Origin of the sequence: Thioalkalivibrio sp. ALE28 (assembly GCF_000377425.1) — a bacterium.
Lineage (GTDB): Bacteria > Pseudomonadota > Gammaproteobacteria > Ectothiorhodospirales > Ectothiorhodospiraceae > Thioalkalivibrio.
This window is the reverse complement of sequence record NZ_KB898107.1, coordinates 1-55,553: the sequence shown is the minus strand read 5'-3', so window position 1 is coordinate 55,553 and position 55,553 is coordinate 1. Positions and strand designations below refer to the sequence as shown.

Genomic DNA, 55,553 nt, shown 5'->3' with positions numbered 1-55,553 from the left:
GCCCGGTCGCTGCCAGGGGTCTGGCGCCTCCGGGCGGGCCGTCTGGATGCGTACGGCGTACTGGGCCTGCTGCTGGCATTGTTCGTCGTGGTCTACTGGCTGCTGCCCCGCAACCTGGATGCGGCCGTGCTCGAGGCCGGGGCGGGCTGGATGAAGATCGTGACGCTCGTGCTGCTGGCCGGGCTGCCGCTGGGGCTGACGGCCCACCGGCTCCCGTTGCTGGTGGGCAGCGTGCTGTGGGTCAAGGGTACGGCCATGTTCTTCGTGATGGGCTGGCTCTACCGCGAGGCCCCGGACCGGCTGTGCAATGCCTATCTGCTGGGCGAGCAGCAGCTTCTGGGCAACGTGATGCTCGGGCTGGGCGCGCTCAGCCTTGCGGTAATCCTGGCGTTGCTGCTGCTGGGGCCGCCGCGTCGACGGAGCGCCAATACCGGCCCGGCGCAGCCCTCCAGGCGAGAGGCTGTCACCCCCTCCCGATCGGTTGCCGAGCAGGCCCCGGCCGGGACGTGACCTCCGTCAGCCCCGGCCCGAGGAGCCGAAGCCGCCCGCGCCGCGGGTGGTCTCCTCGAAGTCCTCGACGACGCGGAATTTCGGTTGGGCGACCGGGACGATGACCAGCTGCGCCAGGCGTTCGCCGACCTCCAGGGTGTAGGCGTTCGCGCCCCGGTTCCAGCAGGAGACCATCAGCGGCCCCTGGTAGTCGGCGTCGATCAGGCCGACCAGGTTGCCCAGCACCAGGCCGTGCTTGTGGCCGAGCCCGGAGCGCGGGAGGATCATCCCGGCATAGCCCGGGTCCTCGATATGGATCGCGAGCCCGGTCGGGATCAGTTCGGCGGCGCCCGGCTCCAGCGTCAGCGGGGCCTCGATCATCGCACGCAGGTCGACGCCGGCCGAGCCGTCGGTGGCCGGGGCGGGCAGCGGGAAGTCCGCGCCCATGCGCGGGTCCAGGATCTTCAGGTCAATCTCGGGGACGGGCATGCGGGGTTCCTTGTCCGTTTCGCATTCGATCAGCGTTGTTCCAGGCGCTCGACGATCAGGTCGATCAGCGCCCGGGCCAGCTGGGTCTTCGGCTGGCTGGGGAGCTGGCGCTCGCCACCCTCCCAGAGGCACAGCAATTCGTTGTCGGGGGTGCCGAAGGCGCGGCCCTCGCCGACCCGATTGGCGGCGATCAGGTCGAGTCCCTTGGCGCGGCGCTTGGCCTCGGCATGTTCGCGCAGGTGCTCGGTCTCGGCTGCGAAGCCGACCAGGAACGGGCGCCGGGGGAGGGAGGCCGCCTGTGTTGCCGCCTCAGCCAGGATGTCCCGGGTGCGCTCCAGCGCCAGGTGCATCACCGGGTCGGATTTCTTGATCTTCTGTGCCTGCGGCTCGGCCGGGCGGTAGTCGGCCACGGCCGCGGCCGCGATCAGGATGTCGGCCTCGGGCAGGCGTTCCATCACCACGGCGTGCATGGCGGCGGCCGTCTCCGTGGCGATGCCCGCGACGCCCGTGGGTACGGCCTCGGCTGTCGGGCCATGCACCAGAGTCACGTGTGCGCCCGCGTCGCGCGCCGCCGCGGCCAGGGCAAAGCCCATGCGCCCGGAGCTGCGGTTGCCGATAAAGCGCACGGGATCGATCGGCTCGAAGGTGGGACCGGCGGTGATCAGTACGTGGCGCCCGGCCAGCGGGGCGTGTGCCGGTTGCAGCAGCTCCCGCGCGATCGCGGCGGGCTCGCGCATGCGGCCCTCGCCCTGCTCGCCACAGGCCTGGTCGCCGCTGTCCGGCCCGATCAGGGCCACGCCACGCTCGATCAGGGTCGAGACGTTCGCCTGCGTGGCCGGGTGCGTCCACATGCGATGGTTCATCGCCGGCGCCAGCGCGACCGGCGCGGTGGTGGCCAGTAGCAGCGTACTCAGCAGATCGTCCGCCAGGCCCTGGGCGTAGCGGGCAATCAGGCTGGCGCTGGCCGGGGCGACCACGATGCGGTCGGCCCAGCGCGCCAGGGCGATGTGATCCATGCCGGATTCCGCCTCGGCGTCCAGCAGCTCGGTGCGCACCGGCGCGCCGGACAGGGCCTGGAAGGTCAGCGGGGTCACGAAGGCGCGGGCGCCGGCCGTCATCACCACGCGCACCTCGCAGCCGGCGCGCTTCAGCCCGCGCACCAGTTCGCAGGTCTTGTAGGCGGCGATGCCGCCGCTGACGCCGACGAGGATCCTTGGCTTGGAATCGTGTTCCGTCATGCGGCGGATTCTACCCCTTAAGGAGACGCTGATTAATTCGCACGTCCGCGCTCGAGTCGATTTTTCTCGATGACAAGGCGCGGCGAGCGAAGTGTAGCCGAGCTACATAAGCGAGCCGCAACGCCGTCAGCGGGCCAAATCGGCCGAGCCCCTTCGGGGTTGGTGCCCCATTTTCCCCGATCCTGCGTTGCGCCGCTTGGCCGTAGAGTGACTACGGCACTGCGCACCGCGCCTTGTCTCGGAAAAAATGGGGCACCAACGCGGACGTGCGAATTGATCAGCGTCTCCTTAGGTCTTTTCCTGGCGCGCGGAGACGCCGGCGGTCAGGGCATAGCGCATCGCGTCCTCCAGCGACAGCTCCAGCGGTTCGATGCGTTCGCGCGGGAGCATCAGGGTGTAGCCGCCGATCTGGTAACTCATGGGCATGTAGACCGCGACTGTGTCGGGGCCGCCGAGACTGTCCGGAAGACCCGCGAAATCCTCGCGGGTGACGAAGCCGACCAGCTTGAAGTCGGTGCCGGGCAGCTGCACCAGCACGGCCTGGCCGAATTGCTCGTGGATGTCGCCGGAGACCAGGCGCGTGACGTCGCGCACGGTCCCGTGGATGGTCTTGACCACCGGGATGCGCTGCATCAGCCCTTCCAGCCAGTCGAACAGCCAGCGGACCACGTAGGCCTGGAGCAGTACCCCCACGCCGAAGAGCAGGCCGATGCCGGCCAGGATCCCCATGCCCGGGAAGTACAGCAGATCGGGCAGGATGGCCTGCAACAGTCCTCCCAGCACCTCCTCGGCGGTGCTCCCCAGCCACCACAGCAAGGCCAGCGTGATGGCGGCCGGGAGGATGGCGGCCAGGCCGGTCAGGAAGGTTCGAGAGATTCGGCGCACAGCGGGCTCCGTGCAGGGGTATGCTCGGATGCTAACGCATTCGTGCTCGTGGCACGTCGACGACGGGAGCGGGGCGGGGGCGGCACTTTGGCACGTCCGCGCAGTCTATCGAGCGAGGCCGCCGGCACGTCGCCGGGTATGGGGAGTGACGAGATGCAGCGATGGAAGGGAATGAGCCTTTGGCCCCTGGTCCTGGCGATGATGGTGATGCCGCAGGTGGGGCTCGCCGGGTCCTCGGCCGCGGCTGCACCCGGGGACTACGCGATGACCCCGGAGGAGGTGGCGCCCGGGGTCTATGCGGTGATGACGCCGGCGCGGGATTTCCCCAGTCGCGAGAACCTGGGCTGGAACGCGAACATGGCGTTCGTGGTGACCGGTGACGGGGTGCTGGTGTTCGACACCGGCTCCTCCGAGACGATGGGTGTGGCCCTGCGCGAAGCGATCGCCGGGGTCACCGACGAGCCGGTGCGCTGGATCGTGAACAGCCACAGCCATGGCGACCACTGGCTGGGCAATGCGGCCTTTGCCGCGGAGGCGGAGATCATGGCCGGCTCGGCGGCGATTGCGCGCATGGAGGACGAAGGCGAGGGCTGGGTCGAGAACTTCCGCGAGATGACCGAAGGGGCGACTGGCGATACCACGCTGCGGTTGCCCGATACCGCAGTCGATGAGCGCATTACCCGCGACCTCGGCGGGACCGAGGTCGAGATCATCCCGTCCGGGGGCGCCCATTCGCCGGGTGATCTGAGTGTCTGGCTGCCACGGCAGCGCGTCCTGCTGGCCGGGGATGTGGTCTACAGTGATCGCGCGCCTTCTGTGTGGGATGGCGATGTCGCGCAGTGGATCGATCTTCTGGACGAGCTGATCGCACTGGAACCCGCCGTGGTCGTCCCCGGGCATGGCCGTCTCGAGGATGCCGCGACCCTGGAGCGGCTGCAGCGCTATCTGGTCACGCTGTGGGATGCCATTGAGGAAGGCGTGGAACAGGGACTGGCCGACTTCGAGACCGTGCCCCTGGTGCGCGAGCGGATGGGCGATCTGGTCGAGGCCTATCCGGGGTTCGAGGACAAGATCGACCGTTCGGTGGCGACCACCTACCCGGATGTCGAGGCGGCGGTGTTCTGAGACTGCCCGCGGGCGGCTTCAGAACTGCCAGGTGGCATGCAGCGACCCGAACTCGGCCGCGCCCTTGGCCTGGCCGCTGAATTCGCGCGAACGCCACACGTGGGTGTAGCCGATCCGCACGCCGCCCACATGAAAGACCGCGCCGGCGGTGAGTTCGCCAACCAGCGGGTGCTTGTCCACCGAGGGGCCGTCGCGGAACAGTGGGCCGTCTAGGAACAGGTCGTAGGCCATCAGGCGGGTGTCGACCCCGGCGAAGAAATAGCCGCCAACCCTGCTGGTCGGTTCGAAGGTATGCGACCCGGACAGGGCGGGGTTGATCCGTGTCGGGCCGTAGTCGCGCGGGAGGTTGCGCCCGGCCCGCATGATCGCCCCGGCGTTGGCGAAGGTGAACGGGCTGCCGACGGTTGCGCCCCAGTGCGGGGTCAGATCCCAGCCCCAGCCGCTCGCGGCATGCCGCGTGTAGCCCCGTAGCTGGCGCTCGTAGCCCACCATCAGGGTCGGTTCGTTGCCAATCTGGTCGTCCCAGCCCCGGGGTTGCGGAGCGCTGGACCAGCTGTGGACCTCTTTCTGGGTGCGATCTGCCAGGGAGGCCGGCCCCACGGTGCCGAGGGTGACCTGCAGGCGGTCCAGGCGGTCGCCGTGCTCCTCGGCCAGGCTGAAGTTCAGGTACAGCCAGCCCGCGTAGGGGCGGTCGTCCGGGTCCGCGGGCGAGCGTTCGATGTCCTCCGGCGTGTACATGTTCTGGCCCAGGTGGATGGCGGATTTCAGCCTTCCACGCTCCTCGCGCTCCACAAAATAGGGCAGGAAGTCGGCCACGCTTCGCAGCCACGAGGGGACCTTTTCCCCGCTGCGGGTCCAGCCGATGCGCACGCCGTTGGTGTAGTAGCGGTCCTCGCCGGCAAAAAGGTCGTTCTCGAACTCGAAGTGCAGGGCATCCACGCCGGTTTCCGCGCCGGCGGTCGGGCCTGCGGCCGCCAAGCCAAGGGCTGCCGCGGCCAGCAACGCCCGCATCCTGCGGTCGGGTGACCGTCCTCGAGGGGCAATGGCGTTCCGGTATGATTGGCGCATGGACCTCTCCAACCAGATCATCTTCCTGGCCGCGATCGTGTTGCTGGGGAGCATCCTGTCGAGCGTGATCACCTCGCGGCTGGGGGTGCCCCTGCTGCTGGTGTTCCTCGTGATCGGGATGCTGCTGGGCCCGGAAGGCCCGGGCGGTCTGGTCTTCGAGAATATCACCCTTGCGTATCTGGTCGGCTCGGCCGCCCTGGCGATCATCCTGTTCGACGGCGGGATGCGCACACCGGCCCGCAATTTCCGGATCGGGCTGAAGCCGGCGCTGGGGCTGGCCACCGTCGGAGTGCTCGTGACCTCCGGCCTGACCGGGCTGTTCGCCGTGTGGTGGCTGGGCCTGTCCTGGCTGGAGGGCCTGCTGCTGGGGGCGATCGTAGGCTCCACCGATGCCGCCGCCGTGTTCTCCCTGCTGCGCTCGCGCGGGCTGGAGCTGAAAAGCCGCGTCGGGGCCACGCTGGAGATCGAGTCCGGCTCCAACGATCCGATGGCGATCTTCCTGACCATCGTGCTGATCGAACTGCTGCTGATGCCCGATCAGCAGTTCGGTCTGGTGGTACTGGTCGAGTTCATCCAGCAGATGGGCCTGGGTGCGGTGCTGGGCGTCGGGGGCGGCCTGGCCCTGCTGGCCCTGATCAACCGGGTGCCCATGGCCGCCGGGCTTTATCCGCTGTTCGCGATGGCCGGGGCGCTGGCCATCTTCGGGCTTACCGGCCTGGTCGGCGGCTCCGGGTTCCTCGCGGTGTACCTCGCCGGCCTGCTGCTGGGTAACCGCCCGCTGGAGGCCTCACAGAACATCAAGCGCTTCCACGACGGCATCGCCTCGCTGGCGCAGATCGGCATGTTCCTGATGCTGGGCATGCTGGTGACCCCCTCGGGGCTGCCGCCGGTGGCGCTGGACGCAGGGCTGGTGGCGGCCGTGCTCATCCTGGTCGCGCGCCCGCTGGCGGTCTGGATCTGCCTGTACCCGTTCCACTTTCCCTGGCGCGAGCAGGTTTTCATCGCCTGGGTTGGCCTGCGCGGGGCGGTGCCCATCATCTTGGCACTGTTCCCGCTGCTGGCCGGGCTGGAACTGGCCGGCCACTTCTTCCATGTCGTCTTCTTCGTGGTGCTGATCTCGCTGCTGGTGCAGGGCTGGACCGTCGCGCCCTCGGCGCGCTGGCTGGGCCTGGAGCTGCCACCCACCACGGCGCGGGTGCAGCGCACCGAGCTGGATATCCCCGGCCAGCAGGAGATGGAACTGGTGGGCTATCGCCTGGCAGAGACCACGCCGGTGGTGCGCGAGGCGTGGTCGAACTTCCGCCTGCCGGGCACCGCGCGGGTGGTGGCTCACCTGCGTGACGGCAAGCTGCTGGAGACGCTGGAGTTGCTGGACCTGCACGCCGGCGACCACCTCTACATCATGGTCGCGCCGGCGGACCTGCCGGACCTCGACCGCCTGTTCGTGCCCAAGGACGAGGTGCCGGAGCGCCTCACCGAACGCAGCGTGTTCGGCGAGTTCGCGCTCAATGGCGATGCCCAGCTCGGCGCGGTGGGCATGGCCTACGGCGCACCGGTCCCGCCCGAGCGCCAGGGCGACACCCTCGAGGCCTATCTGCGCCGTGAACTCCAGGCGGAGCCGGTCGTCGGCGACGCCGTCGATCTCGGCCCGATGCGCCTGGTCATCCGCGAAATGGATGGCCCCCGCATCACCCGCGTCGGTCTGAAACTCCTTCGCTGATATCCATTCGAAAGCTAGGTGTTCCTCTTTTCGATCAGGACCATGAAGTCGGTTATCTCATGTAGATCGGGAAATGGGATTTCTTGAGAGGACCACCACGATTTTGCGTCAGAGTGTAATAGCTGCATCAGGTGGTTGTATCTATTGTAGAACTGCGCAAGGCTAATGCTTTTCACCCGCTTGTGGTCTGCGTGTACTGCGCATTTGTTTCGAGCCCTTCGAAGTTCCTCCGGGAAAGACTCGACGAGTGCTTCTGATTCCTCGGTAAGATGATGTGGCGGTGCACTAACTTCTATGTCCGGTTGTAGCGAGTCAAGAACGCGACGAGCATGATGGCTCATGTATGAGTCAATAATTGCTGTCCTTGATCTATTATCTTTGCAGACCTCGGTGTCCCTTTGTTCTCTCGCGCAGCAGCCATAGTAGAACTCATAGAGACTTTGGGTGAAGCTGGCATAGGCGTTATAGCAGCGTATGGATAGCGCTCTGTTGCGTCCATGTATGAGGGCGATTGATTTGTATTTATTGAACAATATCAGTGCGTCGTCGCAGCGCAAGAATTCGTGCCGCAGAGCCATGCAGTGAAGCTTGTCAGTTTCGTCGCCGATCTCGAACTTCATGATCGCAGTTTAATTGAAGAATCCAGTGCGGGCGACGGCGATGCCCCTATTTCTCCAGCATGGCCTTGAGGCCGGCGAGGTGTGCGCGGGCGGTGAGTTGCTGGGTCTCGGGGTCCGGCGGTTTGGCGTCCGGCCAGTCGAGGTGTTCCTCGGGGAGTTCGTCGAGGAAGCGCGAGGGTTCGCAGTCGATGGTCTCGCCGTAACGGCTGCGTTGCTGGGCGTAGGTGATCAGCAGGGTCTGCTGGGCGCGGGTCAGGCCGACGTAGGCGAGCCGCCGCTCCTCCTCGATGGAGTCGTCCTCGACGCTGACCCGGTGCGGCAGCAGTTCTTCCTCGAAGCCGACCAGACAGACATGCGGAAACTCCAGGCCCTTGGCGGTGTGCAGGGTCAGGAGCTGCACGGATTCGTTACCGTCCTGGGAATCGCGGTTGCGGTCGAGGATGTCCATCAGGCTGATGCGGTTCACGATGTCGGCCAGGTCCATGCCCTGATCATCCTCCACCTCGTCGTCACCGTATTCGGCGCTAGTGTTGCCGCCGCCCATGCGCCCGACCCAGTCGATGAATTCGCGCACGTTGTCCATGCGCCGGGTGGCGGCACGCGGGTTGGGGCTGTTCTCCAGTAGCCAGGACTCGTAGTCGATGTCCTCGACCAGGGCGCGCAGCAGCGCGTCCGGGCCCTCCTCCGCGCCGCGGCGCTGGAAGCCGTCGACCCATTCGGTGAAGCGTTCCAGCCGCGCCTGGGCGCGGGCATCCATGTATTCGGACAGGCCGGCGCCGTGTGCGGCCTGCAGCAGCGAGGCCCCGCGCTGGTTGGCGTAGTGGCCGAGCTTCTCCAGCGTGGCCGGCCCGATCTCGCGGCGCGGCACGTTGACCACGCGCAGGAAGGCGGTGTTGTCGTCCGGGTTGGCGAGCAGGCGCAGGTAGGCGACCAGGTCCTTGATCTCGGCCTTCTCGAAGAACGACTGGCCGCCGCTCAGGCGATAGGGGATGCCCTGCTCGCGCAGGAGCTTCTCGAACAGCCTGGACTGATGGTTGCTGCGGTAGAGGATGGCGAAGTCGCCCCAGGTCGCATTCAGGCGGAAGCGCCGGCGCATCAGTTCGGAGACCACGCGCGCGGCCTCGGTATCGGCGTCGGAGCAGCCGATCACCTCGATCTTCTCGCCCTCGCCGAGCGCACTCCACAGGCGCTTCTCGAACACGTGGGGGTTGTTGCCGATCAAGGCGTTCGCGGTATGCAGGATACGGTTGGTGGAGCGGTAGTTCTGCTCCAGCTTGATCACCTCCAGGCGCGGGAAGTCCTGCTGCAGGCGTGCGAGGTTCTCCGGGCGCGCGCCGCGCCAGGCGTAGATCGACTGGTCGTCGTCGCCGACCACCGTCAGGCCGTCGCTGACGCCGATCAGCAGGCGCACCAGCTGGTACTGCGCGGAGTTGGTGTCCTGGTATTCGTCCACCAGCAGGTGGCGGATGCGGTCCTGCCAGCGGTTGCGCAGTTCCGGGGCGTCGCGCAGGCAGTCCACCGGGCGCTTGATCAGGTCGTCGAAGTCCACTGCGTTGTAGGCGCGCAGGGCGTCCTCGTAGCGCGGGTAGAGGTTGGCCGCGGCGATCGCCTCCGGGGCGTCGCTCATCTGGCTGGCCTCGTGCAGCGCCTCTTCCGGGGTCATCAGGTCGTTCTTCCAGCGACTGATGTGGCCAATCAGGGCGTCGACCTCGGAGCCGGTATCGTCGCGGTAGGTAATCTCGCGCAGCAGCTGCCGGCAGTCACCGGGGTCGAGGATGGAGAAGCCGGGGCGCAGCCCCGCCGCCTGCAGCTCGCGACGCAGGAAGTTGAGCCCGAAGGTGTGGAAGGTGGAGACGTTCAGGCCCCGGGCCTGTTCGCGTGACAGTCGCCCCTGGACACGTTCGCGCATCTCGCGCGCGGCCTTGTTGGTAAAGGTAATTGCTACGATCTGGCGTGCGGCGAGGCCGCGCCGCTCGATCAGGTGAGCGATCTTCTCGGTGATCACGCGGGTCTTGCCGGAACCCGCCCCGGCCAGGACCAGCAGGGGGCGGTCCGTGGTGGTCACGGCGGCCTGTTGTTGGGGATTCAGTTCGGACACCGGGGCGGTCGATTCCTTCGCAGCGGGGCGCGTAAACTAACCCACGATCCCCGATTCATAAAGACAGCAGCGGTGAGGGTAATCCATTGACCAACGGACCGCGTGCCGCGGCATCCGCCGTGGGCCGGGAGTCGCTCCCGATATTGACCCAGTTCGACTTTCATCAGCATCTGATGGATGTCCCGGGGCCGGCGGTCATCCTGTTCACGCGCCAGGGCTGCGGGGCCTGCAAGGTCATGGGGCGGGTCCTGGCGGAATGGCAGGCGGCGGGGGATGCGCCGGCGCTGTTCGAGGTGGATGCCGAGACCGATACCGCCCTGGTGCGGGAGTTCGAGGTCTTCCATCTGCCGGCACTGTTCGTGTTTCAGGCGGGGGCCTATCACGGTCGCCTGGAAGCCCCGCCGCGCCTGCCCCTGTTGCGCGAGGGGCTGGCGGCCGTCCTGGCCCGACCGCCCGAGGAGGCGCCGTGAAATCCCCGCACGCCGAAACCGTCACGCCGGACCGGGACTGGTACCCGCCAGCGCAGCGCCTCGACAGCCCGAACCAGGATGAGCGTCCGCCCGGTCAGCAACCGGAACTGATCGTGGTGCACGCGATCAGCCTGCCGCCGGGCGAGTTCGGTGGAGGGCACGTCGCCGAGCTGTTCCAGAATCGTCTGGATCCGGATGCCCACCCCTACTTTGCCGAGGTCGGCGGCCTGCGGGTCTCCGCCCATGTGCTGATCGACCGCGAGGGCCAGGCGACCCAATTCGTGCCGTTCTCCCGGCGCGCCTGGCATGCCGGGGTGTCGCGGTGGCAGGGACGCGAGCGCTGCAACGACTTCTCCATCGGGATCGAACTGGAGGGGACCGACGAGGATCCCTTTACCCCGGCGCAGTACGTCGCGCTCGCGCAAATGATTGGCTGGGTCCGCGCCCGCTGGCCGGATATCGGGCCGGATGCGCTGGCCGGCCACAGCGATATCGCCCCGGGACGCAAGACGGATCCGGGCCCCCATTTCGACTGGGCGCGCCTGCGGCAGGAACTGCACGAGGTGAGCGCATGATTGTGGACCTGCTGCGTCACGGCGAGCCGGAGGGCGGCCAGCGTTACCGCGGCCATGGCTGCGACGACCCGCTGAGCGCGCGCGGCTGGAGCCAGATGGAGCGGGCGGTCCGGGGCGAGGAGGAGTGGCAGTATGTGGTCAGCTCGCCAATGCAGCGCTGCCGCGCGTTTGCCGAGCACTACGCCTCCACACAGGACCTTCCGTTGATCCTGGAGCCGCACCTGCGCGAGATCGGTTTTGGCGACTGGGAGGGGCGTACGCGGGTCGACCTGCAGAGGGATCGACCGGAGGAATACCGCGCCTTCTATGCCGACCCGGTGCACGCGCGCCCGGCCGGTGCGGAGCCGCTAACGGCCTTTCGCCGCCGGGTCGAGGCCGGTTTCGATGGGGCCTTGCGGCCGCTGCAGTCGGAACGGGTGCTGATGGTGGTGCATGCGGGGGTGATACGCGCGCTGGTCGGCTGGGTGCTGGGCGTGCCGGACGACCGCCTGTACCAGCTAGAGTGCGACTACGCCAGCCGCACCCGCCTGCATCGGCATCCGACCCGGGGCTGGCGACTGCTTTACGCCAACCGGGTCTAAGCCCGGTTGTTAGCCGGCCTGGCTGCCGCGCTTGGGGACGGCCTTCACCGACAGGTAGTAGTCGTTGTTGAGGACGTCGATCAGCCGGTCGATGTTCGGGTGCTTGCCCGGGTTGGCGCGGGCGTCATCGGCGTGGCTGCCGTACAGCAGCAGGCCCGAGTTGGCCGCCTTGGGCCCGATGCCGCCGTAATCCAGCGCCAGCTGGTAGTAGATCTGCAGCGACAGGCTCTGGCCGTCCACGTTCTCGATGGTCGCGGTGGGGTTGTAGTCCTCGCCAAACAACTCCAGGCGTTCGATATTGCTGACGTCGGGCAGCTTCTTGGACATGTTCCGGCTCCTCGAAAGAATCGCGGCATTATCGGGGCATGACCCGGCGGCGACAACCAACCCGCGAAGGCGGCAGGGTCGCCCCGGGTCAGCGAGGAATATGCCGCATGCTAAGATACGGGCTTTTGCCGAGGGGACACGAACATGTCGCGAAGCGCGTTCATGGAGGCCGCCCAGGCCGCCGCTGATGCCGCCGAGAAGGTGATCCGCCACTATTACGAGGCGGGTGTCGACGTCGAAACCAAACCCGACGACACCCCGGTGACCCGGGCCGACGTGGAGAGCGAACAGGCGATCCGCCAGGTGATCCGCGAGCATTTCCCGGATCATGGCTTCTATGGCGAGGAGACCGGGCAGTCGGACATGGACTCCGACTATGTCTGGCTGATCGACCCGATCGACGGGACCAAGAGCTTCGTGCGGCGCTACCCGTTCTTCTCCACCCAGATCGCGCTGATGTACAAGGGCGAGCTGATCCTGGGGCTGTCCAACGGCATCCAGTTCGGCGAACGGGCCTGGGCGGAGAAGGGCCAGGGCGCCTTCCTGAACGGCAACCCGATCGCGGTCGAGAAGACCGTCGATCTCGGGCGCGCCTCGCTGTCCACCGGCAACCTCAAGTCCCTGGCGCAGAGCCCCGAGGGCTGGACCGCGCTGGGCGGCATTATGGCCGAGGTCAACCGCACCCGCGGCTACGGGGATTTCTACCACTACCACCTGCTGGCACGTGGCAGCATCGACCTGATCATCGAGTCCGACGTCAACATCCTGGACATCGCCGCATTGGCGGTGATCGTGCGCGAGGCGGGCGGCGTGTTCACCAACCTCTCCGGTGGCGAGCTCGACCTGAAGACCGCGAACGTCCTGGCCGCGGCCACTCCGGAATTGCACCGGACGGCCCTGAACCGTCTCGCCTGGAAGGACTAGCGGCGGGCTGATTGAACCACTGAGGACACAGGGGACACCGAGAAGGGCGGTCTACAGGAAGACGGGAAGATTGGAAGGGAAAGCAGCGATTGGCTGCAGGCTGGCTGGTGATGCCGCGCATTTCGGGGCGATCATTGGCCGGGCCCTGCATCAGTAACCCGTTGGTTTTTCCAGTTGGCCGTAAATGGTGTCCGTATCGGAAACCGAAGGCATTCTTCCGGCCTTCCTGGCTTCCTGTGACCAGAACCGAACGTCAGGTCGCGGCGCCGTTCCCGTTGCCGTTCCCGTTGGCCTCCACCAGCCCGTGGGCGCGCAGCTTCTTGCGCAGGGTGGCGCGGTTGAGCCCGAGCAGGGCGGCGGCGCGGCTCTGGTTGCCCCCGCAGCGCTCCAGCACACTGGCCAGCAGGGGGCGCTCCACCTCGTTCATGACCAGTGCGTAAAGGTCGTGGCTGCTTTGCCCGTCCAGGGTCTCGAAATACTGATCCAGCGCTCGCCGGACCGAGTCCGCCAGCACACAGTCGGACGGGAGTGTGGCCGCAACCGATGCTTCCTGGACGTCCGGGTCCTGTTCGAGTGGCATGTTCACGCTCATGCAGCCTCGCTTGCGATTCCCGTCAGGTGGGCGCGCAGGCGCCGCAGTTGTTCGCTGGCCGTGGGGGCGGCGAGAAGGTCAGCCCGGGCCGCCCGGGTGCGGGCCTCGTCGAGACCCAGACCAAGAAGATACCAGCCTAGGTGCTTGCGCGCGATACGCACACCCTGCGGTTCGCCGTACTGTGTGTGCAGGCCGGTGACGTGTTCCTCGATCAGAGCCAGGCGCGCGGCCAGGGCCGGTGCCGGCGGGATCGCTTCGCCGGCCAGCGCGGCGCGGATCTGACCCGGCAGCCAGGGCTGTCCCTGGGCGGCGCGTCCGATCATCACCCCCGCCGCGCCGGTGGTATCCAGTACCCGCATCGCCGTGTCCGGGTCCGTGATGTCGCCATTGGCGAGCACCGGGATGGAGACCGACCGGACGATGCGCGCGATCGCGGCATGGTCCGCCTGCCCGCGGTAGGCATCGGCCCGGGTGCGTCCGTGCACGGTCAGCATCGCGATGCCGCAGGCCTCGGCAATGGATGCGATCTTTTCGCCGTTCATTCGCTCGCGGTCCAGGCCCAGGCGCATCTTCAGCGTGACCGGCACGGTGACGGCCTCCGTGAGCGCCTGGAGCAGTTCGCGCACCCGCTCCGGCTCGCCCAGCAGGGCCGATCCCGCGGCCTTGCTGCAGACCTTCTTCGCGGGGCAGCCCAGGTTCAGGTCGATCACGTCGGCGCCCCGGCGTACGTTCTCCCGCGCCGCCTCGGCCAGCGGCTCGGGTTCGTTGCCCAGCAGCTGGACGATGCGCGGGCGCGGCTCCTGACGGTGGTCCAGCCGGTGGCGGCTCTTGTCGCTGGCCCACAGCCGGGTGTCGGAGGTGACCATCTCGGATACCGCCGCGCTGGCGCCCAGGCGGCGGGCCAGCAGCCGGAACGGGCGATCGCTCACCCCGGCCATGGGGGCCAGGAACACGACGGGGTCCGGGAAGTGATGGATTCCGAGCTGCATCTGGGGCTGACGATTGAATCGGGGAAGCCGGGGAGTCTAGCACCTCGAGGCGCCCGCCGCCGGTGGTCAGCGTGCTCGCATTTCCCGTTCCAGGGAAACACGGATTGATATCCGCACTCCCTGCCTCAAGGCTATTGCGAGCGTGTAGATGGATCAGTGTTTCCTTGGCCCTCGGCGTATGCCCTCTCGGGTCACGCGGGCCATCGCCACGCTGCGTCGGACGTCGCGGCTACGGGCGTTGTCCAGCCACGGCCCCAGCCAGCGGAACGGGGCCAGAAGCCGGGCCACGCCGCGCAGGGCCCGGGTGTGCCGCGGGCTCCAGTGTTCGGCCTGGTACAGGGCCAGCAGGTCGCGCCCCAGAGACTCGGCGGTGTCGTCTCCCGCGGCCCAGGTGGTGGCATCCGCCAGGTGCTGGAACAGGTCGTAGACCTGGGCCAATTCCAGTGACAGGACCCGGTCAAGGTCCTCCTCGAAGTCCACGCGATAGAAGTGCTGGCCGTCGAACAGTACGTTGCGCAACTGGGCGCCGCCGTGCCAGCAGCCGGCGCGATGAAAAGTAGCGAGGTTGCGTGTCACTGCCTCGAGTGTGGCGCGGCGGGCCGCCGGGTCCTGTTCCCGAAGCGTGTGTTCGACATTTTCGCCGCAATGGCTGTACATCACCGCGTCCGGCAATTGCGCGACCACCTGTGGAACCGGTTGCCCCAGCGTCTGGAGTGCCCGAACGCGCTCCATCTCGTACCAGCCATCGCGTGGCGGGGCGTTGCCCGGCGCCGTCAGGAATGGGAAGAAGGTACGGCAAAGTACCCGGATGGCCCATTGCTGGTGACGGCTGCGCGCCTTCTCGCGTACCCGCTTGATGACGTAGCGTGCTCCGCAGAAATCCAGGCTGACAATGCGCCCCGGATCTCGCGCTAGGCGATCCTGCGCCGCTTGAACGAGTTGCGGGTCGGGGGTGTCGGGCATAGGTCAGCGGGGCTGGATCTGGATGCCCGTGATGCGGGCATGGGGGCTGGTGAGGCTCAGGCGCAGGGTGGCGGGTTTGTGGGGGGGCATCGGGGCGTCCGTGTCGGTGTAGTCGTTCGGGGTTAGGCGCAGAGCGCCATGGCGCGTGTCCAGCTGGTCGCTCAGATGGATGTCGAGGACGGGCCAGGCCTGCCGCACCGGGCTTTCCAGCTGGAACTGGACGTGCAATGTGCCATCGATACTGGCGAAGAAGTCCGGTGTCGATACCCGGATGCGCTCGGGCGCGCGCAGCGGGTTCCAGACCGGGCAGGGGAGGGTGGCGCACAGCTGGGCGCGAGTCTGGTCCAGGTAATGGTTATGACCCGGTGCCACGGGCGGGAAGGCCAGCAGTTGCGCGCCCAGCAGAACGCTCAGGCCGGCGGCCACGAACACCCCTGGCCAGACACGGCGTCGGGCGGGGGCGGCCAGGTCCAGAGGGCCCGGGTGGCGTTCGATGTCGATGGCGGTGGCGATGACCGGCGCACTCTCGATCGCGGGGGTGCGAGCGGGCTGCGCGGGAAGGAGCCCCTCCCCCAGGACGCGTTCGCCGGCGCCGCCGATCTCGAGGGCCGGGAACAGATCGAACTCGGCGCCGCAGTTTGTGCAATGCACCCGCCGCTGGCGGATCTTGGACCCGCGGGCTAGGGCGTGGGTGACGCCGCATTGCGGGCAGCGGGCGAGCATGTCAGCGTCCGGATGGCCGTATCTGCGTCCGGTCGAGCGAGAAGGACGGTACCGGCGCGACGATGCCCATGGGTTGGCGTGTTCCTAGGGAAACACTGATCAATGTACACATTCGCGCTCGAGTCGCTTTTGCGTGCGAACAAGGCGCGGTGACTGCCGTGCAGTCATTCTGCACAAGGGAGCCGCAACGCTGTGCGCGCGCAAAAGCGGCCGAGCCCCTGCTTTCAATGGCTTGTGGGGTTGGCACCCCAGGTTCCCCGATCCTGCGTTGCGCCGCTTGCGGGTAGAACCACTACCCGCTGCACGACGCGCCTTGTCTCGGAAAACCTGGGGTGCCAACGCGAGTGTGTACATTGATCAGTGTTTCCCTAGCGCCGGCGCCCGCCGAGCAGGGCCCAGCCTTCGCGGCAGTCCTCGACGCCAATGTCAAAGGCATCGGAATAGGCCGCGATGACCTCGTCCGCCTGGCGTTCCAGCAGACCGGCGAGCAGGATACGCGCGCCGGGTTTCGCGGCCCGCGCGAGCTCCGGGGCCAGGTCGATCAGCGGCTTGGCCAGGATGTTGGCCAGCACCAGATCGTATTCCGCCGTCGGGACCGGGTGGTCGGTCAGACCGGTTTCCAGTCGCTCGGGCGGGATGGCGTTGGCATCGGCATTGCTGCGCGTGGCCTGCACCGCCTGCTCGTCGATGTCGATGCCCAGCGCATGCCGGGCGCCCAGCTTCAGGGCCGCGATGGCGAGGATGCCGGAGCCACAGCCGTAGTCCAGCACCTCCTGATCCCGAGGCGGCTGCTGGGCCAGCGCGGCCAGGCACATCGCGGTCGTCGGGTGGTTGCCGGTGCCGAAGGCGAGGCCGGGGTCCAGGCGCACGAAGGTGCCCTCCTCGATGGCCGGCTCGTCCTCCCAGGACGGCACGATCCACAGCGAACTGCCGCAGTGAATGGCGCCGAGGCCGTCGAGGCCGGCGCGCACCCAGTCCTGGTCTTCGATGGGCTGGACCTGGATCGCCTCGGGGGCCTGCGCCTGGCGCTCCAGCGCGGCGGCGGCGAGGTCCGCTTGGGTGGTGTCCGGGAATACCGCCTTCAGGCGCACAGTGGACCACAGTGGGTGGGTGCCGAGAGGAGGCTCGAACAGCGGCTCGTCGGCGGCATCGAACAACTCGACGCTGACCGCGCCGAGTTCAAAAAGCGTGTCTTCCAGCGGCTCGGCCTGTTCCGGGCTGATCTGGCATTCGAGTTCGGCAAGGCTCATGGCGTCAGGCTCTGGTGGTTGCGGAAAGGGCTCAGGCCTGTGCCTTCAGCTTCTTCTCGAGGTAGTGGATGTCGGTCTCGCCGCGCTGGAAATTGGCGTCGATCATCAGGTCGTGATGCAGGGCGACGTTGGTCTGGATGCCGTCTACCACGATCTCGCCCAGGGCCCCGCGCATGCGGGCCAGCGCGATCTCGCGGCTGTTCCCGTGGGCGATCAGCTTGCCGATCATCGAGTCGTAGTAGGGCGGCACGGCGTACCCGTTGTAGATGTGGGTATCCATGCGGATGCCCGGCCCGCCCGGGGCGTGGTACTGCTGGATAGTCCCGGGGCTGGGCATGAAGGTGCCGGGGTCTTCGGCATTGATGCGGCACTCGATCGCATGGCCGCTGATGTGCACATCGTCCTGGGTGTAGCCCAGCGGTTCGCCGGCGGCGATGCGGATCTGCTCGCGCACCAGGTCGATGCCGGTGACCTGCTCGGTGACCGTGTGTTCGACCTGCAGGCGGGTATTCATCTCGATGAAGTAGAACGCCCCGTTCTCGTACAGGAACTCAAAGGTGCCGGCGCCGCGGTAGCCGATGTCCTGGCAGGCGCGGATCAGGCGTTCCGCCATGGTCTGGCGCTGTTCGTCGCTGATCCCGGGGGCTGGGGCCTCCTCGATTACCTTCTGGTGGCGGCGCTGCATGGAGCAGTCGCGCTCGCCCAGGCATACGGCGTTGCCGTGGGTGTCGGCCAGGATCTGGAACTCCACGTGGCGCGGGTGTTCCAGGTATTTCTCCATGTACAGGGTGTCGTTGCCGAAGCCCTGCTGGGCCTCGTTGCGGGTCAGCGAGATCGCGTTCAGCAGCGCGCCCTCGGTATGCACCACGCGCATGCCGCGACCGCCGCCACCGGCGGCGGCCTTGATGATGACCGGGTAGCCGATCTCGCGCGCCAGGGCCAGGTTGGTGTCCGGGTCGTCGCCCAGGGCGCCGCCGGAGCCGGGTACGCAGGGCACGTTGGCCTCCAGCATTGCCTGCTTGGCGGAGACCTTGTCGCCCATCAGGCGGATGGTCTCGGCGCGCGGACCGATGAAGGAGAAGCCGGAGGACTCCACCCGCTCGGCGAAGTCCGCGTTCTCCGACAGGAAGCCGTAGCCGGGGTGGATCGCGCCGGCGTCGGTGACTTCGGCCGCGGCGATCAACGCGGGGATGTTCAGGTAGCTCTCGCCGGAGGCCGCGGGCCCGATGCAGACGGATTCGTCCGCCAGGCGGACATGCTTCAGGTCGCGATCGGCGCTGGAGTGTGCGGCGACGGTGGCGATACCCATCTCGCGGCAGGCGCGCAGGACCCGCAGGGCGATCTCGCCGCGGTTGGCGATCAGAATCTTTTCAAACATGCTCGGACCTGTTGGCAGGGAATCGGAGGGTTCAGCCGATGATGAACAGCGGCTGGCCGTATTCCACCGGGTTGCCGTTCTCGACCAGGATGTCGCGGACCGTCCCCGCCTGGTCGGCCTCGATCGGGTTGAGCATCTTCATCGCCTCGATGATGCACAGGGTCTCGCCGACCTCCACGGTCTGCCCGACCTCGACGAACGGCTTCGAGCCCGGGCTGGGTGCGCGGTAGAAGGTGCCGACCATGGGGGCGGTGACCCGGTGACCGTCCATCTCCGGGGTCGCGTCCGCCGCGTCGGCCGGGGCGGCTGCGGGCGGTGCGCCGGCTGGTGCCGGTGCCGCGGCGGGCAGAGGGGCCGGGGCCGGTGCGGCGACGGCGGTGCCGCTGGCCGAGCGGGTGATGCGGACCGACTCCTCGCCTTCGTGGATCTCGATCTCGTGGATGCCGCTCTCGTCGAGCAGGTCGATCAGTTTCTTGACCTTGCGAATGTCCATGGAAGCCTCTTATTCCTTGATAGCCGCGAGCGCCGCATCGAGCGCCAGCCGGTAGCCAATGACGCCGAAGCCACTGACCAGACCGGCGGCGACATCGCTCAGACGCGAGGTCTGGCGAAAGGGCTCGCGGGCGTGGATGTTGCTGATATGGATCTCGTAGAACGGGATGGCAACACCCAGCAGGGCATCGCGCAGGCTGACACTGGTGTGGGTCAGGCCACCCGGATTGATCAGGATGCGTTGCACGCCCTCGCCGGGGGCGGCATGGATGCGGTCGATCAGGTCGCCTTCATGGTTGCTCTGGAAGCAGTCGAAGGAGGTGTCGGCCTGTTCCGCCCGAGCCCTCAGGTCGGTCTCGATATCCGCCAGGGTCTGCGCGCCGTAGCGCTCCGGCTCCCGCTGTCCCAGCAGGTTCAGATTGGGGCCGTTGAGCAGCAGTATGGACGCCATGGCAGGGGGAATCGGTAGCGATCCTGTCGAGAATGGACGCGATTGCACCGAAAAATGACGGTGCGGCGAATGTTCGGGATTTTGCCGCAGGAGGGGTGGGGGTGTCCAGCGCGGAGGGTGCCCCGGGCGCGCCGGTACCGCGCCCGGCGCGGTGCCGGCGTGCGGGTTTCGATCAGTCGGCGGTCAGCGGGAACAGGGTCAGTTCCACCCGGCGGTTCTGCTGGCGGCCCGCCTCGGTGTCGTTGGTGGCGACCGGCTGGTGCGGTCCGAAGCCGATGGTGTGCACGCGCACCGGCTGCACACCGCGGCGGATCAGGGCCTGCCCCACGCTCTGGGCGCGGCGCTCGGAGAGGTCCATGTTGTATTCGACGCGACCGGTGCTGTCGGTGTGGCCGGCGACTTCGATGCCGGTCTGGTCGAACTCCTCCAGGACCAGGGCCACCGAGTCCAGTACATCCTGGAATTCCGGCTTGATGTCGCTGCGGTCGAAATCGAAGGTGATGTTGCTCGGCATGTTGAGGATGATGTTGTCGCCGTCGCGGGTCACGCTGACGCCGGTCCCGCGCAGCTGCTCGCGCAGGGCATCCTCCTGACGATCCATGTAGTTGCCGATGGCGCCGCCGGCCAGGGCGCCGATGCCGGCCCCGATCATCGCGCGCTGGGTGCGGTTGCGGCTGCTGGTGACGCTGCCGAGCACGGCACCGGTGGCCGCGCCGATGCCGGCCCCGATGGTGGCGCGCGAGACGCGTTCTTCCCCGGTGTATGGATCGGTGGTGGTGCAGCCCATCACCAGGACCAGGGCACTGGTGGCGGCCAGGGCGAGGATGCGTTGCATGGCGGTTCTCCCGTGTTCGTGTGATCCGCAAGGCAGCGGACGTGATGAATCCCAGCTTGCGGTCCGCGGGGTGAACCGTCCATGAATCCGGAGAATGGGTGGGCTATTGGCCGTCGATTTCGTGACGCAGTTCGCGGAGCACCGGGGCGGTTTCGGGGTGCACCCCGCGCCAGATCGCGAAGGCCTCGGCCGCCTGTTCCACCAGCATGCCGAGCCCGTCGCTGCCGTTGCTGCAGCCCGCCGCCTCGGCCCAGCCAAGGAAGCGCTGGGCGCCGGCCCCATAGACCAGGTCATAGGCCAGGCTGTCCGCTTGAACCAGATGGGCGGGGAGGTCCAGCGCGTCCTCGCCGAGGCCGGTGGCCGTGGCGTTGACCACCAGATCGAAGGGGCCCTGCGGCAGCGTGTCCAGGCCGCAGGCGGCCAGCCGGGTGGCCGGGGCGATATCGCGAAAGGCCTCGACCAGCCCCTCCGCGCGGGCGACGGTGCGGTTGGCGATGACCAGGGCCTCGGGCCCCCCCTCCAGCAGTGGCTGCAGCAGGCCGCGGGTGGCGCCCCCGGCACCCAGGATCAGGATGCGGCGGCTGCGCACGTTGAAGTTCAGGCGGTCGAGGTCACGGCAGAAGCCGACGCCGTCCGTGTTGTCGCCATGGATGCGGCGCTCGTCGTCGCGCCACAGGGTGTTCACGGCACCGGCGTGTCGGGCGCGATCCGTGAGGACACGGGCCAGGGCGAAGGCCTCTTCCTTGAACGGGACGGTCACGTTCAGGCCCCGGAACCCGGAGGAGAGCCACGCCCAGACCTCCTCGGCGAACTGACCCGGGGTGCCCAGCAGGGCCTCGTAGGTCAGGTGCTGCCCGGTTTGTTCGGCGAACAGGGCATGGATGCGCGGCGACAGCGAATGGCGGATCGGGTTGCCGACCACCGCGTAGCGATCCGGGCGCGGCTCGCTCATCGGGCCGCGTCCTCCGCCAGCCATTCGGCCACGGTGCGGGCGTAGTAGGTGAGAATGCCGTCGGCCCCGGCGCGCTTCATGCCGGTCAGGGCCTCCAGCACGCAGGCGCGCTCGTCCAGCCAGCCGCGTTCGGCGGCGGCCTTGAGCATCGCGTACTCGCCGGAGACGTGATAGACGAAGGTCGGGCGCTGGAACTCGTCGCGGATGCGGCGGACCACATCCAGATACGGCATCCCCGGTTTGACCATCACCATGTCGGCGCCTTCGGCCAGGTCGAGCGCGACCTCGTGCAGGGCCTCGTCGCCGTTGGCCGGGTCCATCTGGTAGGTCTCCTTGCCGCCCTTGCCCAGATTGCCGGCCGAGCCCACCGCATCGCGGAACGGCCCGTAGAAGGCCGAGGCGTACTTGGCGGAGTAGGCGAGGATGCGCGTGTGCACGTGCCCGCCGTCCTCCAGCACGGTGCGGATCGCGCCGATGCGTCCGTCCATCATGTCGGAGGGGGCGACCACGTCGGCGCCGGCCGCGGCATGCGACAGCGCCTGCTTCACCAGGGCCTCGACGGTGATGTCGTTCACAACAAAGCCGTCGTCGTCGATGATGCCGTCCTGGCCGTGGGTGGTGAACGGGTCCAGGGCGACATCGGTGATCACGCCGAGCTCGGGGTGGGCCTGCTTCAGTGCGCGTACCGCGCGCTGGGCCAGGCCCTCGGGGTTCCAGGCCTCGGCGGCATCCAGGCTCTTCTTCTCGCCCGGGACCACCGGGAACAGGGCCAGGGCCGGGATGCCGAGGCGCACGGCCGCGGCCGCCTCCTCCAGCAGCAGGTCGATGCTGACGCGCTCCACGCCGGGCATCGACGGCACCGCCTCGCGTACCCCCTCGCCCTCGGTGACGAAGACCGGCAGGATCAGGTCGTCCGCGCGCAGGTGGTGCTCGCGCATCAGGCGGCGGGAGAAGGCGTCGCGGCGCATGCGGCGCGGGCGGCCGGCGGGATAGGGGGCGATCGGTGCGGTCATGCGGGTCATCCTTGTTGGTGGGTCAGCCGGCGGACTCGGTCAGCCAGTCGCGCGGCTTCAGATAGCGCTCGTAGAGTTCGGCCTCGGGCGTGCCGGCTTCCGGCTGGTAGTTGTATTCCCAGCGCACCAGCGGCGGCAGCGACATCAGGATCGACTCGGTGCGCCCGCCCGACTGCAGGCCGAACAGGGTACCGCGGTCGTAGACCAGGTTGAACTCGACATAGCGCCCGCGCCGGTAGAGCTGGAACTGGCGCTCGCGCTCGCCGTATTCGGTCGTATGGCGACGCTCGACGATCGGGCCATAGGCATCCAGGTAGGCATTGCCGACGCTCTGCATGTAACCGAAGGCGTGCTCGAAGCCGCCCTCGCTGAAGTCGTCGAAGAACAGCCCGCCGACGCCGCGCGGCTCGTCGCGGTGCTTGAGGTGGAAGTACTCGTCGCACCACTTCTTGTGCGCCGGGTAGAGGTGCTCGCCGAACGGGCGACAGGCGGCCTCGGCCGTGCGGTGCCAGTGGATGCAGTCCTCGTCGAAACCGTAGTAGGGGGTCAGGTCGAAGCCGCCGCCGAACCACCAGATCGGCGCCTCGCCGGGCTTCTCCGCGATGAAGAAGCGCACGTTCGCGTGCGAGGTCGGAACAAAGGGGTTGTGCGGGTGGATCACCAGCGATACGCCGGTGGCCTGGAACGAGCGCCCGGCCATCTCCGGACGGTGGGCGGTCGCCGAGGCCGGGAGGTTGTCGCCCATCACGTGGGAGAAATTGACCCCGGCCTGCTCGAACACCGCGCCCTCGCGCAGCACGCGGGTACGGCCGCCGCCGCCGGCGGGGCGCTTCCAGGCGTCCTCTTCGAAGCGGGCCTGGCCGTCCAGGCCCTCGAGGCCCTGGCAGATGCGGTCCTGCAGGCCCTGCAGGTAGTCGATCACGCGGTCGATGGAGACGTTGTCCTGGCTCATGCTGCGTCCCGGTTGATCAGTTGTCGGTATGGGTGTCGGGTTCCGGCGCGCCCCGGAGCCAGGCCCCGGTGCGGGCGTCGCGGATCGCGCTGGGTGCGGTGCGCCCGCCACATTCTGCCTGCAGGATCGCATCGATGCCGGCCCCGAGTTGTGAGGCAACGCAATCCCAGCTGCGGCAGGGCTCCGCGCCCGCACGGTTGGCGCTGGTGGAGACCAGCGCGCTTTCGGCGGCCGCGCACAGCGCGCGCGTCCCCGGATGGGCGGTGACGCGTACCGCGAGGCTGTCGTGTTCACCGCGCAGTAGCGGCGGGCAGGCATCGGTGACGGGCAGCAGCCAGGTGGTCGGCCCCGGCCAGCTGGCGTCGATCTCGGCCCGACGTTCGGCCGGTAGCGGCGCCAGCCAGGGCGCGAGGCGCTCCAGCCGGTCGGTGATCACGATCAGCCCCTTGGCGGCCGGGCGGCCCTTGATCTCGAGGATGCGATCGATCGCCCGGGGGTCATCCGGGCGGCAACCGAGGCCGAAGACCGCCTCGGTGGGGTAGGCGATCACGCCGCCGTCGCGCACGCACTGCGCGACGGGTTCGATCTCGGTGCTGAGCAGTGGGGCCTTATTCGGATCCACGGTCGCCGGAGGGCTGGGCACTCAGGCGGCTGTCGCCATCGCCGGATTTCGCGCTGCCGGATTTGGCGGTCGAAGCCTTCTTCGCCGGGGCCTTCTTCGATGTGCTCTTCTTGGCGGCGGTCTTTTTCGTACCCGTCTTGCTGGCGGCCTTCTTGGTGGTGGCCGCCTTTTTCGTGGTCGTCTTCTTCGCGGTCGACGACTTGGAGGCCGACTTGGAGGCGGTCTTCCCGGAGGACTTGCCGGTCGACTTGGCCGCCCCCTTGCGCCCACGGCCCTTGCGTTCCGGGGCGGCGGCGATCAGTTCCTGGCACTGGTCCAGCGTCAGGGACTTGGGATCGGTCTCTTTCGGGATCTTGGCGTTCTTGTTGCCGTCGGTCACATACGGTCCGTAGCGGCCGTTGAGGACCTGGATGCCCTCTTCGTCGAAGCTCTTGATGAAGCGCTCGGCGTCCTTTCGCTTCTTCTCGGCGACGATCTCCAGCGCGCGCGGCAGCTCGATGGTCCAGACGTCGTCGTCCGGGCCGAGGGAGGCGTACTTGGAGCCGTACTTCACGTACGGTCCGAAGCGGCCGATGTTCACCATCACCGGCTCGCCCTCGGGCGTCTCGCCGAGGTCGCGCGGCAGCTTGAACAGCTCCAGCGCCTCGTCGAGGGTGATCTTGTCCATCTTCTGCCCGGGCAGCAGGCCGGCGAAGCGCGGCTTCTCCTCGTCGTCCTTGGTGCCGATCTGCACGATCGGGCCGAAACGGCCCAGGCGCACGCTGACCGGGCGCCCGCTCTGCGGATCGGTGCCCAGCTCGCGTGACTGCACGGCCTCGGCGCGGGTGACGTTCTCTTCCTTCTCCTTCACCCGGTCGCGGAAGTCGCCCCAGAAATCCTCCAGCACCGGGACCCAGTCCTTCTCGCCGCGCGAGATCGCATCCAGCTCGTCCTCGAGCTTCGCGGTGAAGTCGTAGTCCACGTAGCGGTCGAAGTGCTGGGTCAGGAAGCTGTTCACGATCCGGCCGGTATCGGTCGGGATGAAGCGTTTGCCGTCCATCTCCACGTATTCGCGTGACTGCAGCGTGGAGATGATGCTGGCGTAGGTGGACGGACGGCCGATGCCGTATTCCTCCAGCGTCTTAACCAGGCTGGCCTCGGTATAGCGCGGCGGCGGCTCGGTGAAGTGCTGGTCGGCGGTGACCTCTTCGAGTTGGACCGTGTCACCCTCGGCCATCTCCGGCAGGCGCTTGTCCTCGTCGTCATCCTGCGCGTCGTCGCGGCCCTCCTGGTAGACCGCGATGAAGCCGGGGTCGACCAGGGTGGAGCCGGTGGCACGGAACTGGTGCTGGCTGTCGCCCGGGACCAGGTCGGCGGCCACGGTGTCGAAGGTCGCGTGGATCATCTGGCAGGCGACGGTGCGCTTCCAGATCAGGTCGTACAGCCGGGCCTGGTCGCTGCTCAGGCGCTCGCGCACCTCGTTCGGCAGACGGCGCACAGAGGTCGGGCGGATGGCCTCGTGGGCCTCCTGCGCGTTCTTCGACTTGGTCTTGTACTGGCGCGGGCTGTCGGGGACGTTGTTGGCCCCGTAGCGCTCCTCGATCAGGCCACGAATCTCGCCGATCGCCTCGCCGGCCAGGGCCACCGAGTCGGTACGCATGTAGGTGATCAGGCCGATCGCGCCGGAGCCCAGATCGATGCCTTCATATAGTTGCTGCGCGGTGCGCATGGTGCGCGATGCGGTGAAGCCCAGCTTGCGCGAGGCCTCCTGCTGCAGGGTCGAGGTGGTGAACGGCGCGGCCGGGTTGCGGCGGCGCTGCTTCTTTTCGACCTTGGCGACGCGCAGCTCGCCATTCGCGGCGTCGGTCAGACGCTTCTGGGCATCGTGCGCGAGCTCGGCGCTGTTCAGGTCGAACTGGTCCAGCTTGTTGCCGTCCAGGTGGGTCAGGCGCGCGGTGAACGGCTGGCTCTGGCGCTCGACCTTCGCATCCAGGGTCCAGTATTCGCGAGGGACGAAGGCCTCGATCTCGTTCTCGCGCTCGCAGATCATGCGCAGCGCCGGGCTCTGCACGCGCCCGGCGGACAGGCCGCGCTTGATCTTGCGCCACAGCAGCGGGGAGAGGTTGAAGCCGACCAGGTAGTCCAGCGCGCGGCGCGCCTGCTGGGCATCGATCAGTGGCTTGGCCAGGTCGCGCGGTTCCTCGATCGCCTGCTGGATCGCCTTCTTGGTGATCTCGTGAAACACGACGCGATGCACGCCGCGATCGTCCAGCAGGCCGCGGTCACGCAACACCTCGTAGAGATGCCAGGAGATCGCCTCGCCTTCACGGTCAGGGTCAGTCGCAAGGATCAGGTCGTCGGATTTCTTCAGCGCCTTGGCGATCGCCTCGATCTGTTTCTCGCTGCGCTCGATCACGTCGTACTTCATGCGGAACCCGTTCTCCGGGTCCACCGCGCCCTCCTTGGGCACCAGGTCGCGCACATGGCCATAGGAGGCCATGACCTGGTAGTCCGGGCCGAGATACTTCTCGATGGTCTTGCCCTTGGCGGGCGACTCTACGATGACGAGGTGCTTGCTCATGTCGCTCGGGACCGTCTCCGTGGCAGCGGGTTCCGTATCGGGGCGATCGCGGTCGCATGGCAGCGACCGGGTTCACGGGCGCTAAAGACTAGAGGAGGAAATGCCCGTTGGCTACCGCGCGCCTTTCGCAAGACGGAGAAATCAGTGCAGATAATCCACGGCCGCGGGGCCGGCATCGTCGCGCATGACCTCTTCCAGGCGGGAATAGGCGATCGCGTCGTCGGGCTGGTTGAACAGCACCATCAGCACCACCCAGCGCAGCTGGTCGAGGTCGATCTCCTCGGCGTCCAGCTCCATTACGCGGTCCAGCACCAGCTCGCGGGTGCCGGCGGTCAGCAGGCCGTTTTGCTCCAGGTGCAGCAGGAAGCCATGGGCCTCGGTATCCAGGCGTTTTTGCTCTTCCGGGGCATAGATCCGCTGGGCGGCGCCGTCGCCGCCGCGCCCGGCCAGGGGGGCCTCGCTCATCAGGCGGTCCAGCCAGCCCAGAGCGCGGTCGATCTCGCGGCGGGCAAAGCCGGCCTCCACCAGGTGGCGTTCCAGCTCCGAGCGGTCCGGCTCCTCGTCGGATTCCTCGTCGATGGTGTGCTCGAAGAGATACATGAGCACATCCAGCACATTCTCGTTCATGATTCGGGGGATCCTGCGTCGAGGCGCTGGTAACGCCCGTGGTCGAGGGCGGCCACACGGCCATGGAGTTCAAGCAAAACCAGCATGGATGAAAGCTGTTCGATGGTCAATTTGGTGCGTTCGCGCAGGGTTTCCAGCGGGACCGGGTCGAATCCCATCGCGTTCAGTACGCGTTCCTGCTCCGGATCCAGCGGGTCGGAGGCGGGTTCGGCCGCGGCCGGAGGCGCATCGGGCGCGACGCCCAGCCAGTCCGCGAGGTCATCCAGGATCTCCTCGGCCGACTCCACCAGCTGGGCGCCATCGCGGATCAGCCGGTGGCAGCCGCGGCTGGTCGGGCTCAGCACCGAACCGGGGACGGCATAGACCTGGCGCCCCTGTTCGGCAGCCAGCCGTGCGGTGATCAGGGATCCGCTCTTCAGCGCCGCCTCGACGACCAGGGTCGCCAGTGACAGGCCGCTGATCACGCGGTTGCGCTGCGGGAAGTTCCGCGCCAGCGGCCGGGTATCGGTGGGCCACAGCGAGACCACCAGGCCATGGTCCGCGATGCGGTGCGCCAGGCGCCGGTGCTGGGCGGGGTAGATGCGGTCGGGCCCGGTGGCCACGACCGCGATGGTGCGCCCGCCGGGCGCGGCCAGGGCGCCTTCGTGGGCGGCGCCGTCGATGCCCCGGGCCAGGCCGCTGGTGACCGTCAGCCCGGCCCCGGCCAGCTCGCGGGCGAATTCCGTGGCGAGGCGCTCGCCCTGCGGGGTGGCCTCGCGGCTGCCGACGATGCCCACCTGCGGGCTGCGCAGCAGCTCGCGCGCGCCGTTCAGGTACAGCACCGGGGGCGGGTCGGGGAGTTCCGCCAGCAGGGGCGGGTAGTCGGGGTCGTCCAGACACAGCAATGTGTGCCGGGGGTCGGCATCCAGCCAGGCCTGGTCGGCCTGCGCCCCGGCCTCGCGGGCTTTATGGGCGGTGGTGTCCAGCTTGAGGTCGACGCCCGCGCGCTGCCATTCGGCCGCGGGGGCGGCCAGGGCGTTGCCCGGGGAGCCGAAGGCCTCGACCAGTTGCAGCATGCGCCGCGGGCCGAGGCCTGGGGTGTTGATCAGTTGCAGCCAGTCCTCGTGCGGGGCGGCTGTCGCGCCGGCATCACGCATGCAGCCTGGCCGCAGGCCCGGTCAGGGGGTGCGAACCTTGTCGCCCTCGCGCAGGGTGCGCTCGGCCTCGGTCACCAGCACGTAGGACACCTTCTCGAAGGTCTGGAAGACCATGACGGTGCCGACTTCCTCTTCCGGCAGGGTGACCACCTCGTTGGCGCGATCGCTGATCGGGTCGCGGACCTCGCGCCCGGCGGTGAAGGCGGTCAAGACCTGGCCGTTCTCGATGCCGTCGCGTTCACCACGGTTGATGATGGCGGCCTGCAGCTGGCCGATCTGGCTGAGGGCGTCGAACAGCGAGATGATCGTGCCCTCGGTACCAGCCGGCGGGCGCCCGATGTCGAACAGCATGTCCTGCTCTTCGGCGTATGGGACCAGGCGGTCACCGCGGATGGCCTCGCGCTCGCCCTTGCGGATGTCGGCGCGGGCGACGTTGCCCGGCTCGATGATCTCGGCCTCGCCCACCGGCAGGGTGGCGACGCCCAGGTCCTCTCCGGTGTCCGGATCGGTCAGCGCGCCGTCGTGGCGAACGATGTGATAGAGCTCGTAGCGTTCGGTGTCCTCGGCGTTGCGCACATACACCCGGTCGCCTGGGCCGAAGATCACGCGCTCGTCCTGCGAGGCGAGGATGTAGGGGGCGTTTTCCAGGGTTTCCTCGTCCAGCACCTGTGGACGGAACATGAACGACTGCAGGGTGGAGATCGGGGAGACGTCCTCGTCGCGCTCCACCACCCGTGCTTCCGGCGACAGGCGATGCGTCGGGCGCACCCGCGGCCCGCCGTCGACCGTGATGCGCGGCCGGCCGTCCACGTAGTGGATGCTCAGCACGTCACCCGGATAGATCAGGTGGGGATTCTCGATCTCCGGGTTGACCAGCCAGATCTCCGGCCAGTACCACGGGTCCTGCAGGAACATCGCGGAGATGTCCCAGAGGGTGTCGCCCTTCTTCACGACGTAGCGTTCGGGCGCGGATTCGCGGATCTCCGGCTCGGCCTTGGGGGTCGAGCGTTCATCCTGGGCTTCGCGCGCCGGGCGGGCTTCGGCCTGCGCCGTGCCGGAATCGGAGGCGGTCGTTTCGCCGCCGCCGTTCTCGGGTGTGGCCGCGCAGGCGCCCAGCAACAGCGTTACACTGAACAGAATGCCCGGCAGAACGAAGGTCGTGGTGGCCCTGGTCTTGTACATTTGGTGTCCCCTGTCAGGTCCGCGCGCTCCCCGAGCCTTCCTGTGGCCCGGCCCCCAATCGGATGACGCAATTCCGCGGATATTGCGGTCCAACGTTAGCAGAATTGCGACATCTGTACAGTACAAAGTTTGAGGTTTTTTCATGGCCAAGCGTGAAATCCTGCACTTCCCCGACCCCCGGCTGCGGCTGAAGGCCGAGCCGGTCGCCGAGGTGGACGACGAAATCCGCACCCTGGTGGACGACATGTTCGAGACCATGTACGCCGCGCCCGGCATTGGTCTGGCCGCCACCCAGATCAACGTGCAAAAGCGTGTGCTGGTCGCGGATGTCTCCGAGGACCAGAGCGAGCCGCATGCCCTGATCAACCCGGAGATCCTCGAGACCTCCGGTGAGGAGGAAATGGACGAGGGCTGTCTGTCCGTGCCCGGCTTCTACGAGAAGGTGCAGCGCGCCGACCGGATTCGCGTGCGTGCCCTGGGGCGTGACGGCCAGCCCTTCGAGCTGGACATCGATGGCCTGCTGGCGGTGTGCATCCAGCACGAGATCGACCACCTCGACGGCAAGCTGTTTGTCGATTACCTGTCCAGCCTGAAGCGCAGCCGCATCCGCAAGAAGCTGGAGAAGCAGGGCGGGCGCTCCGGAGCCGGTGACAAGACCGCGGTCCCCGCGGTCTGATGGGAGTGGCGGACACGGACGTCGAGTCCCTGCGCATTGTCTATGCCGGGACGCCGGATTTCGCGGTTCCCGCGCTGCAGGCCCTGATCGACGCCGGGCATGCCCCGGCCGCGGTCTATACCCAGCCGGACCGACCGGCGGGGCGCGGGCGCAAGCTGCGTCCGGGCCCGGTCAAGCAGGTCGCCGAGGCCGCCGGCCTGCCGGTGGTGCAGCCGGAGAGCCTGAAATCCGCCGAGGCCCAGGCCGAACTTGCCGCCTGGCGCCCGGACATCCTGATCGTGGCGGCCTACGGGCTGATCCTGCCCCGCGCCGTACTCGCGATCCCGCCGCTGGGCGGGCTCAATATCCATGCCTCGCTGCTGCCGCGCTGGCGCGGCGCGGCGCCGATCCATCGCGCGATCCTCGCGGGGGACGAAGAGACCGGGGTCTGCCTGATGCAGATGGCCCCGGGGCTGGATACCGGCCCGGTGCACGCCTGCCGTCGCGTCCCGATCACACCGGAGACCACCACCGGGGAGCTGCACGATGTCCTCGCCCGCGAGGGGGCGGATCTGCTGGTGGAACAGCTCCCGACGATTGCTGCGGGCGCCTCCGCAACGTGGCCCCAGGATGATGCGCAGGCCAGCTACGCCCGCAAACTGGAGAAACAGGAGGCCTGGATGGACTGGTCGCAGCCGGCCGCGGCCCTGGATCGACAGGTGCGGGCCTTCAACCCCTGGCCGGTGGCGCAGGCCGGCTGGCAGGGGCAGGCGCTGCGGGTCTACGCGGCGACCCCGCTGGAGGTCGCGGCGAATGCGACGCCCGGAACGATCATGGATGCCGGGCCGGAGGGCGTGGATGTGGCCACCGGCGACGGCGTCCTGCGCCTGCGGACCGTGCAGCTGCCCGGGCGCCGGCCGGTCGCGGCGGCGGACTGGGCCCGCAATGCGGACCTGCCCGGCCAAACCCTGACCGGGGCGGTCTGATGGCGGGCAAGCCGAAACGCGTGGTGCCCTCGCGGGTGGATTCGCGCTCGCCGCGTCAGCGCGCGCTGGAGGCGGTGGAGCGCGTAGTGCTGCAGGGGCAGTCGCTGACCCGGGCGGTGGAGCTGGTGACCGAAGGGCTGGCGGCGCGCGATGCCGCCTGGGTGCAGGCGCTCGCCTACACCACCTTGCGCTGGTACCCGCAGCTGGCGGGGCTGGTCGATGGCTTTCTGGATCGGCCGCTGCGCAAGAAGGATGCCGTGATTGGTGTGCTGCTGGCGCAGGGACTGGCCGAGGTGCTGCATTTCGGGACGCGCGATCACGCGGCGGTGCGCGAGACCGCCGAGCTGGCGCGCGAGATCCATCGCCCTGGCGCGGTGGGCCTGATCAACGCGGTACTGCGCCGCGCCCTGCGCGAGCAGGACGAACTGGCGAGCCGGATCGAGGGCGACCCGGTGCTGCGCTATGCGGTCCCGGAATGGCTGCTGGAGGCGATTCGCGATGCCTGGCCGGAGGACTGGGAGACGCTGCTGGAGGCCTCGACCCGCCCCGCGCCGATGACCCTGCGGGTCAATCTGCACCGCGGCAGTCGCGAAGCGGCGCTGGAGGCCCTGTCCGCCGCCGGTATCCCGGGGCGCGCGCACCCGGCGCTGGCCAGCGCGCTGACGCTGGATGACCCGGTCGATGTGGCCGCCCTGCCGGGGTTCGCTGACGGGGCGCTTTCGGTCCAGGACGCCTCGGCGCAATGGGCCGGGCCGCTGCTGGGGCCGCGGCCCGGCGAACGGGTGCTGGACGCCTGTGCGGCACCCGGCGGCAAGACCGGGCATTTGCTGGAACACGCGGGTGGCGATCTGGATCTGACCGCGCTGGACAACGACCCCGAACGCCTGGAACAGGTACGCGAGAACCTCGACCGGCTGGGCTATGACGCCCGCCTGGTCGCGGCGGATCTGGACGCCACCGATGACTGGTGGGACGGCGAGCCCTTCGACGCGATCCTGCTGGATGTTCCCTGTTCCGCCACCGGCGTGATCCGGCGTCATCCGGACATCAAGACCCTGCGCCGGGCCGATGACATCCCGCGCCTGGCGGCGGAGCAGGCCCGCCTGCTGGCCGGCGCCTGGAAGCTGCTCCGCCCGGGCGGCCGGTTGCTGTATGCCACCTGTTCGCTGCTGTCGGCGGAGAACGAGGCGGTGGTCGCCCCGTTCGTCGCGGCGACCGCGGATGCCCGCGCCCGGCCGCTGGAGGGCGAGTACGCCATCCCCGGTAGCAAGCCCCGCGCGGCAGGTGTATCGCTGCCGCTGGGGCTCGAGGACGGGGACGGCTTCTATTACGCGCTGCTGGAGAAGCAGGCCCCCTGATGCCGGGGCGTTCATCGTGGCGGGGCGGGCCCCTGACGGCGCTGTGCGGGCTACTGGCCCTGCTGGCGCTGCCGGTGACGGCGAGCGCGGTGGAGATCCGCGCCGCGAATCACATGTGGCTGGATGATGCCACCGTGCTGGTGCGCCTCGATATCGACATGCGCCTGCCCGCGGTGCTGGAGGACGCCCTGGCCAACGGCGTGACGCTGGAGTTCGAGGCGCAGACGCGGCTGGAACGCGGCCGGCGGGTCGGGCGCGATACCCTTGCCAGCGAGACGCGTCGCGTCCAGCTGCAATACTTCGCCCTGAACCGGCACTATCTGGTAACCGCGGTGACCGACGAGCGCATGGACCTGAAACCGACCCTGGGGGATGCCCTGGACCTGGTCGCCCGGCGGCTGGGGCGGCTGCGTCTGGACGAGGTTCCGGACGCGGTGCGCGAGAATCCCGGCGAGTTCGATCTCGCGGCGCGGCTGACGCTGGTGTATTCCGCGCTGCCGCTGCCCCTGCAGCTGGATGCCGGTTTGCGCGGTGATCTGACGACCCGACAGGAGTGGCGGCGATGGTCGATGGATTAGGGAAGCGCTGGTCAACGTACACGCTCGCGCTCGAGTCGCTTTTGCGCGCGCAAAAGCGGCCGAGCCCCTTGGGGTTGGTACCCCGGGTTCCCCGATCCGGCGTTGCGGCCCTTGCCGGTAGAATGGCTACCGGCTGCGGACCGCGCCTTGTTTCGGAAAACCTGGGGTACCAACGCGAGGGTGTACGTTGACCAGCGTTTCCCAAAGAGGCTTCCCGTGGGGGCTCCTCGGCATCGGGCTCCTGTTCGCGCTGCTGCTGACCTCGCTGGTGGTGATGGGCGATGCGGCCCAGAACCAGGCGCGCTTCGAACAGGTGTTCCTGTGGCTGCTGGTGTTCCATGTGGCCGTGCTGGTGGTGCTGGGCGGGCTGATTATCTATCAGCTCGTGCGCATGGCGATCCAGTATCGCCGCGGGGTGCCCGGCAGCCGCCTGACGCTGCGCCTGGTGGCGGTGTTCATGCTGGTGGCCGTGCTGCCGGTGTCGGTCGTCTACTACTTCTCCTTCAAGTTCCTGAACGAGGGCGTGGATTCCTGGTTCGACGTGCGCGTGGAGTCGGCGCTGGAGGATGCGCTGGAGCTGTCGCGCTCGTCGCTGGATCTGCGGGTGCGCCAGCTGGCGACCGAGACCCAGGAACTGATGAGCGACCTCGAGGGGGTCTCGGAAGGCCTGGTTCCGCTGGCGCTGAACGACTATCGCCGCCAGGTCGGGGCGCAGGAGTTGACGCTGGTCGGTTCCAACAACCGCATCATCGCCTCCAGTACCGACAGCCCGATCCGCCGTCTGCCGACCCCGCCGGGCTCCGACATCCTGATGCGGGTGCGCCCGGAGCAGCCTTATTCGCGCCTGGAGCCGCAGTCTGACGGCTCGTTGATCATCCGCGTGGTGGCGACCACCAGTAGCCGCCGTCCGGGCTCGGAGAATCGCATCCTGCAGGGCATCTACCCGGTGGATCCGCGCATGAGTGCGTTGTCGCTGCGGGTCCAGGACGCCTTCGCCGATTACCGCGAATTCGCCTACCTGCGCGGGCCGATGATCCAGGGCTTTGTGTTTACCCTGTCACTGGCGCTGGCGATCTCGCTGATGGCCGCGCTGTGGGCCGGGCTGCTGGTGGCGCGGCGCATGGTGCGCCCGATCTCCGATCTGGTGCAGGGCACGCGCATGGTGGCGCAGGGCGACTACAGCACGCGCCTCGCGGTGCAGCGCGCCGACGAACTGGGCTTCCTGGTGCAGTCGTTCAACACCATGACCCGTACCCTGAACGAGGCGCGCGACGAGGCCGAGCGCAATCGCCGCCTGCTGGACGCCGAGCGCGCCTACCTGGAGAGCGTGCTGCAGCATCTGCGCTCCGGCGTGCTGGCGCTGGATGGCAGCCTGCGTCTGCGCACGGCGAATGCCGCGGCCAGCGAGATCCTGGAATGCGACCTGCAGGGCGCGCGCACCCGGGTGATGTCCGAGCTGGGTGACGAGTGCCCGTTGGTCGCACAGTTCTTCGAGGCGATCAGCGACGCCCTGGTGCGCCAGGAGGCCGAATGGTCGCGTCAGGTGGTCGTCTTTACCCGCAGCGGGCGCAAGGTCCTGATGACCCGCGCGGTGTGGTTGCCGACCTCGGGCTCCAGCCGCGGCCTGCACGCCATCGTGTTCGACGATATGACCGAGTTCCTGAAGGCCCAGCGCGACGCGGCCTGGGGCGAGGTGGCGCGGCGCCTGGCACACGAGATCAAGAACCCGCTGACGCCGATCCAGCTCTCCGCCGAGCGCCTCTCGAGGCGCCTGGGCAAGGTGCTGGAAGGGGCCGACCGCGAGGTGCTGGACCGTGCCACCGGCACCATCGTGCAGCAGGTGGAGGCGATGAAGACCCTGGTCAACGCCTTCCGCGACTATGCCCAGGCGCCGCAGCTGGAGCGCGCCTCGGTGGACCTGAACCAGCTGATCCGCGATGTCTGCGAGCTGTACCTCGACCAGGACGGCCGCTCGCGCGTGGATGTCACGCTGGATGCGGAACTGCCGCGGATCCACGGCGACGCCGGGCGCCTGCGCCAGCTGCTGCACAACCTGATCAAGAACGCGCTGGAGGCGGGCGAGGGCCACGAGGACATGGAGGTGCATGTGGCCACTGCCTACCTTGACGACCCGGCGGGTCCGCATATCGAGCTGCGGGTGACCGACACCGGTCCCGGCATCAAGCCGGAGTTCCTCGAACGCATCTTCGAGCCCTACACCACCGACAAACCGCGTGGAACCGGTCTCGGTCTGGCGGTCGCACAGAAGATCGTGGAGGAGCATGGCGGCATGATTGAGTGCCATAATGCGGAATCCGGGCGGCATGGGGCGGTCTTCCGCATCCGCATTCCGGTGGAGCATGGTCCGGTGGTTCACGAGGAGCCCGAATGAGCGAAGCCTACATACTCGTGGTCGACGACGAGCCGGACATCCGCATGCTGCTGCAGGATGTGCTGGAGGACGAGGGCTACCAGGTGGCGCTCGCCGGCTCCGTGGCCGAGGCCAAGGCCCAGCGCCGCAGCCGCCGTCCCGATCTGATCCTGCTGGATGTCTGGATGCCGGACGGCGACGGCATCTCGCTGCTGAAGGAGTGGAGCGACGACGAGGGCCTGCCCTGCCCGGTGGTGATGATCTCCGGCCATGGCAATGTCGAGACCGCGGTCGATGCGACGCGGCTCGGGGCCTACGACTTCATCGAGAAGCCGCTGTCCATCGACAAGCTGCTGATCACCCTGAACAACGCCCTGGAGGCCGCGCGCCTGCAGCGCGAGAACGTGGGCCTGAAACGCCATGCCGGCACCGTGCACGACCCGGTCGGCAGCAGCGCCACCATGGTGAACCTGCGCGACCAGGTGCAGCGCATGGCGCAGCACGATACCTGGGTGCTGATCACCGGCGAGCCGGGGGTGGGCAAGCAGACCTTCGCGCGCCTGCTGCATGCGCGCAGCGCGCGGCGCGAGAGCCCGTTCATCGTGGTCTCGGTGGGTTCGCTGTCCGGCGAGGAGGCGATCGCCGAGCTGTTCGGCAGCGAGCAGGGCGAGCATGTGCGCTACGGCCTGCTGGAGCAGGCGGCGGGCGGCGTGCTGTTCCTCGACGAGGTCGCGGAGATGGACCTGCAGACCCAGGGCCGGCTGCTGCACGCGCTGGATACCCAGCGCATCACGCGCATCGGCGGCAACCAGCCGATCAGCGTGAATGTGCGCGTGATCGCGGCCAGCCAGTACGACCTGGCCGAGGCGGTGGAGCAGGGCCACTTCCGCGAGGACCTCTACTACCGGCTCAATGTCCTGCCGCTGGCGATCCCGCCGCTGCGCGAGCACCCGGAGGATATCCCGGAACTGCTGGAATGCCACATGCGCCACCTGCACCAGCAGGAGGGCCTGCCGGTGCGCGCCTTCCAGCGCCCGGCACTGGAGCGGCTGCAGCAGTACCACTGGCCCGGCAATGTGCGCGAACTGCGCAATCTGGTGCAGCGGCTGATGATCCTGGGCTCCGGCGACGAGATTACCCGCGATGAGGTGGAACGCACCCTCAGCGGGCAGCCGCAGCGCGCCGAGGAGGCCGGCGAGGGCACGGTGGCCATCCCCGATCTGCCGTTGCGCGAGGCGCGCGAGCAGTTCGAGCGCGAGTATCTGCAGCAGCAGCTGGAGCGCTCCGAGGGCAACATGACGCGCCTGGCGGAACGGGTGGGACTGGAGCGCACCCATCTGTACCGCAAGTTCAAGGCGCTGGGGATCGACCCCAAGCGTGTGAAATCCGATAGCTGAATCCGCTCCGGGACGGGAGACGCATGAAGCACATCATCATCCTCGGGGCCGGGCAGGTCGGCCAGTCGCTGGCCGAGGCGTTGAGCGCCGACGGGATCGACATCACCGTGGTCGACTACCGCGCCGAGATGCTGGCGGATCTGGAAGACCGCTTTGACATCAAGACGGTACACGGCTTCGCAGCTCACCCATCGGTGCTGGAGGCCGCCGGGGCGCGGGACGCGTCCATGCTGATCGCGGTGACCAATTCCGACGAGACGAACATGGTGGCCTGCCAGGTGGCCTCCACGCTGTTCAACGTCGAGACCAAGATCGCCCGGGTACGGGCGCGCGACTATCACGAGACCCCGGCGCTGTTCGCCCAGGATGCGATGCCGGTGGACATGCTGATCTCGCCCGAGGCGATCGTGACCAGCCATATCCAGCGGCTGATCGAGCACCCCGGCTCGCTGCAGGTGCTGGAATTCGCCGAGGGGCGGGTATCCCTGGTCGGCGTGCGGGCCTACTACGGCGGGCCGCTGGTCGGCCACGAGCTGAAGAACCTGCAAAGCGACATGCCCGGGATCCATACCCGAGTGGCCGCGATCTTCCGCAAGGACCGGCCGATTCAGCCGGATGGCTCCACGGTGATCGAGGCGGACGACGAGGTCTTCTTTGTCGCCGCGAAGAAGAACATCCGCGCGGTGACGTCCGAGCTGCGCAAGCTGGAGAAGCCCTACAAGCGCATCCTGATTGCCGGCGGCGGCAACATCGGCGAGCGGCTCGCCGAGACGCTCAGCAAGCGCTACCGGGTCAAGGTGATCGAGCGTGACTCCGAACGCGCCGACCACCTGGCGCGGACGCTGCCCAGCAATGTGCTGGTCCTGCACGGGGACAGCTCGGATGACCGTTTTCTCGAGTCCATCAACGTCGAGCACAGCGATGTGTTCTGCGCGGTCACCAACGACGACCAGGCGAATATCTTTGCCGGGATGCTGGCCAAGCGCTGGGGCGTGCGCAAGGTGATGTCGCTGATCAATCGTCCCAGCTACGTGGACCTGCTGCAGAGCGGGACCATCGATGTCGCGATCTCGCCGCAGCAGGCGACCATCGGGGCCCTGCTGGCGCGGGTGCGCGAGGGTGGTACTGCCACCGTGCACACCCTGCGGCGCGGCGCGGCGGAGGCGATCGAGACGGTGGTCAACGGCGATGCGCGCACCTCGCAGGTGGTCGGTCGCCGGATCGAAGAGATCGACTTCCCCGAGGGAACGAGCCTGGGCGCGGTGGTCCGCGAGGAGGAGGTCATCATCCCGCACCGGGACACGGTCATCGAGGCCGGCGACCATGTGATCCTGTTCGTGACCGACCGGCGCAAGGTGAAGCAGGTCCAGCGCCTGTTCCAGCCCACGGCGCTGTTTTTCTAGGCAGGGCGCACGGATGCTGCACCTCGCCTCCACCGCTCGACTGCTGGGCGTCCTGCTGACGCTGTTCAGTCTGGCGATGCTCCCGCCGGCGGCCATCGGCTTCCTGTACGGGGAGGCCACCGCGCTGGTGTTCCTGCAGGCCTTTGCCCTGCTCCTGCTGATTGGCGGGCTGCTGTGGGCCCCGCTGTACCGGATGCGTCGGGAACTGCAGGCGCGCGACGGCTTCATCCTGGTGGTGCTGTTCTGGCTGGGGCTGGGCATCGCCGGGGCGACGCCCCTGTTCCTCGATCCGAGTCTGCAGATCTCCTTTACCGATGCGGCCTTCGAGTCGATGTCCGGGCTGACCACCACCGGGGCCACGGTACTGACCGGGCTGGATGACCTGCCGCGGGCGCTCCTGTGGTATCGCCAGCAACTCCAGTGGATGGGGGGCATGGGCATCATCGTGCTGGCGGTGGCCATCCTGCCGCTGCTGGGCGTCGGCGGCATGCAGCTGTTCAAGGCCGAGACCCCGGGGCCGATCCGCGACAACAAGCTGACCCCGCGCATCGCCGAGACCGCGCGCAACCTCTGGTACATCTACCTGGGCCTGACCGTGGCCTGCGCGCTGGCCTACTGGGCCGCCGGCATGGATGCCTTCGACGCGGTGGCGCATTCGTTTACCACGGTCGCCATTGGCGGATTCTCGACCTATGACGCCAGCATCGGTCACTTCGATTCGGTGGCCATCGAGATCGTCGCCATTGCCTTCATGGTGCTGGCCGGGATGAACTTTGCCCTGCATTTCCTGGTACTGCATCGGGCGACCTGGAAGCCCTACCGGCGCGACGAGGAGCTGCGCGCCTATCTGCTGGTGCTGGGTTCCGCAACGGTGCTGGTGGTTGCCTTCATGCTCTGGAGCGGGTTTACCGATCAGCTTGGGGATGCCCTGCGGCGCGGGATCTTCCATGTCGTGTCTATCGCGACCACCACGGGCTATGCCACGGATGCCTTCTATCTGTGGCCCGGTTTCCTCCCGGTGCTGCTGATCTTCCTGTCGTTCATCGGTGGCTGCACCGGCTCCACCGGCGGCGGCATGAAGGTGGTGCGCGTGCTGTTGCTGGCCAAGCAGGGCCTGCGCGAGATCAAGCGGCTGATCCATCCGCATGCCCGGATTACCGTGAAGGTGAACGGCAAGGAGGCACCGGACCGCGTCGTGCAGGCGGTGTGGGGCTTTCTCGCGGCCTACGTGATGGTATTCGTGGTGATGATGCTGGCGCTAATGGCGTCGGGGCTCGATCAGGTCACGTCGTTTTCCGCGGTCGCGGCCACGCTGAACAACCTCGGCCCCGGGCTGGGCGAGGTCGGGCCCAATTTCCAGTCAATCAACGATTTCAGCAAATGGGTTCTCGTGCTCGCCATGCTGATGGGGCGGCTGGAAATCTTTACCGTGCTGGTGCTTCTGTCGCCCGCCTTCTGGCGGCGTTAGCCTGAACGCATCGTTTGACCGGCGGCGCGGGAGGTGCCCCATGAGCGACATGATCGAACGTTTCCAGAACATGCTCGATGGCGGACAGGACTCTGCCATGCTGCGTTTCTCGCTGGGCAACGCCCTGGCGACCGACGGTCAGCTCGAGGCCGCCGTCCCGCATCTCGAACGGGCGTTGGAGCTGGACGGCGGCTATTCCGCGGCGTGGAAGCTGCTGGCGAAGACGCTGGTCCAGCTCGAGCGCCCCGAGGCGGCGCTGTCCACCTGCGAGCGCGGCATTCGCGTGGCCACCGAGAAGGGTGACCTGCAGGCGGTGAAGGAGATGGAGGTCTTCGCCAAGCGAGCGCGCAAGCAGCAGGCCGCCACGGACGGGTCGGGCGACGGCTCCGGGGGCGCATGAGCGCAGCCGACGACGATCGAAGCCGGAGCGAGGACGCCGGCGCCTACCAGGCCCCGCTGACCGCGGCCCACTTCGCCCCGCGCTACTGGGGCAGCTGGCTGCTGCTGGGCCTGGCCTGGGTGCTGCAGGAGCTGCCGCGTCCAGCCGTCCGGGGGCTGGCCCGTGGTCTGGGCCGGCTGATCCGGCGCTTTGCCGGGCGCAGTCGCGCGGTGGCGGAGCGCAACCTGGAGCTGTGCTTCCCGCAGCTGAGCCCCGCCGAACGCATGCAACGCCTGGAGGCCTATTACCGCTACCAGGCACAGACCGTGCTGGACTATGGCCTGCTGTGGTTCGGCAAGCCGGGGCAGCATGCCGCGCGTATCCGCATCGAGGGCCTGGAACATTACGAGCGCCTGCGCTCGGCCGGCACCCCGGTGATCATCCTCGCGCCGCATTCACTGGCGCTGGACTACGGCGGCGTGCGCATGAGCCAGATGTTCGATGGCGTGTCCTTCGCCAAGCCGATGAAGAACCCGGTGCTGGAGTGGATCAACCACCGCAGCAGGACGCGCTACTCCGGCGACATCTTCGCCCGCGATCAGGGCCTGCGCCCGGCCATCCGCCAGCTCAAGCGCGGGCGCTTCTTCTATTACCTGCCGGACGAGGACCTGGGCGCCGAGGGCGCCGTCTTCGTCGACTTCTTCGGTGTGAAGAAGGCCACGCTGACCGCGCTGGCGCGCCTGACGCGCATGTCGAAGGCCGCGGTGCTCCCCAGCTTCGCCTGGTACGACCCCGCGGCGGATCAGTACGTGATGCGCCTGTGGCCGCCGCTGGAGGATTACCCCACGGGTGACGACGATGCGGATGCCCGGCAGATGAACGCAGCCGTGGAACGCGGCATCGAACAGGCCCCGGCGCAGTATCTGTGGTCCATGCGCCTGTTCCGCACCCGCCCCGAAGGCGAGCCGCGCCTGTATCCTGACCGCAAGCGCTGATCAGCCCACCGCCTTCATGCACCGTTGGGTGGTGTCAGGGAGTCGCAGCCGTCGGGCGCGGGCAAACACTTCTCAGACCGTCGATGTGTTCGTGTAGGTCCGGGCGGATGGTTGCCCACATGGGGTCGAGGATGAAATCGATCCCTTCCCGTCGTGCCAGTTTGGCGGCTGGAACGAAATCGGAGTCGCCCGAGACCAGGATGATCTGATTCACCTGTTGCTTGAACGACAATGCGGCGATATCAATGCCCAATCGCATATCCACGCCCTTTTGGCGCAGGTCGAGGTGGAAATCGGCGTCGGTGATGTCCGTCCAGTCGCGCGCTCCCTGGCAGAGTGCATGCAGCGCGTGTTGCTTCAGGCGCCAGTGGACATGGTTGGTCGGCAGCTCCCCGAGCCGCAAAGCGACCTTTCGCTGGCTGCGAAGTGCGTCATGGAATGCCCGCCGCCATACGGCGACCTCGCTTCTGCCGTAGTCGACAGGGCTCTTGCCTAGTGGGGTGTGTCCTTTCCAGTTCGACGGGTGGGCGTCGTAGACAAATATGCGATAGAGGCGGGAAACCCGCGGCCCATTGCGTGGGGCGTTGAGATGATCAAGGGCGAGACCGTGGAGGGTTTTCGCGGTTTCTTCCGGGCCTTGCTTGCCGAAAATGCGTCGGCTTCGAACCAGAAAGAAGCCGGCGTCGACCAGCACCGCAGTCACGGCAGGACTTGCGTGGCGCAGAAACAAAGAGCCCTCGGGGTCGGCCTTCCCTGAATCATTGAGAGAAGGCTTACTGCCGAGGGCGGATCTATCTTTCATTCTAGGTACCTCCCTGTACCTTGACAAGTTTTCCGAATTTGGCCCAAGAGTGCCAATCATTCAAGGGGGGGGCGGCCTCAGCGTTCCCGATTGCATTCGTTTGATCCGGATGCGGCTCAAGGAGATGGGGTGCCATGCCCGAGGGCGATACGATCCACAAGCTGGCGGCGGCGCTGCGGCCCGTGCTCGAGGGGGTGGCGCTGAGCCGGGTCGCCACCCGTGTGCGCCGCGGAGATCCGTTACTGGAACACGGCGCGATGACCGCGGAGGCCGTGCAGGCCCGGGGCAAGCACCTGCTGCTGGACCTGGAGGCGGCGGACGGGCGGCGCTGGCAGTTGCGCAGCCATCTCGGGATGTACGGGACCTGGCACCAGTATGCGCCGGGCGCGGCGTGGCACAAGCCGGCGGCCGGGGCGTGGGCGGTGCTGGGCCTGCCGGATCGCGTGCTGGTCTGTTTCCACCCGCGTGAGCTGCAGTGGCGTCCGCGCGCGGACGGCGCACGGGACGTTCCCCGGCTGGATGCGCGGGTGGGCCCCGACCTGCTGGACCCGGCGATTGACCTGGATGCGGTTGTTGCCCGGGTACGCGATCGTGCCGATTCAGCCCGCCCGATCGTGGATGTGCTGCTGGATCAGTCCCTGGCGGCGGGGATCGGCAACATCTACAAGTCCGAGGTGCTGTTCCTGCAGGGGTGCCATCCACTGCGTCCTCTGGCACAGGTGCCGGAGGCCATGCTGCGCGGGTTGTACCGCGATGCCGAGCGCCTGCTGCGGCGCAATGTGAAGCCGGGGCCGCGGATTACCCGTGAGCGTGCGGAGGCGGGGGCGTTTCTGAACGTCTACGGTCGTCGGGGTGAGCCCTGTCACCAGTGCGGGGCACCGGTCGAATATGCCCGACTGGGCGAGCACCTGCGTGCGACCTACTGGTGTCCGGTCTGCCAGCCGGGGAACCCGTAGGCCCCCGCGGCATCCCAAAAGGATATGAATGATGCACGGCTCCTGGCCGTGCCGCCCAAGTCTCCAGCGGTATCCCGCCCCGCAGGCATCGCATTTTCCAAGGAGGTGAACCATGCAGACGCGCACGATGAAGACGAGCCGCCTCACCCTGGCGCCCGTGCTGGCCGGTCTGGTGATGGCCTGTACCGGATCCTCCGGGGTCTCGGCCGAGGGGCTCGGTGCCGGGGAGCACGGCCTGCAAGCCAGTGTGCTGCATGAGGGGCTTAATCACCCCTGGGCCATTGCGTTTCTGCCGGAGGGCGGGGCCCTGATCAGCGAGCGCCCGGGCACCCTGCGCTGGTTCGAGGACGCCGGGTCCTTCGACGGCCGGGGCGAGTTGGTGTCCGGTGTTCCGGGCGACCTGCAGGCGCGCAACCAGGGCGGCCTGCTGGACCTCGCGCTGCATCCCGACTTCGCCGAGAACCGCTGGCTGTACTTCACCTATTCCGCAGCCGTGGATGGCGGGCTCACCACACGCCTGGCGCGCGCACGTTTCCAGGACGGTGAGCTTCAGGGTGTGGAGACGCTGTTCACGGCCGAGCCGGGCGTCTCCGGGGGGCGCCACTTCGGCAGCCGCATCGTGTTCGATGACGCGGGCTACGTGTATATCAGCGTGGGGGATCGCGGCCAGCGCGATCATGCCCAGGACACCTCGACCCATATCGGCAGCATCATCCGGCTGCATGACGACGGGCGCGTCCCGGACGACAATCCGCTGGTGGATGATGCCGATGCCCGCCCCGAGATCTGGGCCTGGGGGGTGCGCAACCCGCAGGGCATGGTGATGGACCCCGAGACTGGCACCTTCTGGCAGAACGAGCACGGACCGCGCGGGGGCGACGAGGTGAACATCATCGAGCCCGGGCTGAACTACGGCTGGCCGGTCATTACCCACGGCCGGGAGTATGCCGGCGGGCAGGTCGGCGAAGGCCTGACCGAGAAGGAGGGGATGGAATCGCCCCTGCATCACTGGACGCCCTCCATCGCCCCTTCGGGTATGGCGATCCTCCGCGATCCCGCCTTTGCCGACTGGGACGGCGATCTGCTCGTGGGCGGCCTGGCACATCAGACCCTTCGCCGGCTGACCTTCGAGGGGCGCGAGCTGGTCAACGAGAGCGAGGTGCTGCCGGATCTCGACCGCCGCGTGCGGGACGTGCGCGTCCATGACGGGGCCATCTATATCCTGACCGACCACAATCCGGGGGAGCTGATCCGGCTCGTCCCGGCCGACTGACGGAGCCGCCGATGTTCGCCTTTTCCGAGCCGCGCATGCCGACCCCCGAACAGGCCCTGCCCGGGCGCGAAGAGCCGATGCCGGTCCCCGAGCGCCACATGGTCCTGGGGACGCCGCTGGCCCCGCCGTACCCCGAGGGCATGCAGGTGATCCATTTCGGCATGGGCTGTTTCTGGGGTGCCGAGCGGTTGTTCTGGCAGCAGGAGGGCGTGTACTCCACCAGCGTGGGCTACGGCGGGGGCTATACCCCGAACCCGACCTATCGCGAGGTCTGCAGCGGCCAGACCGGGCACACCGAACTGGTGCGGGTGGTGCTCGACCCGCGGAAGGTTTCGCTGGACGCCCTGTTCCGTACCTTCTGGGAGGGGCACGACCCGACCCAGGGTATGCGCCAGGGCAACGATGTCGGCACCCAGTACCGCTCGGCAATCTACACCACCGACCCTGAGCAAACCGCGGCTGCCGAAGCCAGCCGCGAGCGTTTCCAGGCCGCGCTGGACGCCGCCGGGCGCGGGGCGATCACCACCGAGATCGCCGCGGGCCCGGCGCACTACTTCGCCGAGGACTACCACCAGCAGTACCTCGCCAAGGTCCCCAACGGCTACTGCGGCCTCGGCGGCCTGGCCGTGCCCTATCCCACCTGAGCCCACTTCGAAGGACGGGTTTCACCACGAAGCGCACGAAGGCACGAAGAAAGGCCAGGTCAAAAGCGATTCACAGGAAGGTTTTAAGACCGGAAGAAGGCTGATGCGACGGCCTCCAGCAGCACGTTGATATGGTGCCTTGAGCGACCGTCACGCACTCGACCCTTCACCTGCAAACCTTCTCTTCTTCCAGACTTCCTGTGAATCGCCTTTCTTCGTGCCTTCGTGTGCTTCGTGGTGAAATCAGGTCTTAGTGTCTGCGGGTGGCGGCTTGGACGAGGGCGCGGAACAGGCGCTGGTGGCGGCGTTTCTGTGGGAGGTATTCGGGGTGCCACTGCACGCCGATGCACCAGTCGTGTTCGGCCTCGATGGCCTGGACCACGCCGGTCGATTCGCGTCCGGCGATCTTGAGGTCCCGCCCCAGGTCATTGACGGCGTGGTTGTGGAGCGCGTTCACGTGGAGCGTCGTGTCGCCCAGGATGTTGGCCAGAAGGCTGCGCGGGTCCAGCTCCACCGGCTTGACTGGCAGCAGGCTGCGGGCCTGCGGGGTTTCCACGTAGAACTCGGCCAGGTCGCGGTGCAGGGTGCCGCCGCGTACCACGTTGACCAGTTGCATCCCGCGACAGATGCCGAGGATCGGGCGGTGCTCGTCCAGCGCGCGATGGATCAGGGCCTTTTCCAGCCGGTCGCGGTCGGTGTCCAGTACGCCGCCATGGGACTGGAATAACCGGCGCAGTAACCACAGGGCCGGGTAGAAGAGATAGCCGATCAGGCGCTGCGACAGGCGTCGCTCCGCCTGGCGGATGGCGGCCGCATCCGGCCCCTCGGGGAGCGTCTCGCCGTAGAGCTCAGGATCCACATCCGCCCCGCCGCCCACCACCAGACCATCGAAGCGCCGGTGACTGCGGGGTTTTCCCGGGCGCAGCCGCAGCGGACGGCCGCCGGCGCGCCACACCGCGAGCGCGGTAAACAGCCAGGCGGGCCCGCCGCCCTGGTCGGGTCCGGTAATGGCGATCACCGGGCGGCGTGGACGCGGCGGCGCGGTATCGGCCACGGTATCGGTGGTCGTGCGGTCGGGCTCAGAACCAGTCACGGAGGCGCTGGCTCCAGTCGTCGGCCCAGCGGCCCAGGGCCTGGCCGGGGCGTTCCAGATATTCCCGCGACAGGCGCTCCAGGCGTTCCGGATCCGCCGCCAGGCGCTCGACCTCGACCCAGCCGTTGAACGGCCGCGCGAGGCTCCAGTCCGGGTCGTCGATCTCGCAGTTCGGCAGGCGATAGTGGAAGGCCGGCCGCGGCTTGATCAGTTCGTGCTCCACGGGGGCCGCGTCGATCCGCCCGGGGTCCAGGTGGGCGAACAGCGGCAACAGGTCCAGCGGGCGGTTGCGCGTCGGGTTGTGCGCCAGGTAGGCGTCGATCAGGCCCTCCCGGTCGGGACGAAAATCCGGATCCAGCACGTAGCGTACAAACGGGCCGGGAAAAGACCGAATGTAGGGAGACAGGCGCCGCGCCAGGTCAATGGCGCCCGCCGCGGTGAGCACTTCCACCATCAAAAGGAAGCTGCGCAGGACTGCCAGAAGCCACTCGGCATCGGTGCGGTGCACCTCGATATTGATCTGCAGCCCGAAGGCATAGAGAAACGAGCGTTCGGTACCCAGTGCGCCGGCCTGCTGCAGGGCGGCGCGCACCCGGTCCAGGCGGGGGAGGTCAGCCGCCGCGATCGGCGGCGCCACGATCTCGTGCGGTACCAGGCGGCCCGCGGCGTCCGCGAGCCAGCGCTCCAGCGCGGCCTCGTCCGAGTCGTCCAGCTCGATGCCCAGGCGCGCGAGGTGTTCGCGGTAGCCGCGGTCCTTCAGTACCCGGGCGTCCAGCTCCAGTTGGAAGTCGCCGACGTCCGTGTCGCGTACGTGGAAGACGAAGGCGCTGTCCGATTCGACGTGGCCCCCGAACTCGCCTTTCACGGTCTCGGCCATCGTCTCCAGCGACACCCCGGCCATCTCGATCTCCACGCCGATGCGTCGGGGCTCGCCATCCGGGTTGGCGGGCCAGGGGAGTTCGTGAAAGGGCTCGCTCATGCGCGTCTCGGAGTAATCGGGAGGCACCATGATAGCGGCTCGGTGTACCTCGTGCGGCCCGGGCAGTAGGATAGGCGCCGACTGACAGGAGCCCGCCGACCCCATGGATCGAATCTATCTGCGCGACCTCGAGATTGACGCCGTTGTTGGCGTCTACGACTGGGAACAGCGCATCCAGCGCCGCCTGCGATTCGATATCGAACTGGCGGCCGATACCCGCATCGCCGCCTACTCCGGCGAGATCGGCGACACCGTTGACTACGAGGCGGTGGCCAACGCCGTGCGTGCCATCGTCACGCGCGAGCCGCATGCCTTGCTGGAATCCCTGGCCGAGGAGATCGCCGAGGCCCTGATGGCCCAGTTCGGCACGCCGTGGCTGCGCATCAAACTCGGCAAGCCCGGTGCCGTGCCCGGCGTGCGCGAGGTCGGCATCGAGATCGAGCGCGGCAGCCTTTCCTCGTAGACCCGCGCCGGCCACGGGGCGCTGTCCCGGCCGGCGCCATCCCCATGCCGTGCTGTGTCGTCGCGAGGCGACGTGGCGATCCGCAGGGCAGGGAGGTGTTCGCCGTGCGTCCCGCATGGCCGCGTGTGCGCTCGCCGCGCCTGTCCCAGCCCCGATTTGCCTCTCCGACCCCGCCACTTGCCGAAGGACTGAACCTTCCTGAATCCCGGACATGGTTCACAGTCCTCGGTCTCCGCACGTTTTTGGTGCGTGTGCACTTTTAGTGCGCACCAAATAAAGGCAAAAGCCCGTGGTTGGGCCGCAACAGGTGTTGCGAAAAGCCGATTTTGCTCCCTTTTGGTACTTGGCACAGCCCGTGCAAGGACCGGGTGTCGACTACGCGACACTCGATTGACCAATCTGGGAGATGACCAACATGAAGAAGTTCACCCGTTCCGCGCTGGCCGCTGCTGTCCTCACCGTAGGCTCCACCGGTGGCGTCGCCTTTACCTCCACCGCCGCGGCCGAGCTGTCCATGAATATCGGCGCGGTTTCCAACTACTACTTCCGTGGTTTTTCCGAAACCGACGACGGTGCTGCCATTCAGGGTGGTATCGATTTTGAGCACGACTCCGGCTTCTATGTCGGCACCTGGATGTCCAATGTCGATTTTGGTGATGACACCAGCTACGAGCTCGATCTTTACGCCGGCTTTGCCGATGAGTTCGCCAATGGGTTCGGCTACGACGTCGGTTACATCTATTACGCCTATCCGGATGCCCGAGACGATACCGGTTCCCTGAGTGCCGACTTCGGCGAGATCTATGGTGAGGTCAGCTTCGATACCGGCGTTGTGGGACTGTACGGCGGTATGGCCTACGTCGTTCACGACAGCGATGACTCGGCCCTGGAAGACGACGACATGTACTTCTACGCCGGCCTGGACGTCCCGTTCATGGACGTCTACAGCGCCGGCTTCTTGGTAGGTCGCACCCGCTTCGACGACTCCAGCCTGGACAACTACACCCACTACACCGCCAGCCTGACCCGTGATGCGGGCGACTGGGGCGAGTTCAGCTTCAATCTCGAGTATGTCGACGAGACCGACGAAGACCTGGGCGCCTGGGTGGGCTGGTCCAAGACCTTCTGATTCCGCATTACCGCCTAAAGCAACAGCGGGTCCGCCAGGTGGCGGGCCCGCCCACAGGAGTCTGACATGAAGATGATTACCGCCGTAATCAAGCCGTTCAAGCTTGATGATGTTCGCGAGGCGATCTCGGAGATCGGCGTACAAGGGATGACCATGACCGAAGTAAAGGGTTTTGGTCGCCAGCGCGGTCATACCGAGCTCTATCGCGGTGCCGAGTACGTGGTCGATTTTCTGCCCAAGGTGAAACTGGAAGTGGCTGTCGACGAGAACCTGGTCGATCAGGTGGTCGAGGCCATTTCCAAGTCTGCCAGCACGGGCAAGATCGGCGACGGCAAGATCTTTATCACACCGGTGGAGCAGGTCGTGCGTATTCGCACGGGCGAGACCGGCCCGGAAGCCCTTTAAGGCCTCCGTCTTCCATCGAATGAGGAATTTCAATCATGGAAATTGAACAGCAAGTTGTCGAACTCGCCTACGCAATGGACACCTTTTACTTTCTGGTGGCCGGCGCGCTGGTGATGTGGATGGCCGCGGGCTTTACCATGCTCGAGGCCGGGATGGTTCGCACCAAGAGTGTGGCCGAAATTGCAACCAAGAATATCGCCCTGTATTCGATCGCCAGCATCATGTACATGCTGATCGGCTACAACATTATGTACAGCGACGGCCTGAGCTCCATCATTCCGGGCCTGGGCTTCCTGATCTCGGGCGACAATGCGGTCGCGGACGTACTGGGTAGTGGTGGTGACATCTACTACTCCGATCGTGCCGACTTCTTCTTCCAGGTCGTGTTCGTGGCCACCGCGATGTCCATCGTCTCGGGTGCCGTGGCCGAGCGTATGAAGCTGTGGGCCTTCCTGGCCTTCGCGGTCATCCTGACCGGCTTCATCTACCCGATCCAGGGCTTCTGGAGCTGGGGTGGCGGGATCCTCGACCAGATCGGCTATCTGGACTACGCCGGTTCCGGCATCGTCCACTTCACGGGTGCCGCTGCCGCGCTGGCCGGTGTGCTGCTCCTCGGGGCGCGCAAGGGCAAGTACGGCAAGGATGGCCAGATCAACGCGATCCCGGGTTCCAGCATGCCGCTGGCCACCCTGGGTGTGCTGATCCTGTGGCTGGGCTGGTTCGGCTTCAACGGTGGTTCCGAGCTGAAGGTCTCGGACATCGAGTCCGCCAATGCCGTGGCCGCCGTGTTCGCCAATACCAACCTGGCCGCGGCCGGGGGTGTGGTCGCCGCGCTGATCACCACCCGTCTGGTGTTCGGCAAGGCCGATCTGACCATGGCGCTGAACGGCGCGGTCGCGGGCCTGGTGTCCATCACCGCCGAGCCGCTGATGCCCAGCCCGTTCCTGGCGATGATCATCGGTGCCATCGGTGGCGTGATCGTGGTCTTCTCGATCGTCGCGCTGGACAAGCTGAAGATCGACGACCCGGTCGGCGCGATCTCCGCGCACGGTACCGCCGGTATCTGGGGTGTCTTCGCGGTGCTGCTGTCCAACCCGGATGCGACCTTCTTCGGCCAGATCGTGGGCCTGCTTGCCATCTTCGCCTTCGTCTTCGTGGCCAGCCTGATTGTCTGGGCCATCCTCAAGGCGGTAATGGGCATCCGCCTGAGCGAAGAGGACGAGGATGTGGGCGCCGACATCGCCGAGTGCGGTCTCGAGGCCTACCCGGAGTTCACCGGGAAGCAATAAACCTTCGTTAACCTGAACCGGGGTCGGGCCACAGGCCCGGCCCCGACATCGTCTCCTCCGACGCCGACAAGACAGTCTCCCAGGACTTGGATGTTGGCCTTTGGGCGCCCCTCACCGGGCGCCCTTTTTTTGGTTCCAGAGCGGTGGGAGCGGGCCCGCTCGCGATGCCCCTGCCCGCGCCGTATAGTGCGATCAACATCCGCAGAGGCAACCCGTCACGGCGGACCGTTCGTCTCGCAGCAAGTAGGCCCTGCCCGTCCGGCCATTCATCCCGCCGCCCCGGCTTCGGTTACGATCGCCATTTCGCCGCACCGGGACCCTGTCGCATGGATCGCCTGCTGGATGTTCGCCAACTGAAAACCGCCCATCTGGGCCCGCTGGATCTGGCGCTTCAGCCCGGGGAGCTGGTGCAGGTCACGGGCGCCTCCGGTTCCGGAAAATCCCTGCTGCTGCGGGCCCTGGCCGATCTTGACCCCAATACGGGGCAGGTCATGCTGAACGGGAAGCCGCGGGACGCCATGGCGCCGGTCGACTGGCGCCGGCGCGTGGCGTATGTGCCGGCGGAGACCGCCTGGTGGGGCGAGCGCGTGGACGAGCACCTACCAGTGGACTTCGCGCGCGCGGCGGCCCTGCACCTGCTGGAGCAGGTCGCGATGCCGGAGGCCTCTCTAGGCTGGGAGGTCGAGCGTCTCTCCAGCGGCGAGAAGCAGCGCCTGGGGCTGGTGCGCGCGCTGCTGAACCAGCCGCGCGTCCTGTTGCTGGACGAGCCCACCGCCAATCTGGATCTGGAAAACACCAAACGCATCGAACGCGCGGTACGTGGGTATCTCGCCGAGGAAGACGCGGCAGCGCTTTGGGTCAGTCACGACACCCTGCAGCGTCAGCGCCTGGGCGGCCGCATCCTGACCATCGCCAACGGCAAGCTGGAGGTGACCACGTGGAACTGATCTCGCTTTCCGCGCTGGATTTGTCGCTGGCGGCCTTGCTGGTCGTCGCGCTGGCAGTGCTGACCGTCTGGGCACGCATGGGTCTGGGGCGCAGCCTGCTGATCGCCGGGGCGCGCACCGTGATCCAGCTGCTGCTGGTCGGGCTGATCCTGCAGACGCTGTTCGACCATGCGCAGCTCGGTTGGGTGGCCTTGATGGCCGTGATCATGCTCGCTGTGGCCGGCTACGAGGTGATGGCACGCCAGCAGCGCCGCTTCGCCGGGCTGTGGGGCTATGGCATCGGCGCCGTGACCATGTTCATCTCGGCGTTCGCCGTCACGGTGCTGGCGCTGACCACCATGGTCGGCCCGACCCCCTGGTGGGAGCCGCAGTACGCGATCCCGCTGCTGGGCATGCTGCTCGGCAACACCATGACCGGCATCGCACTGGGGCTGGACCGCCTGACCCAGACCGTCTGGCGTGAGCGCCGCACAATCGAGGGCCGGCTCGCGATGGGGGCCTCCTGGAGCGAGGCGGTGACGACCATGCGTCGCGAGGCCGCGCGCTCCGGCCTGATGCCGACCATCAATGCTATGGCCGCCGCCGGCATCGTCAGCCTGCCGGGCATGATGACTGGCCAGATCCTGGCCGGCGCCCCGCCAGTGGAGGCCGTGAAGTACCAGATCCTGATCATGTTCCTGATTACCGCCGGCACCGGTTTCGGCACCCTGGGCGCGGTCTGGTTCGCCTCCCGCCGCCTGTTCGACACCCGTGAACGCCTGCGCCTCGACCGCCTCAAGGCCGGCCGCCACACCTAGTCACGAGCTCAATGCAGCCTACGGCGTGTGTGGCGCCCGTCATCGCGTGGCGTGCAGCGCCGTGACGATCTCCGTGGGTGGCCCCGGCGCTGGCGCGCGATCAGGCGAACAGCTTGCGACGGAAGAACTCCGGGGTGGCACCAGCGGCGCGGTGGATCGCGGCGTTGTAGTAGTGCGTGACAAATGGCAGCTCTTCGGCGGCCTCTTCGCGCAGGAAGGACACCGGGCAGTCCTTCGCGGCGATGGTGCAGGTCCACCAGCCGGAGGGGTAAGTGGCCTGGGGGAAGTGCAGGGTCAGGGCGTCGATGAAGTTCGCCGCGCGCAGGCTGTCGTGCATCGGGCGGATGATGCTGTCGGTGTGCAGTAGCGGCGATTCGCTTTGCTGCACCAGCAGGCCATCCGCGCCCAGGGCCTTCACGCAGTCCTTGTAGAATGGGGCGGAGAACAGGCCTTCGGCCGGGCCGACCGGGTCGGTGGAGTCGACGATGATCACGTCGATGGAGCCGGGGGCGGCGTCCTTCAGGTACTGCACGCCGTCGTCGAACAGCAGTTCGGCGCGCGGGTCGTTGTTGGCGTCGCACAGCTCCGGGAAGTACTGCTCGGACAGGCGGGTGACCCGCTCGTCGATATCCACCTGCACGGCGCGCTCGACTTCGTCGTGCTTGAGCACCTCGCGCAGGGTGCCGCAGTCGCCGCCGCCGATGATCACCACGTTCTTCGGCGCGCTGTGCGAGTACAGCACCGGGTGCGACATCATCTCGTGGTAGATGAAGTTGTCGCGGCCGGTGAGCATCACGCAGTCGTCGATCACCATCAGGTTGCCGAAGGCCTCGGTCTCGTAGATCTCGATCTTCTGGTACGGGGTTTGTTCCTCGTGCAGCTTCTGCCTGATGCGCAGGGACAGCGCCATGTCTTCGTGCGGTTCGCTGAACCAGTTGTTGTCGAGTGCCATTAGGCGGCTCCCCTTGCCGGTGCGGTGGACGGTATGATGCGCCGCTATGATAGTGCCCTGTATCCTGCGGGCAACTCTGTTCTTCTCGTCATTGCGAGGAGCCGAAGGCGACGACGTACAAAAGCAGCGAAGCTGCGTTGAACGACCGCCGGCCGGCCCGAAGGGCGAGCGTAGCGAGTAATCTCCTGAATGAGGGCAATGCGCCTGGTTGCCCTGATCGCCCCTGGTGTTCGGGGGGATGATGAAGGCGATTGCCACGTCGCTTCGCTCCTCGCAATGACGGGACTTTCCTAGCTTTTGAAATCCGGGAACACCATGACCGTCACGCCCTGGAATCTGGACGAGGCCCGCGCCACCTACGGGATTGATCACTGGAACGGTGGCTTCTTCGAGGTGAACGCCGCGGGCAACGTGGCGATGCGCCGCGCGGACTGGCCGGAGCACCCCGGCGTGGATCTGTACGAGCTGGCGGGCCGCCTGCGCGAGGAGCATGTGGGTCCGCCGGTGCTGGTGCGGTTCCAGGATGTGCTGGACGGGCGCGTACGCCGCCTGGCGCGGGCCTTCGATACCGCCGCGCGCGAGCTGGAGTACGAAGGCGCGTTTACCGCGATCTACCCGATCAAGGTCAACCAGCAGCGCAGTGTGGTGGACCAGATCCTGGCGGCCGGCGATCAGCCGGATGCCGAGGGGCTAACCCCGCGTGTGGGGCTGGAGGCGGGCAGCAAGCCCGAACTGATGGCCGTACTGGCGCAGTCGCGCCCGGGTGCGGCGATCATCTGCAACGGCTACAAGGACCGCGAATACGTACGCCTGGCGCTGATCGGGCGCCAGCTCGGGCACCGCGTGTACATCGTGATCGAGAAGCCCTCCGAGCTGGAGGAGGTGATCCGCCAGGCCGGGGCGATGCAGGTCGAGCCGCTGCTGGGCCTGCGCGTGCGCCTGGCCTCGATCGGCAAGGGCAAGTGGCAGAACACCGGCGGCGAGAAGGCCAAGTTCGGCCTGTCGGCGGCGGACGTGCTGGGTATCCTAGAGCGCCTGCGTGACCTCGGCTGGCTGGACCGGCTGCAACTGCTGCACTTCCACATGGGTTCGCAGATCGCGAACATCCGCGACATCCAGAATGGCATGGGCGAGGCGGCCAGCTACTTCGCCGCGCTGACCGAGGCCGGGGCGGCTTTGCGGGTGGTGGATGTCGGCGGTGGTCTCGGCATCGACTACGAGGGCTCGCGTTCGCGCAACGAGTGCTCCATCAACTATTCGGTAGAGGAGTACGCGCTGAACATCCTGCGCCCGCTCAAGCGCATCTGCGAGGAGCAGGGCCTGGCCATGCCCGAGGTCTTCAGCGAGTCCGGCCGTGCCCTGACCGCGCACCACGCGGTGCTGATCACCAACGTGATCGACTGCGAGCCGGCCCCGGGGGATGGCGACGTGCCGCCCGCAGAAGATGGCGAACTGCCGGAGATCGCCGCCATGCGCGCCTTGCTGGAGGACGGCGAGCGCCCGGCCTCCGAGATCTACCACGATGCCGCCTATGGCCTGGCCGAGGTGCAGGCGCGCTTTGCCCGCGGGATGCTGTCGCTGGTCGACCGTGCCCGCGCCGAGGCGATCTACTTTGCCCTGTGCCAGCGCCTGCTGGCGCGGCCCGAGGCCCTGCCGGCGGAGGTGCACGCGGAGCTGATCGACAAGCTGGCGGACAAGGTGTTCTGCAACTTCTCGGTGTTCCAGTCGATCCCGGATACCTGGGCGATCAACCAGATCTTCCCGATCATGCCGCTGCATCGCCTGGACGAGCGGCCGACCCGGCGCGCGGTGCTGCAGGACCTGACCTGCGATTCCGACGGCCATATCGAGCACTACGTGGAGCGCGAGGGCACGCACACCACGCTTGCCCTGCACCCGTGGAACGACCGCGAGCCGTACTACCTCGGCATCTTCCTGGTCGGCGCCTACCAGGAGATCCTGGGCGATCTGCACAACCTGTTCGGGGACACCGACACCGTGAACGTGGAACTGCTGCCCGAGGGTGGCTACCGTCTGGTGGACCCGGAGCGGGGCGACACCGTCGACGAACTGCTCTCCTATGTGCACTTTGCCCCGGATGACCTGCGCCGCACCTTTCGCGCCAAGATCGACGCCGCCGGCCTGCGTGGCGAGGCCGCGGGACGGCTGCTGGCCGAGCTGGAACAGGGCCTGACCGGCTACACCTATCTCGAGGACTGAACCCATGCAGTGCTACGTCTACCGCGCAACCCGTCGCGCCGATACCTATGTCTACTTCCCGGAGAAGGACGATTTCTCCGACCTGCCCGAAGGCGTGATGCGCGCCCTCGGCACCCTGGAGTTCGCACTGGAGTTCGATCTGACACCCGAGCGCACCCTGGCCCAGGAAGATCCACAAAAGGTCCTCGCTAACCTCAAGGAGCAGGGCTTCCACCTCCAGTTCCCGCCCCCGGAAGACGAACCCGAGTCCTGACTCTCCGCGCAGCCATGCGCCGCCAAACTCTCAGAACCAGCGCCCTCTCGGTCATCCCGGAAACCGCGCAGCGGTTATCCGGGATCTCATGCGGTGGGGGCTGCCCGGGCTTCGGGGGCTGTCCAGCCTCGGTCATCCCGGCTCTTCGCTGCGCTGCGGCCAGTAGTGTGCTGAGTTATGTGCAGAAGCTGGCAGGAGGTGAGCGGCCATGGTATTCGGGTTGGTTAGCGACCACCGGAACCCCTCAAGGAGGGCGAGACCATGACCACTCACAAGAGCCAGGCTACTGCGGATCGCACGTCACTGCGAGCGTTATTGGGGACAGACGAGGAACTGATGCGCACGCTGGTGCGCGAGGCGGTCCAGCAGGTTCTGGAAGCCGAGATGAGCGACCAGCTCCAGGCGGCACCGGGCGAGCGCACCGAGGGCCGCCTG

The 55,553-nt window shown here is 67.6% G+C and carries 55 protein-coding genes (1 of these 55 running past the window's edge); 28 read left to right on the top strand and 27 right to left on the bottom strand.

The window, feature by feature from the left end; all coding sequences use genetic code 11:
• Positions 1–510 carry the 3' portion of a hypothetical protein gene (locus tag D105_RS0112620; RefSeq protein WP_018878627.1) on the top strand. 141 nt of this gene lie to the left of the window's left edge, so 510 of the gene's 651 nt are visible here — the last part of the coding sequence; the start codon falls outside the window, past its left edge; the stop codon is at positions 508–510.
• A gap of 6 nt (positions 511–516) precedes the next feature.
• Here the strand turns inward: D105_RS0112620 and dut are convergent, their stop codons facing one another.
• The 3 genes from dut to D105_RS0112605 all read right to left on the bottom strand — a co-directional run bounded on the left by dut (position 517) and on the right by D105_RS0112605 (position 3,101).
• Positions 517–978, bottom strand: a complete 462-nt coding sequence (dut, locus tag D105_RS0112615; RefSeq protein ID WP_018878626.1) for a dUTP diphosphatase — start codon at positions 976–978, stop codon at positions 517–519.
• A gap of 29 nt (positions 979–1,007) precedes the next feature.
• Positions 1,008–2,216, bottom strand: a complete 1,209-nt coding sequence (gene coaBC, locus D105_RS0112610; protein ID WP_018878625.1) for a bifunctional phosphopantothenoylcysteine decarboxylase/phosphopantothenate--cysteine ligase CoaBC — start codon at positions 2,214–2,216, stop codon at positions 1,008–1,010.
• A 288-nt stretch (positions 2,217–2,504) separates the two neighbouring features.
• The gene (locus D105_RS0112605; RefSeq protein WP_018878624.1) at positions 2,505–3,101 is read right to left on the bottom strand and encodes a DUF502 domain-containing protein; all 597 of its coding nucleotides are present in this window, start codon (positions 3,099–3,101) and stop codon (positions 2,505–2,507) included.
• 171 nt (positions 3,102–3,272) lie between these two features.
• Here D105_RS0112605 and D105_RS0112600 point away from each other — a divergent pair, with 171 nt between their 5' ends.
• Positions 3,273–4,226 (top strand): MBL fold metallo-hydrolase, encoded by a 954-nt coding sequence (locus D105_RS0112600; protein ID WP_018876629.1) that lies wholly within the window; start codon positions 3,273–3,275, stop codon positions 4,224–4,226.
• A gap of 18 nt (positions 4,227–4,244) precedes the next feature.
• On the opposite strand, the gene D105_RS0112595 is transcribed toward D105_RS0112600, so the two are convergent.
• Positions 4,245–5,237 carry a lipid A deacylase LpxR family protein gene (locus D105_RS0112595; RefSeq protein ID WP_051074886.1) on the bottom strand — a complete coding sequence of 331 codons (993 nt, stop codon included), beginning with the start codon at positions 5,235–5,237 and terminating at the stop codon, positions 4,245–4,247.
• A 55-nt stretch (positions 5,238–5,292) separates the two neighbouring features.
• On the opposite strand from D105_RS0112595, the gene D105_RS0112590 reads away from it, so the two are divergent.
• Positions 5,293–7,014, top strand: a complete 1,722-nt coding sequence (locus tag D105_RS0112590) for a potassium/proton antiporter (protein ID WP_026280485.1) — start codon at positions 5,293–5,295, stop codon at positions 7,012–7,014.
• A 666-nt stretch (positions 7,015–7,680) separates the two neighbouring features.
• Here D105_RS0112590 and D105_RS0112585 read toward each other — a convergent pair.
• Entirely contained in the window at positions 7,681–9,732 is a 2,052-nt protein-coding gene (locus tag D105_RS0112585; RefSeq protein ID WP_018878621.1) for a UvrD-helicase domain-containing protein, read from the bottom strand.
• 143 nt (positions 9,733–9,875) lie between these two features.
• Between D105_RS0112585 and D105_RS0112580 the strand changes: the two genes are divergently transcribed.
• From D105_RS0112580 to D105_RS0112570, 3 genes are read left to right on the top strand one after another with little or no spacing between them, the layout of a single operon-like run.
• A complete protein-coding gene (locus D105_RS0112580) occupies positions 9,876–10,202 on the top strand; it encodes a thioredoxin family protein (protein WP_018878620.1) in 327 nt (108 codons plus the stop codon).
• Positions 10,199–10,777: a 1,6-anhydro-N-acetylmuramyl-L-alanine amidase AmpD gene (gene ampD, locus D105_RS0112575; protein WP_018878619.1), complete on the top strand. Its 579-nt coding sequence runs from the start codon at positions 10,199–10,201 to the stop codon at positions 10,775–10,777. The genes D105_RS0112580 and ampD overlap by 4 nt, the downstream gene beginning before the upstream one ends.
• Positions 10,774–11,358 (top strand): histidine phosphatase family protein, encoded by a 585-nt coding sequence (locus tag D105_RS0112570; protein ID WP_018876623.1) that lies wholly within the window; start codon positions 10,774–10,776, stop codon positions 11,356–11,358. Before ampD ends, D105_RS0112570 begins: the two co-directional genes overlap by 4 nt.
• Before the next feature lie 9 nt (positions 11,359–11,367).
• On the opposite strand, the gene D105_RS0112565 is transcribed toward D105_RS0112570, so the two are convergent.
• Complete coding sequence (locus D105_RS0112565; RefSeq protein WP_017942594.1) at positions 11,368–11,685, bottom strand: DUF2322 family protein; 318 nt, start codon at positions 11,683–11,685, stop codon at positions 11,368–11,370.
• A 162-nt stretch (positions 11,686–11,847) separates the two neighbouring features.
• Between D105_RS0112565 and D105_RS0112560 the strand changes: the two genes are divergently transcribed.
• Positions 11,848–12,609, top strand: coding sequence for an inositol monophosphatase family protein (locus tag D105_RS0112560; RefSeq protein WP_017942595.1), 762 nt, complete (start codon positions 11,848–11,850; stop codon positions 12,607–12,609).
• Positions 12,610–12,862: 253 nt separating this feature from the next.
• On the opposite strand, the gene D105_RS0112555 is transcribed toward D105_RS0112560, so the two are convergent.
• The 17 genes from D105_RS0112555 to D105_RS0112475 form a co-directional block, all read right to left on the bottom strand.
• Positions 12,863–13,201: a helix-turn-helix domain-containing protein gene (locus D105_RS0112555; RefSeq protein WP_018158446.1), complete on the bottom strand. Its 339-nt coding sequence runs from the start codon at positions 13,199–13,201 to the stop codon at positions 12,863–12,865.
• Positions 13,198–14,190 (bottom strand): tRNA dihydrouridine synthase DusB, encoded by a 993-nt coding sequence (gene dusB / locus D105_RS0112550; RefSeq protein WP_018878618.1) that lies wholly within the window; start codon positions 14,188–14,190, stop codon positions 13,198–13,200. The genes D105_RS0112555 and dusB overlap by 4 nt, the downstream gene beginning before the upstream one ends.
• Positions 14,191–14,343: 153 nt before the next feature.
• Complete coding sequence (locus D105_RS0112545; protein ID WP_017942598.1) at positions 14,344–15,153, bottom strand: hypothetical protein; 810 nt, start codon at positions 15,151–15,153, stop codon at positions 14,344–14,346.
• Positions 15,154–15,156: 3 nt separating this feature from the next.
• Positions 15,157–15,876: a DUF3426 domain-containing protein gene (locus tag D105_RS0112540; RefSeq protein ID WP_018878617.1), complete on the bottom strand. Its 720-nt coding sequence runs from the start codon at positions 15,874–15,876 to the stop codon at positions 15,157–15,159.
• 368 nt (positions 15,877–16,244) lie between these two features.
• Positions 16,245–17,126 carry a 50S ribosomal protein L11 methyltransferase gene (prmA, locus tag D105_RS0112535; RefSeq protein WP_018876619.1) on the bottom strand — a complete coding sequence of 294 codons (882 nt, stop codon included), beginning with the start codon at positions 17,124–17,126 and terminating at the stop codon, positions 16,245–16,247.
• 31 nt (positions 17,127–17,157) lie between these two features.
• On the bottom strand, positions 17,158–18,504 hold the full coding sequence (gene accC, locus D105_RS0112530) for an acetyl-CoA carboxylase biotin carboxylase subunit (protein WP_017942601.1): 1,347 nt from the start codon (positions 18,502–18,504) through the stop codon (positions 17,158–17,160).
• 31 nt (positions 18,505–18,535) lie between these two features.
• Positions 18,536–18,997: an acetyl-CoA carboxylase biotin carboxyl carrier protein gene (gene accB / locus D105_RS0112525; RefSeq protein WP_018865465.1), complete on the bottom strand. Its 462-nt coding sequence runs from the start codon at positions 18,995–18,997 to the stop codon at positions 18,536–18,538.
• 9 nt (positions 18,998–19,006) lie between these two features.
• The gene (gene aroQ, locus D105_RS0112520) at positions 19,007–19,447 is read right to left on the bottom strand and encodes a type II 3-dehydroquinate dehydratase (RefSeq protein ID WP_018865466.1); all 441 of its coding nucleotides are present in this window, start codon (positions 19,445–19,447) and stop codon (positions 19,007–19,009) included.
• 172 nt (positions 19,448–19,619) lie between these two features.
• Positions 19,620–20,282, bottom strand: coding sequence for an OmpA family protein (locus D105_RS0112515; protein ID WP_018865467.1), 663 nt, complete (start codon positions 20,280–20,282; stop codon positions 19,620–19,622).
• Between the two features lie 103 nt (positions 20,283–20,385).
• On the bottom strand, positions 20,386–21,234 hold the full coding sequence (gene aroE, locus D105_RS0112510) for a shikimate dehydrogenase (protein WP_018876618.1): 849 nt from the start codon (positions 21,232–21,234) through the stop codon (positions 20,386–20,388).
• Complete coding sequence (hemB, locus tag D105_RS0112505) at positions 21,231–22,247, bottom strand: porphobilinogen synthase (protein WP_018876617.1); 1,017 nt, start codon at positions 22,245–22,247, stop codon at positions 21,231–21,233. The genes aroE and hemB overlap by 4 nt, the downstream gene beginning before the upstream one ends.
• Before the next feature lie 22 nt (positions 22,248–22,269).
• The gene (gene hemF / locus D105_RS0112500) at positions 22,270–23,199 is read right to left on the bottom strand and encodes an oxygen-dependent coproporphyrinogen oxidase (RefSeq protein ID WP_018878616.1); all 930 of its coding nucleotides are present in this window, start codon (positions 23,197–23,199) and stop codon (positions 22,270–22,272) included.
• A 16-nt stretch (positions 23,200–23,215) separates the two neighbouring features.
• Positions 23,216–23,821 (bottom strand): L-threonylcarbamoyladenylate synthase, encoded by a 606-nt coding sequence (locus D105_RS0112495; protein WP_018878615.1) that lies wholly within the window; start codon positions 23,819–23,821, stop codon positions 23,216–23,218.
• Positions 23,808–26,381 carry a DNA topoisomerase I gene (locus D105_RS0112490; RefSeq protein WP_018878614.1) on the bottom strand — a complete coding sequence of 858 codons (2,574 nt, stop codon included), beginning with the start codon at positions 26,379–26,381 and terminating at the stop codon, positions 23,808–23,810. Before D105_RS0112490 ends, D105_RS0112495 begins: the two co-directional genes overlap by 14 nt.
• A gap of 141 nt (positions 26,382–26,522) precedes the next feature.
• Positions 26,523–27,008, bottom strand: coding sequence for a DUF494 family protein (locus tag D105_RS0112485; protein ID WP_018876613.1), 486 nt, complete (start codon positions 27,006–27,008; stop codon positions 26,523–26,525).
• Positions 27,005–28,144: a DNA-processing protein DprA gene (dprA, locus tag D105_RS0112480; RefSeq protein ID WP_018878613.1), complete on the bottom strand. Its 1,140-nt coding sequence runs from the start codon at positions 28,142–28,144 to the stop codon at positions 27,005–27,007. Before dprA ends, D105_RS0112485 begins: the two co-directional genes overlap by 4 nt.
• A 21-nt stretch (positions 28,145–28,165) precedes the next feature.
• Positions 28,166–29,326, bottom strand: coding sequence for a LysM peptidoglycan-binding domain-containing protein (locus tag D105_RS0112475; RefSeq protein WP_018878612.1), 1,161 nt, complete (start codon positions 29,324–29,326; stop codon positions 28,166–28,168).
• Between the two features lie 142 nt (positions 29,327–29,468).
• On the opposite strand from D105_RS0112475, the gene def reads away from it, so the two are divergent.
• From def to D105_RS0112425, 10 genes are all read left to right on the top strand, one after another.
• Positions 29,469–30,002, top strand: coding sequence for a peptide deformylase (def, locus tag D105_RS0112470; protein ID WP_018865476.1), 534 nt, complete (start codon positions 29,469–29,471; stop codon positions 30,000–30,002).
• Positions 30,002–30,967, top strand: a complete 966-nt coding sequence (gene fmt / locus D105_RS0112465; RefSeq protein WP_018878611.1) for a methionyl-tRNA formyltransferase — start codon at positions 30,002–30,004, stop codon at positions 30,965–30,967. Before def ends, fmt begins: the two co-directional genes overlap by 1 nt.
• Complete coding sequence (gene rsmB, locus D105_RS0112460) at positions 30,967–32,325, top strand: 16S rRNA (cytosine(967)-C(5))-methyltransferase RsmB (protein WP_018878610.1); 1,359 nt, start codon at positions 30,967–30,969, stop codon at positions 32,323–32,325. The genes fmt and rsmB overlap by 1 nt, the downstream gene beginning before the upstream one ends.
• On the top strand, positions 32,325–32,903 hold the full coding sequence (locus D105_RS0112455) for a DUF4390 domain-containing protein (protein ID WP_018878609.1): 579 nt from the start codon (positions 32,325–32,327) through the stop codon (positions 32,901–32,903). Before rsmB ends, D105_RS0112455 begins: the two co-directional genes overlap by 1 nt.
• 187 nt (positions 32,904–33,090) lie before the next feature.
• Positions 33,091–35,295: an ATP-binding protein gene (locus D105_RS0112450; RefSeq protein ID WP_018878608.1), complete on the top strand. Its 2,205-nt coding sequence runs from the start codon at positions 33,091–33,093 to the stop codon at positions 35,293–35,295.
• Complete coding sequence (locus tag D105_RS0112445) at positions 35,292–36,671, top strand: sigma-54 dependent transcriptional regulator (protein WP_018865481.1); 1,380 nt, start codon at positions 35,292–35,294, stop codon at positions 36,669–36,671. Before D105_RS0112450 ends, D105_RS0112445 begins: the two co-directional genes overlap by 4 nt.
• A 23-nt stretch (positions 36,672–36,694) precedes the next feature.
• Complete coding sequence (trkA, locus tag D105_RS0112440) at positions 36,695–38,074, top strand: Trk system potassium transporter TrkA (RefSeq protein WP_018878607.1); 1,380 nt, start codon at positions 36,695–36,697, stop codon at positions 38,072–38,074.
• A gap of 13 nt (positions 38,075–38,087) precedes the next feature.
• On the top strand, positions 38,088–39,542 hold the full coding sequence (locus tag D105_RS0112435; protein ID WP_018865483.1) for a TrkH family potassium uptake protein: 1,455 nt from the start codon (positions 38,088–38,090) through the stop codon (positions 39,540–39,542).
• 40 nt (positions 39,543–39,582) lie between these two features.
• Positions 39,583–39,942: a tetratricopeptide repeat protein gene (locus D105_RS0112430; protein ID WP_018878606.1), complete on the top strand. Its 360-nt coding sequence runs from the start codon at positions 39,583–39,585 to the stop codon at positions 39,940–39,942.
• Complete coding sequence (locus D105_RS0112425; RefSeq protein ID WP_018865485.1) at positions 39,939–40,916, top strand: lysophospholipid acyltransferase family protein; 978 nt, start codon at positions 39,939–39,941, stop codon at positions 40,914–40,916. The genes D105_RS0112430 and D105_RS0112425 overlap by 4 nt, the downstream gene beginning before the upstream one ends.
• A 34-nt stretch (positions 40,917–40,950) precedes the next feature.
• Here D105_RS0112425 and D105_RS0112420 read toward each other — a convergent pair whose 3' ends face one another.
• Positions 40,951–41,718: an NYN domain-containing protein gene (locus D105_RS0112420; RefSeq protein WP_026280484.1), complete on the bottom strand. Its 768-nt coding sequence runs from the start codon at positions 41,716–41,718 to the stop codon at positions 40,951–40,953.
• Between the two features lie 134 nt (positions 41,719–41,852).
• Between D105_RS0112420 and D105_RS0112415 the strand changes: the two genes are divergently transcribed.
• The 3 genes from D105_RS0112415 (at position 41,853) to msrA (ending at position 44,591) form a co-directional block, all read left to right on the top strand.
• The gene (locus D105_RS0112415; RefSeq protein ID WP_018878604.1) at positions 41,853–42,674 is read left to right on the top strand and encodes a DNA-formamidopyrimidine glycosylase family protein; all 822 of its coding nucleotides are present in this window, start codon (positions 41,853–41,855) and stop codon (positions 42,672–42,674) included.
• A 112-nt stretch (positions 42,675–42,786) separates the two neighbouring features.
• Positions 42,787–43,947, top strand: a complete 1,161-nt coding sequence (locus tag D105_RS0112410; protein WP_018878603.1) for a PQQ-dependent sugar dehydrogenase — start codon at positions 42,787–42,789, stop codon at positions 43,945–43,947.
• An 11-nt stretch (positions 43,948–43,958) separates the two neighbouring features.
• On the top strand, positions 43,959–44,591 hold the full coding sequence (gene msrA, locus D105_RS0112405) for a peptide-methionine (S)-S-oxide reductase MsrA (protein ID WP_018878602.1): 633 nt from the start codon (positions 43,959–43,961) through the stop codon (positions 44,589–44,591).
• A 250-nt stretch (positions 44,592–44,841) separates the two neighbouring features.
• On the opposite strand, the gene D105_RS0112400 is transcribed toward msrA, so the two are convergent.
• Both D105_RS0112400 and D105_RS0112395 read right to left on the bottom strand, forming a co-directional pair.
• Complete coding sequence (locus D105_RS0112400; RefSeq protein WP_018878601.1) at positions 44,842–45,684, bottom strand: gamma-glutamyl-gamma-aminobutyrate hydrolase family protein; 843 nt, start codon at positions 45,682–45,684, stop codon at positions 44,842–44,844.
• Positions 45,671–46,693, bottom strand: a complete 1,023-nt coding sequence (locus tag D105_RS0112395) for an amidoligase family protein (RefSeq protein ID WP_018878600.1) — start codon at positions 46,691–46,693, stop codon at positions 45,671–45,673. Before D105_RS0112395 ends, D105_RS0112400 begins: the two co-directional genes overlap by 14 nt.
• Before the next feature lie 73 nt (positions 46,694–46,766).
• Between D105_RS0112395 and folB the strand changes: the two genes are divergently transcribed.
• From folB to fetB, 6 genes are all read left to right on the top strand, one after another.
• On the top strand, positions 46,767–47,126 hold the full coding sequence (gene folB / locus D105_RS0112390; protein ID WP_018865492.1) for a dihydroneopterin aldolase: 360 nt from the start codon (positions 46,767–46,769) through the stop codon (positions 47,124–47,126).
• Between the two features lie 415 nt (positions 47,127–47,541).
• Entirely contained in the window at positions 47,542–48,255 is a 714-nt protein-coding gene (locus tag D105_RS0112385; RefSeq protein WP_026280483.1) for a TorF family putative porin, read from the top strand.
• A 66-nt stretch (positions 48,256–48,321) separates the two neighbouring features.
• Positions 48,322–48,660: a P-II family nitrogen regulator gene (locus D105_RS0112380; protein WP_012981610.1), complete on the top strand. Its 339-nt coding sequence runs from the start codon at positions 48,322–48,324 to the stop codon at positions 48,658–48,660.
• Positions 48,661–48,695: 35 nt separating this feature from the next.
• Positions 48,696–49,949: an ammonium transporter gene (locus D105_RS0112375; protein WP_018878598.1), complete on the top strand. Its 1,254-nt coding sequence runs from the start codon at positions 48,696–48,698 to the stop codon at positions 49,947–49,949.
• Between the two features lie 326 nt (positions 49,950–50,275).
• On the top strand, positions 50,276–50,896 hold the full coding sequence (locus D105_RS0112370) for an ATP-binding cassette domain-containing protein (protein ID WP_018878597.1): 621 nt from the start codon (positions 50,276–50,278) through the stop codon (positions 50,894–50,896).
• Positions 50,887–51,693 carry an iron export ABC transporter permease subunit FetB gene (fetB, locus tag D105_RS0112365; RefSeq protein WP_018878596.1) on the top strand — a complete coding sequence of 269 codons (807 nt, stop codon included), beginning with the start codon at positions 50,887–50,889 and terminating at the stop codon, positions 51,691–51,693. Before D105_RS0112370 ends, fetB begins: the two co-directional genes overlap by 10 nt.
• Before the next feature lie 100 nt (positions 51,694–51,793).
• Here the strand turns inward: fetB and speE are convergent, their stop codons facing one another.
• A complete protein-coding gene (speE, locus tag D105_RS0112360; RefSeq protein WP_018878595.1) occupies positions 51,794–52,645 on the bottom strand; it encodes a polyamine aminopropyltransferase in 852 nt (283 codons plus the stop codon).
• A 315-nt stretch (positions 52,646–52,960) separates the two neighbouring features.
• Here speE and speA point away from each other — a divergent pair, with 315 nt between their 5' ends.
• Entirely contained in the window at positions 52,961–54,865 is a 1,905-nt protein-coding gene (speA, locus tag D105_RS0112355) for a biosynthetic arginine decarboxylase (RefSeq protein WP_018878594.1), read from the top strand.
• A gap of 4 nt (positions 54,866–54,869) precedes the next feature.
• Positions 54,870–55,118, top strand: a complete 249-nt coding sequence (locus D105_RS0112350) for a YcgL domain-containing protein (RefSeq protein ID WP_018878593.1) — start codon at positions 54,870–54,872, stop codon at positions 55,116–55,118.
• The last annotated feature ends 435 nt before the right edge of the window (positions 55,119–55,553 follow it).

What these genes read in the sequence shown, in the direction of transcription:
- dut (WP_018878626.1), bottom strand. Translation starts at nt 978, where the DNA reads ATGCCCGTCCCCGAGATTGACCTGAAGATCCTGGACCCGCGCATGGGC.
- coaBC (WP_018878625.1), bottom strand. Translation starts at nt 2,216, where the DNA reads ATGACGGAACACGATTCCAAGCCAAGGATCCTCGTCGGCGTCAGCGGC.
- D105_RS0112600 (WP_018876629.1), top strand. Translation starts at nt 3,273, where the DNA reads ATGAGCCTTTGGCCCCTGGTCCTGGCGATGATGGTGATGCCGCAGGTG.
- D105_RS0112595 (WP_051074886.1), bottom strand. Translation starts at nt 5,237, where the DNA reads ATGCGGGCGTTGCTGGCCGCGGCAGCCCTTGGCTTGGCGGCCGCAGGC.
- D105_RS0112590 (WP_026280485.1), top strand. Translation starts at nt 5,293, where the DNA reads ATGGACCTCTCCAACCAGATCATCTTCCTGGCCGCGATCGTGTTGCTG.
- D105_RS0112570 (WP_018876623.1), top strand. Translation starts at nt 10,774, where the DNA reads ATGATTGTGGACCTGCTGCGTCACGGCGAGCCGGAGGGCGGCCAGCGT.
- D105_RS0112565 (WP_017942594.1), bottom strand. Translation starts at nt 11,685, where the DNA reads ATGTCCAAGAAGCTGCCCGACGTCAGCAATATCGAACGCCTGGAGTTG.
- D105_RS0112560 (WP_017942595.1), top strand. Translation starts at nt 11,848, where the DNA reads ATGGAGGCCGCCCAGGCCGCCGCTGATGCCGCCGAGAAGGTGATCCGC.
- D105_RS0112555 (WP_018158446.1), bottom strand. Translation starts at nt 13,201, where the DNA reads ATGAGCGTGAACATGCCACTCGAACAGGACCCGGACGTCCAGGAAGCA.
- dusB (WP_018878618.1), bottom strand. Translation starts at nt 14,190, where the DNA reads ATGCAGCTCGGAATCCATCACTTCCCGGACCCCGTCGTGTTCCTGGCC.
- D105_RS0112545 (WP_017942598.1), bottom strand. Translation starts at nt 15,153, where the DNA reads ATGCCCGACACCCCCGACCCGCAACTCGTTCAAGCGGCGCAGGATCGC.
- D105_RS0112540 (WP_018878617.1), bottom strand. Translation starts at nt 15,876, where the DNA reads ATGCTCGCCCGCTGCCCGCAATGCGGCGTCACCCACGCCCTAGCCCGC.
- prmA (WP_018876619.1), bottom strand. Translation starts at nt 17,126, where the DNA reads ATGAGCCTTGCCGAACTCGAATGCCAGATCAGCCCGGAACAGGCCGAG.
- accC (WP_017942601.1), bottom strand. Translation starts at nt 18,504, where the DNA reads ATGTTTGAAAAGATTCTGATCGCCAACCGCGGCGAGATCGCCCTGCGG.
- accB (WP_018865465.1), bottom strand. Translation starts at nt 18,997, where the DNA reads ATGGACATTCGCAAGGTCAAGAAACTGATCGACCTGCTCGACGAGAGC.
- aroQ (WP_018865466.1), bottom strand. Translation starts at nt 19,447, where the DNA reads ATGGCGTCCATACTGCTGCTCAACGGCCCCAATCTGAACCTGCTGGGA.
- D105_RS0112515 (WP_018865467.1), bottom strand. Translation starts at nt 20,282, where the DNA reads ATGCAACGCATCCTCGCCCTGGCCGCCACCAGTGCCCTGGTCCTGGTG.
- aroE (WP_018876618.1), bottom strand. Translation starts at nt 21,234, where the DNA reads ATGAGCGAGCCGCGCCCGGATCGCTACGCGGTGGTCGGCAACCCGATC.
- hemB (WP_018876617.1), bottom strand. Translation starts at nt 22,247, where the DNA reads ATGACCGCACCGATCGCCCCCTATCCCGCCGGCCGCCCGCGCCGCATG.
- hemF (WP_018878616.1), bottom strand. Translation starts at nt 23,199, where the DNA reads ATGAGCCAGGACAACGTCTCCATCGACCGCGTGATCGACTACCTGCAG.
- D105_RS0112490 (WP_018878614.1), bottom strand. Translation starts at nt 26,381, where the DNA reads ATGAGCAAGCACCTCGTCATCGTAGAGTCGCCCGCCAAGGGCAAGACC.
- D105_RS0112485 (WP_018876613.1), bottom strand. Translation starts at nt 27,008, where the DNA reads ATGAACGAGAATGTGCTGGATGTGCTCATGTATCTCTTCGAGCACACC.
- dprA (WP_018878613.1), bottom strand. Translation starts at nt 28,144, where the DNA reads ATGCGTGATGCCGGCGCGACAGCCGCCCCGCACGAGGACTGGCTGCAA.
- D105_RS0112475 (WP_018878612.1), bottom strand. Translation starts at nt 29,326, where the DNA reads ATGTACAAGACCAGGGCCACCACGACCTTCGTTCTGCCGGGCATTCTG.
- def (WP_018865476.1), top strand. Translation starts at nt 29,469, where the DNA reads ATGGCCAAGCGTGAAATCCTGCACTTCCCCGACCCCCGGCTGCGGCTG.
- fmt (WP_018878611.1), top strand. Translation starts at nt 30,002, where the DNA reads ATGGGAGTGGCGGACACGGACGTCGAGTCCCTGCGCATTGTCTATGCC.
- rsmB (WP_018878610.1), top strand. Translation starts at nt 30,967, where the DNA reads ATGGCGGGCAAGCCGAAACGCGTGGTGCCCTCGCGGGTGGATTCGCGC.
- D105_RS0112455 (WP_018878609.1), top strand. Translation starts at nt 32,325, where the DNA reads ATGCCGGGGCGTTCATCGTGGCGGGGCGGGCCCCTGACGGCGCTGTGC.
- D105_RS0112445 (WP_018865481.1), top strand. Translation starts at nt 35,292, where the DNA reads ATGAGCGAAGCCTACATACTCGTGGTCGACGACGAGCCGGACATCCGC.
- trkA (WP_018878607.1), top strand. Translation starts at nt 36,695, where the DNA reads ATGAAGCACATCATCATCCTCGGGGCCGGGCAGGTCGGCCAGTCGCTG.
- D105_RS0112435 (WP_018865483.1), top strand. Translation starts at nt 38,088, where the DNA reads ATGCTGCACCTCGCCTCCACCGCTCGACTGCTGGGCGTCCTGCTGACG.
- D105_RS0112430 (WP_018878606.1), top strand. Translation starts at nt 39,583, where the DNA reads ATGAGCGACATGATCGAACGTTTCCAGAACATGCTCGATGGCGGACAG.
- D105_RS0112425 (WP_018865485.1), top strand. Translation starts at nt 39,939, where the DNA reads ATGAGCGCAGCCGACGACGATCGAAGCCGGAGCGAGGACGCCGGCGCC.
- D105_RS0112420 (WP_026280484.1), bottom strand. Translation starts at nt 41,718, where the DNA reads ATGAAAGATAGATCCGCCCTCGGCAGTAAGCCTTCTCTCAATGATTCA.
- D105_RS0112415 (WP_018878604.1), top strand. Translation starts at nt 41,853, where the DNA reads ATGCCCGAGGGCGATACGATCCACAAGCTGGCGGCGGCGCTGCGGCCC.
- D105_RS0112410 (WP_018878603.1), top strand. Translation starts at nt 42,787, where the DNA reads ATGCAGACGCGCACGATGAAGACGAGCCGCCTCACCCTGGCGCCCGTG.
- msrA (WP_018878602.1), top strand. Translation starts at nt 43,959, where the DNA reads ATGTTCGCCTTTTCCGAGCCGCGCATGCCGACCCCCGAACAGGCCCTG.
- D105_RS0112395 (WP_018878600.1), bottom strand. Translation starts at nt 46,693, where the DNA reads ATGGTGCCTCCCGATTACTCCGAGACGCGCATGAGCGAGCCCTTTCAC.
- folB (WP_018865492.1), top strand. Translation starts at nt 46,767, where the DNA reads ATGGATCGAATCTATCTGCGCGACCTCGAGATTGACGCCGTTGTTGGC.
- D105_RS0112385 (WP_026280483.1), top strand. Translation starts at nt 47,542, where the DNA reads ATGAAGAAGTTCACCCGTTCCGCGCTGGCCGCTGCTGTCCTCACCGTA.
- D105_RS0112380 (WP_012981610.1), top strand. Translation starts at nt 48,322, where the DNA reads ATGAAGATGATTACCGCCGTAATCAAGCCGTTCAAGCTTGATGATGTT.
- D105_RS0112375 (WP_018878598.1), top strand. Translation starts at nt 48,696, where the DNA reads ATGGAAATTGAACAGCAAGTTGTCGAACTCGCCTACGCAATGGACACC.
- D105_RS0112370 (WP_018878597.1), top strand. Translation starts at nt 50,276, where the DNA reads ATGGATCGCCTGCTGGATGTTCGCCAACTGAAAACCGCCCATCTGGGC.
- speE (WP_018878595.1), bottom strand. Translation starts at nt 52,645, where the DNA reads ATGGCACTCGACAACAACTGGTTCAGCGAACCGCACGAAGACATGGCG.
- speA (WP_018878594.1), top strand. Translation starts at nt 52,961, where the DNA reads ATGACCGTCACGCCCTGGAATCTGGACGAGGCCCGCGCCACCTACGGG.
- D105_RS0112350 (WP_018878593.1), top strand. Translation starts at nt 54,870, where the DNA reads ATGCAGTGCTACGTCTACCGCGCAACCCGTCGCGCCGATACCTATGTC.